This is a genomic window from Pedobacter westerhofensis, from assembly GCF_900182595.1.
Classification (GTDB): Bacteria; Bacteroidota; Bacteroidia; order Sphingobacteriales; family Sphingobacteriaceae; genus Pedobacter; species Pedobacter westerhofensis.
Genome location: NZ_FXTN01000006.1, coordinates 1 through 56272, shown reverse-complemented (window position 1 = coordinate 56272; position 56272 = coordinate 1). Strand labels below are relative to the sequence as shown.

Genomic DNA, 56272 nt, shown 5'->3' with positions numbered 1-56272 from the left:
AGGTGTACTGTTCATCACCTAACTTTTGCCAACGCAGATTATAGTCTCCGTCCCCGCCTAAACCATAGTCGCTGCCATAACCAATCGAGCTTTTTCTGAAATAATATCCTAGCCTATAGGTAATATTGGCAGAAATGGAGAAACCCTTGTACTGAAAAGTGTTCCTAAAAGAACCAAAAACTGTAGGGCGCGCAGAACCACTGTATACAATATTATCAGGGGTTGCAGAAGAAATGATCGCAGAGTAATCCTTGCTAGCTTGTCCATTAAGATACCCCTGCGGATCACCCGTTGCCGGGTCAAGGCCATTCCATTTGTAACTGTAAAGTGCATATAGTGGTTTCCCAACTAATGGTGCTTGAGATAGTCCATCCCCGTACTGTAGTAAACTGGATACCGGAGAAGCGTATAAATACTTAATTATCTTATCAGAAACCTTACTCAACAGGAAGTTTGTATTCCATTTTAGCTCTCGGTCAATATTTTTCGTATTAAGAATAAGGTCGAAACCCCTGCCATTTGTATTAGCTGTATTGCCGCTGAAAGTTAATATGCCGGTAGATGGCGCATAAGGGACGGTTCCGATCAGGTCTTTGCCATCTTTCCGATAGTATTCTATAGAGCCCGTGATGATATTGTTTTTACTGCTAAAGTCAACGCCAAGATTAGTTACCTGCACGCGTTCCCATCTAAGCTCCGGATTGGGAGGATTAATAATCGTGGCGTAAGGTTGATGAATACCGCTTTGGGAAGCATCGTAGTAATAGGCGGTAGTATAGGCTGTGACGGTTTTGTTGACATTTCCGTTGTACCCATATGTAGCCCTTAGTTTTAACACGGGTATCAGTTCCCATTTATAAAAAGATTCGTTTGTTATATTCCAGCTTAACCCTGTTGAAAATAACGGCACCGCTTTCTGATTGGTTTTTACTCCGAATAAATTGGATGCGTCCTGCCTGATACTGCCGGACAATGTATAGCGCTTATCGAATGTGTAGGAGCCATTAAAATAATATGACCTATAATTATCATGCAGATTAGTTTGACCATTGCTATAAGATATAGTACTGGCGATATAGGGGTCATTATATAAAGTATAATAGTCTAAAAAATTTACAGCCTGACTGGTTTCATGTACAGGATCATAACCATACAGCCGATACGAACTACCGGTTGTATGTAAAGCTCTCATTTCGTATCCTCCGATTGCAGCGAGTTCATTTTTATTATTCCAGGATTTGTGATAATTTAATTGTGCCCGTAAATCCTGGCCTATCCCAGTTGAGTTCTGGAAATCATATATACCGCCAAGCGGCATTGGTAAAGTAAGGCTTCCGTCAGGGTTGACTTGTGTATATTGGTTAATCAGGTTCCTAGTGTAATAAGTATTTTGACTTTGCAGGTTACGGGCTTCATTCCCTGATCTTTGATACTGATAAAGAATTTGTGCATTCAGGTCTGCATTGTACCGGTATTTCAAACCCGCATTTAACTTATAGTCTGTGATGCTGCTGGTATTATTTGCATTTTGGATTTCATCAAGCGGTTTATAAGTCCAGTCTAAAAAGCCGGAATTTTGAGCACTTTGAATAAATCCATCCCGATAGTCTTTATTAATTGCAAGCGGGTTTCCCTGGCTATCTGCTAAACGAGCATAGGGATAAAGAGACGATCCATTGTATGTGATTTGTTCAATACCTGGATTGTCAGTCGTGGTTTTGCTTTGAGTAATATAAATCCCGGTACGTACTTCAAGTTTTTTATTGAACAGATTATAAGTATTGTTCGCGTTTAAGGTTAACCGGTCATAGCCATTGCCAACGAGGTTGTCCAAATTTTTATCATAACCGCCGGAAACATAATATTGCTGGTTTTCCGATCCTCCACTAAAATTAATGGAATATTGTTGATTGATGCTCTTTTGAAAAAAATATTTTGCCAAGTCATTTCTGATATCTTGATTTTTAAGGCCACTAATTTGTGATTTAGCTTGTGCAGCATTAATAGTCCCATTAGATTCCGCATTGAGTAATTCAAGAACTGGCGTAATAACAGCAGCGTTATAAGCAGAGATCGTGTTTTGGTAGTAGCCCTCCGAGTATAATCGTTCTTCGGTTGTGATGTAATCAGCACTACTCATCATCTTTTTGTAGAGCAAATTGGGCTTGTCAACTATATTAATATTGGCGTTAAAGCTTATTCTTAAAGGCTGATTATTTTTTCCTTTTTTAGTGGTGATAACAATAACGCCATTCCCCGCCCTTGATCCCCAAATTGACGCGGCGGCCGCATCTTTAAGAATAGTAATGCTTTCTACATCATTCGGATTGATATTGGTTAAATCACCATTATAAGGAAAATTATCAACGACGACTAGTGGTTGGGCATTCCCAAAGATCGTGCTGAGGCCCCGGATACTAATATCGTTTTTAACAGCTCCCTTGCCCCTGTTGAATATGAGGCCGGAAGTCACATCCTGTAAGCGGGACACAATATCAGTGCTCACACTACGGTTTATCAGGGGGTTGTCTACTTTTGTAAACGAACCGGTGGCACGCTCACTTGGCAGGTCCTGGTAACCAGTGGAGACAGTTACTTCGTTTAATACATTGCTATTAGGCTCCAAAGCAATAATAAGAGAGGTTGTTGGTAAATTCACTATTATTTCTAATGATCGAAAACCGATGTAGGAAATCTGAATGGTTAGCGGATTGCCTTGGAGTTTTGAATGAAAATGGCCAGCACTATCTGTAATAAAATGGATATTGGAGCCTTTGACCTGAACATTAGCTCCCGGTAATGGAGCGTGACCAGATGATGAAACTACAGTTCCATTAAACTCTTGTTGCGCAACGCTTAGGATCGTGCAAAATATTAGGAATATAAGGAGTATATATTTTTTCATGCAATAAATGATAAATTGTTGGGTGAGAATGCTTTGAAAGTTGGTTACTCTCTATCTTTGAATACCAGCATTTCAATTGGCTGTACACTTTCTTTCAGGGCGAGATCATATTTTTTTAGTTCGGCATTAAGCTGATCTAAATTTGAAAGATTGGCATCTATATTTATGTCAACCGGGCTATTATAGCCTGTAGCATCAACAATAGGAGAGCGGTTTTGTAAATACTGAATATCTAACCTTCCGGTTAGTTGAATCAGGTAATTATTTTTGATTTGACAGCCCTGTTTGTCGAAATCAGTTATGGTAGGACCTCCCTTGGACTGGATTTTGTCTATTGACGACGTTCTTACCAAAGCCAAACATCTTGTCGGAATTTTTTGGATGCTAACATCATACTGGGAAAAGAATCTAAGTAAGTCGCTTTGCATATTTAAGAACAAGTCTTTTGCCATACTTGGGGGAACAATCAATTCATAACTAAACCCGTGACCGTTGCCCATCCAGTTTTTTACAGCTTGCCCATGCAAATTACTCGTTAAATTGCTTGAATCTTTAGATAGAAATATCCTTTTATTACTTCCAAACCAGTACGTATCGCCACCGAATGCCGTTGCAAACAGATTGGCAATACTTTGATTTAATGCGGTAACACGTCTCGGTTTTCCAGGTTCGAGGTAATCAAAATTAACACTCCAAGGTAAACCATCCCTATAGGGAGTTATTAGCGAATGAAACATGATATTATCACCATTTCCACCATTCCCATTAATCAATAAGGGTTTATCTTTTTGAAAAGGCACAAATACGTCATGTTTTTGCCTTACAGATATACTATCAGTTTTTAGTAGTTGCTCAATATGTTCTTTATCGACAATGTCATATTCAGTTATTGATTTAACAATACCATTACTATTGATCCAAACAAAATGAGGTAAATCTTTATGAGGGAACAACTTACCTAACACTTGATCTTCTGTTACATTTGGCAGTTCGTATGTTATATGCTGCTGCCTTTGGTATTTTGAAAGAAATGTTTGGATGACAGATTCCGACTGATATGCTACTGGAAAAAATTGGACCTTTTGCGCAAACTGTTTTTGCAAACTATCTATTTTAGGTATCATAGTAATGCACGGGCCACACCATGTTGCCCAAAAGTCGAGGATGAGCAGCTTGCCTTTGAAGTCCGATATTTTAATGCTTTTGGCAGGTTTTCCGTTTGCGTCTTTGTAGTTGATGATGTTATTTATTGTAATGTCCGGCACCTTGTCGCCGATTTTGAGGGCAGTTATATTGGCTATTTTGTCTTGGGCAATTGACGAAAAATCCAGACAAAGAATAGCCAGTACGATGTTTATCGTTGTTTTTTGAAACATGAAAATATTGATAAGTAATAAGTTGGTCAGTTGATAAACTACAAAAAAGCGAGGCGACTGGAATCATTTTATATCACATGCCGCCGCCCACTGATTAATTTGGCCGTTTAAACGGGTGATTTAATTATCAGCTTAAATAATTCCTTTTGAGAAAGGTTAGGAACGAAAAAATTGGTGAGTACCACCTTTACAGAATGGTACTCACCTTGGTATGTGATTTTAAGATTTGGTGGAGTCTGTGTTTGAGCAATGCTATCCTCCGTTAGTTTGTTAAAATAACCAAAATCTATAACATACGAAACGACCAACCTCGTTAATGAAGACCGTAATTTTATAAAGGAAATTGTCGTAAATATTGCTGGTTCCATTGCTTTTAGTTTTAATTAAAATCAAAACCACGAACCAATCAGTGCGAAAAACTCCCGAAGGAGCCGGGCTACCGTTGGTTAATCCGCACAACGGGCCGCTTAGGACGGCGCTTCTGTAAAACAGAAACTACTACCGAGGTAGCACCTGGACAAAACCATAAGTAGGCCCGGCTCCCTAGGTGTGTATAGGGAATCCGAGCGCTCACCTATCCTCGTTTTGTCCTTAAAGTTCCTAAGCTTTGTGCGGATTTGAGGTTCGTGTGAGCACCATAAATTATATTCGATATGATGCTACAAATCTATCAATTCATTTTTAAATTTTCAATTTATCTAATGTACGAAATGTTGTGTTAAAACACAACAAAATTTTTAACCTTTTCGCTGACCTTTCGTTTAAACAAAAGAATGGACGAGAAGGAAGAGCGATACTTAAATAAGTTTGGGGAAAAGCTATTAGTATTGAAAAAGAAAAGTGGACTTTCTTATCGTAAAATAGCTGCCAATTGTAATGTTGAACATAGTGACATAAAGCGCTATGTTGATGGAAAAATTAATCCCACTCTATTAACAATTATTGATCTTGCCAAAGGTTTAGGGGTCGCTCCTAAAGATCTACTAGATGTAGATTGGGAAGAAAAATCTCAGTAACGTATCCATTTTACTTTTGAAAAAAGACTAATTTGAAGGCCTTCTTGTAAAATCTCAATCTTCTTATTTGATTACCCATCACCAAGGTCGAGTTATCCAATTATAATTTAGCGTTCTCGCGCATCAATTACCACATTTTGTCTCTATGGAGGGTAAGGGTTTTCCCGTACTTTTTAAAATAGGGGTATTTCCTTACATTTTTTTGATCTCGTGTTAGCACTTTGGCCTCACCAAAACAATGTGCTTATGGATAGATTCTACTTTTCTCTAACAGTTGTGAATTAATAAAAAGCCAGTGAACGGGTGACTGTGGGGTTTATTTTAATCGTTGCTATGAATCATGAAATCTTTGAAAATCTCTATGTGAAGTTTACCGCTGAACTGGATGTGCTAAGGGCCAGTGATACCGGACAGGTCAAAAATCTGGCAGATGCGTTAGCGGTTGTCCGGAATTCCCTTATTGAACTTCGTCAGCTTACTCTGGCTGATGACTTTGATTCTCCTTCAGCGGAGATCCATTTCTTTAAGGTCATTAAGCCTAAGTTCTATGCCCAGAAAATCCTTGCCTTTGAGCGGTATAATCTGGAAATGAACAAGCCGGTTGGAACCACTGAAATGCTGCGCGCTTACTTTGAGGATGAGCTCAGGCAGCTGCGCCGCTTTTTTCAGCAGTATGCTTTTTTATACCAATATTACCGCTCGGGGGCGGTAGAGTTGGATGAGCTTTATTTTATCAGGGGAGCCGAGATGTCTTCTCTGATTATTCCCGAAATGCCGGATCCAGATCCGCTATTTTCTACGTCTATGGATTATATGTTTGCTAAGTTCATCGCTTTTGAGCAGATGCAGCAGCTGATTTTGAAGCAGATTGCTGTGTTGACTGGTACTGCTGTGGCGGCTGATCTGTCGGCTCCTGATTCGGGGGTCAAGTGGACGGGCAAGATTGTGAACCTAGGTGAGCTGGTTTATGGGTTGTATTATACCGGGCAGCTCAATCATGGCAACGCGCAGATTTCTGAGATTGTGGCGGCCTTTGAGCGGATGTTCAGTGTGAAGATTAGGGATGTGCATCATACTTTCGGAGAGATCCGGGAACGTAAAGTCAGCAGTCCTTCTAAATTTATTGATTCCATGGGGATGGCGATTCAGCAGCGGGTGGAGGAAGATTTGAGATATAAGCCGCCAGGTTACTAACGGTCCTGTCTCTCGCTGAATCAAAATGTTTTGGGGCTGGGATGATGTCTTCTCACCCCATACAGTCCCCTGTTGGGAATGAAAAATTCCCGATCCGGCAACCTTTGTTTCGCCGCCGGCAATGGTGCAGGCGGCTTAAAGACAAAGGCTTATGTTTTCAAATTTTAGCTGGTTGCAGTATGGCATCATGACGGTGCTTTCCCTGGTGATTTACTATGCGGTTGTTTTACTGCTGTATTATAGGCAGGAGATGAGGGCGCTTTTAACTGCTGTTGTGGGTAAGGCTGGCAAAATCAAAAATCGAAATTTGATTGCTGCGGAAAAGGAAGTTCCCGGTGTTTTGGGTAAAGCTTTACCTGAAGAGGGGGTGAGCAGTGTGAGTTTCGATGAGCTTGATTTTGGAAGGGATCCTGATCGCGATCAATTGGTACAGGACGATCTGGCTGATTGTATGGAAGAGTTTAACTTTACCATCTCGCTGGCAAAAGAAAAATCATGGGACAAGGGAAAATTGACTAAGTCCTTGCTCGAAATTGGTGAAGCTTACAGCGAGGTTTTTCAATCCAAACTCCGCCCGCAGGTATTGGAACACATTTCCCTGGAGTGCGGGGAGAAGCTGGATTGGGAAATCAGCACTGAAGAGCTGGAGAACTTGTTTGCTGTAAAGCTTCCTGCCTTTCCGGGTAAAATCATTGCGGCGGGCGCTGCGGTATTTGCTTTTATGCTGCAGGTTGCCCAGGCGCAGGATGGGAATCAGGGGATCAGTGAGGCGACCAATAAGGTCAAGGGATACTTTGATACCGGGACTTCGCTGATGTATGCGATTGGTGCCATTATGGGCTTGGTGGGTGCAGTGAAGGTCTATTCCAAGTGGAATGCGGGGGAACCGGATACCACGAAGGTGGCGACTGCTTGGTTTGGGAGTTGTATTTTTCTTGTGGTGGTGGCTACGGTCCTTAAATCTTTCTTTGGAATATGAGCAGCGTTTATCAGATCAATAAAGGTGTGGGTCGTGCAATCGAATTTCGCGGACTAAAAGCACAGTACATCGGCTTTTTAGCTGCTGGTCTAGTCGGTTTGCTCCTGCTCTTTGCTGCGCTGTATCTCTGCGGGCTAAGCTTATATCTGTGTATCGTTGTCATTGGGGTCTTAGGGATTGCACTTTTTATGACTGTGATCCGTATGAGTCATAAATATGGGCAGTATGGGCTGCTAAAGAGCAATGCAAAACGCATTATTCCTGCTGCGCTTTGTTCGCGACGCCGCAGTTTATTTACCAATTTAAATTCAAGCGTATGTCAAAGCCGATAGATTTTAGCAAGGTATTCCCGATCTATAACCTAGAGCATGGCTGTATTGTTTCGATGCAGGGAGATTTGACGGTAGTGTTCAAGGTCGATCACGCGGATATTTTCACGCTTGGATCTGCGGAGTATGAGGCTGCGCACCATACCTGGGTAAAGGCTTTAAAAACTTTGCCTTTTGATACTGTGGTCCACAAGCAGGATACCTTTATAAGGACCCGGCACCAGGCCAATGTTGATGGGTCGCAAACTTTTTTAACGCTGGCGGGTGAGAAAGCTTTTGACGGGCGTGTTTTTCTGGAACATACCTGCTATTTGATGATCACCAAAAAGCCTGACGGTAGAAGAGCTGCGACAAGTGGTTATTCGGGGCTGATGCGTAAAAGTATCGCGCCCAGGCAAACGACTATTCCTTCATTGTTCGCAGATTTTATGGAGAAGGTCGGCGGTTTTGAGCGGATACTTTCTGATAGTGGTCTTGTTTCTTTACGCCAGTTATCTGATGATGAACTTGCCGGAACTACGGGTAAAACCGGGATCATCGAATCCTATTGTTCGCTGATTCCTGCTGGTGAACGTCCACTGCTGAGAGACGTGCATTTAAAAGAAGAGATTAGAATTGGAGAAAACTACTGCCAGCTATTTTCACTGGCTGATGTGGAAGACCTGCCTTCACTATGTGGCAGCCGGGTCAATTACGACAAGTATAGTACCGATAAATCAAAATTCAGTTTGGGTTTTGCGGCACATTTAGGGTTACTGCTGGACTGTAATCACCAATATAACCAGTATTTTTTCATTGGTGATCCGCAAAAGACGATCAAAGGCTTGGAAGCTAAAAAGCTGCGCCTGCATTCGCTGTCGGCTTATTCCCGTGAAAACGCAGTGAGCCGTGATGCGGTTAATGATTTTTTAAATGAGGCAGTGGCAGAGGGAAGGCTCCCCATCAAGGCGCATTTCAATGTGATGGCCTGGACAAGTGACAGGGCTGAATTGCAGGAGATCCGTAATAAGGTCAGTTCTGCGATGGCAAGTATGGATGCGGTTGCCAAACAGGAAACTGATGGAGCGGCTCAAATCTGGTGGGCAGGCATTCCTGGAAATGCTGCCGATTTTCCGCTCAATGATACTTTTGATACGTTCGTTGAACAGGCAAGTTGTTTTTTAAATATGGAAAGTAATGCCAAATCCGACGGAAAGGGTATCCGTTTTGGTGACCGGAATTCTGGCAGGCCGGTCTATATAGACCTGTTTGATCAGCCAATGGATTCTGGGCTGGTGACCAATCGAAACCTGTTTATTTGCGGTGGTAGTGGTGCTGGAAAGTCGATGGCTTGTAACCATATGCTCCGTACGCTTTATGACCAGGGTACGCACTGCGTCACCATTGATATCGGTGGCAGCTACAAGGGGCTTTGTGAGTTAGTTGGCGGGTATTACTTTACTTACACTGAGGAGAACCCGATCAAATTCAATCCGTTTTATCTTGCTCCCGGAGATTCGCTGGATATTGAGAAGAAGGAAAGTCTGAAAACTTTGCTGCTGGCGCTTTGGAAAAGGGATGGTGATCATTTCAGCCGCTCCGAGTATGTAGCGGTATCGGGTGCCATTACTATGTATTATGAACATCTAGCTAAAAAACCTGCTGTTTTCCCTGGCTTTAATTCTTTTTATGATTTTCTAATGCTGGAATATACGCAGGTGATGGAAAATGGTAAGGTGAAAGAAAAGGACTTTGATCTTAGCAACCTGCTTTATGTGCTGAATCCTTATTACAAAGGTGGCGAGTTTGACTATTTACTGAATGCCACACAGAACCTTGATTTATTGAATGAACGTTTTATTGTCTTTGAACTCGACAATATCCGCTCGCATGAGGTGCTCTTTCCGGTAGTGACGATCATTATTATGGAAATGTTTATTTCCAAGATGCGTAAGCTCAAAGGGCAGCGCAAGATCTTAACTATTGATGAGGCCTGGATCGCCATAGCCAAAACAGGCATGAGCCATTTTATCAAGTATTTATATAAAACGGTCCGAAAGTTCAATGGGATCGCTGCGCTGATAACCCAGGAGGTAGATGATTTGATTTCTTCCCCAATCATCAAGGAGACGGTGATCAATCTGTCAGATACCAAAATCCTTTTGGATATGCGCAAGTTCATAAACAAGTTCGACGGTTTGCAGCAGACTTTAGGACTTTCTGAAAAAGCCAAAACCCTCCTATTATCAGTGAATAAGGCCAATGAAAAAGGGAAGACTTACCGGGAGGTCTTTATTGATCAGGGGGGGCAAAAGCTCAGCGTTTACCGCAATGAGTTGTCCGCTGCTGAATATTTAGCCTACACGACTGAGGAAAGTGAAAAACTTCGGGTCATGGAATATGCTGAAAAGTACGGCAGCATGGAAAAAGGTATTACTGTACTGGCTGAGGAGCTTCGCCGTAAGAAAGCTCCGTCACCTTAAACGTTTTGACGATGAAAGAAATAAAAATTTGGCTACTGGACGCTGGGAGCGCTCTAGCATGTCTTGCCGTACTAATACTGGCCTCCTGCGACCGAAGTTCGGGCGATAAGGTTACCGGAACTTATGTGAGCACTGAGTCCGGAGAATACAGCATTTCTAAGGATACGCTACTGATTTTAAATGTTGATGGTGAGAAAGATTACCGGGTGATTCGAAGATCGGGTTTCCAGAAGATAAGGAGCGGAAAGCTGCAGCCTGAGGAAATCAAGGTTCAGGAATTTTTCGGCAAGTATGATGCTGAAACTGCAATCCTTGCCATAGAGGGCGAAGATAAGCGGATCAGATTTTTTGCCGGTGGTAAAAGTTTGCTGCTAGTTAAGCGCGAATATCAAAAGGTGTTAGAACCCTAATCCGCAGAACATGAAAGAAAATATAAAAAAACAAAGGGCGGGTATATTTCGCCAGGGGCTGAGCTCGGCAAAAGTATATATGGTGGTGATGCCGCTGAGCTTGGTGGTTCTTCTTGTTTCAATGCCCACCCAACACGTAAATGCCCAGATCGCTATTGCTGAGGTCATCAAAGCAGGGGTAAAGAAAGTGATTACTGCTATTGATCTTCGGGTACAGCGCTTACAAAATGAAACGATTTGGCTACAAAATGCGCAAAAGGTATTGGAAAATACTTTATCAAAGCTAAAGCTAACTGAGATCGCTGACTGGACGACTAGGCAAAAAGAGCTATACGGGAAATACTTTGGTGAGCTATCCAGGGTAAAATCAGCTATCGCCTATTACCAGCGGATTAAAGACATCACCCAGAGGCAGGCGGATATTCTGTCGGAATACCGGCAGGCCAAAGATCTTTTCGCAAAGGATAAACATTTCCGCCCTGATGAACTGGAATTGATGGAGGAGGTGCATAGAGGCATCTTGGATGCGAGTCTTAAAAATATCGATCAGCTGCTATTGGTGGTAAATTCCTTTAAGGTACAGATGAGTGATGCAAAGCGGCTGGAGATCATTAACCAGGTCTCCCAGCGCATGGAGGAGAATTACCAGGATCTGAAACAGTTCAATTCCAGCCAGGTTTCTGTGAGTCTTTCTAGGGCAAAGGAATCGGGGGATTTTAATTTAATGAGGAGGTTGTATGGGATTGAGTAGAAAACTGTTGGCACTGACATTTGTGGTTTTACTGGTGCTAACGGGGCGTGGCGCTTCGGCTCAGACCTGGGATGAGATATTTAAGCAAAAGAAAACGCAGAAGAAATATCTCATTCAGCAGATTGCCGCGCTCCAAGTGTATATAGGGTATGCGAGGAAAGGGTATGATATTGTAGGTAAGGGTATTCATGCGGTCAAAGACATTAATAATGGGGAGTTCAATTTGCACCGGAATTTTTTCGCTGCTCTTGGAGCCGTAAACCCTTCTGTCAAAGGAAGCGCGGTGGTAACTCAGGTTTTAAACGGTGGCTTTGAGGTCATTTCTATCTTGAAAAGTTGGGACTCTTCCGGACTGAATGCGGATAATCGTGCTTTTGTTTCAGTAGTGAAAGCGAATCTTCTTGCTGAATGCGCCGTAGAACTGGAGGATTTTCTGCTGATTATTACTTCTGGTAAGCTGGACATGAAAGACAATGAACGACTTGCGCGGCTTGAACTTTTGCGCACGTCTATGGAGAATAAGCGTGGTTTTGCGCTTGCTTTTTCAGGTGACCTTGACCAGCTCACTCGGCAACGCGAAGGAGAGCAGCAGACCATAAATCAGATCAGGAGGTGGCATGAGATTCAATAGATTTTTCATTTTGTCTTTTTCAGTGTGGTTATTTTGGTTGGTTCCAGGTCTAAGCATGCGGGCGACTGCTCAATCCACTGAAGTGCAGCAATTGCTCTTAAATGTGGAGAAGCTCACCCAGTTCAAAAGCATCCTGAGCGATATGAAAGCCGGCTACCAGATCGTCAGTACGGGATATAATGCAGTGCGGGATGTTTCCCAAGGCAGTTTCTCTTTGCACCGAACTTTCCTTGATGGCCTAATGGCGGTCAGCCCGGAGGTTCGCCGGTACCACAAGATTGTGGATATTATCACAGCTCAGGGTACGATTCTTTCAGAATATAAGTCTGCTCTTTCCAGGTTTCAGTCTTCCGACCGGTTCAATGCTAGAGAGATAGATTACCTGGCTGCAGTTTACGTTCAGCTGAATAAACAAAGCTTGTCGAATCTGGAATCCCTGCTGATGGTGATTACCGCCGGGGAGCTGCGCATGTCAGATGAGGAGCGGCTTTCCGCTATTGATAAAATCGATGAAGATATGCAGGAAAAGCTGCTGTTTCTGCGGCACTTTAATATGCAGGGAATGGAGATTGCGCGGCAGCGGGAGCTGGAACAGCGTGATGTTTCCAGTATGCAAGAATTGTTTAAGTCTAACCCTTAATGGAATGGTATGAATAGAATTTTTAAAATGCTTGTTGCCGCTTTTGCAATGGTGCTGCTGGTTTGTTCTCCGGTACTTTCCTTTGCACAGGGGCTGGCCGGTGAGATGAAAAGCATGCACCTGGTACTGGATCAGGTGTACAAGGAGATGCTGCCGCTATGCAGTAATTTGATCGGTGTGGGCAGGGGACTAGCTGGGTTTGCGGCCTTGATTTATATTGGTTCCCGGGTGTGGAAGAATATTGCTCAGGCGGAAGCTATAGACTTTTACCCGCTGATGCGCCCCTTTGCGTTGGGGCTGGCAATTTTGCTCTTTCCCTCTTTAATTGCGCTGATGAATGGCGTATTGGAGCCTACTGTTTCTGCTACTTCGGCGATGGTGAAAAATTCTGACCAGGCAATTGCGGTACTATTGAAACAGAAGGAGAATGCGATTAAAAAAACAGATCCGTTCAAAATGTATGTTGGTGAAGATGGAAATGGGGATTCGGATCGCTGGTATAAGTACGCCCACCCGGAGGACCCCAACAGGCAGGATGAGGGAATGCTTGACCGGCTGGCGCATGGGATAGATTTTGCGATGGCCAAAGCTTCTTATAATTTTCGCAACTCCATTAAACAATGGATGAGCGAGGTTTTAGAGGTGGTTTATGCGGCAGCTTCGCTTTGCATCAATACCATACGTACATTTTATTTGCTCATCCTTGCCATCCTGGGTCCGCTCGTTTTAGCTTTTGCCGTTTTTGATGGCTTTGAACATACCCTGACGGTTTGGATCGCCAGGTACGTGAATGTATTTCTCTGGCTGCCGATTGCCAATATCTTCGGGAGCATTATCGGAAAGGTGCAGGAAAACATGCTGCGCTATGACATCTCTCAGGTGAACCAGCAGGGTGATACCTTCTTTAGTACGACTGATACGACGTATTTGGTCTTTCTGATCATTGGCATAATAGGTTATTTCTCGGTACCCACTGTGGCAAACTATGTTGTACATGCAGGTGGCGGAAACTCAATTGTGTCCAAGGTGAATTCGCTGGTAGTCGGCACTGCAAGCACTTCGACCAGAACAGTTACCGGAGCTGGCGGAATGGTTGCTGATGCTTTAGGCGACGGTGCCCGGAGTTTAAAGGGCGGAAGTAAATCCCAGAGTAATGATTATTTCAATAACAAACTCAAAAGTGACGACTAATTTTTAAGCCTATGTTTACACAACTCAAAAATATAGATACTGCTTTCAGGCACATCAAGCTGTTCAGCTATCTGCTGATTTTTGCCAATACCTTTTGCATTTGCTTCGGGATTTATTATTGGTGCCAGTTGGCAAACGAAAAGGATGAGCGGATTTATATCCTGTATAACGGGAAGGTTTTGCAGGCGGTATCCTCAGATAGGAAAAGTAATCTTCCGGTGCAGCTGCGAGATCACATTAAGACTTTTCACCAGTACTTTTTTGACCTTTCACCTGAGGACAAAGCAATCAAGGCTTCTGTATCCAAGTCCCTGTTTTTAGCAGACCTTTCCGCTAAAAAGCAGTACGATAACCTCATGGAGAGTGGATATTACAATAACTTGATTTCAGCCAGCATCTCTCAGGAAATAGATGTCGACAGTACGGTACTGAACATTGATGTTTATCCCTATGCTTTTACTACCTATGCGACTCAGCGCCTGATCCGCTCCAGCAGTACAACTGTCAGAAAGCTGGTGACCCGGGGTCAGATCAGGGATTTGAAAACCCAGACGGATGACAACCCACATGGATTTATGATCCAGCACTGGGAAATTTTGGAAAATAAAGATGTACCTAATGATTATGGTGATGGGGCTGTTCAGTAGGCCTTTGGGAAAGAAGACTGGGACCGGTGGCTTCTCGGAGAAGGTTTCAAAGAGTTTGGAAACTCTTTTCCGCAGAATCGCACGCTGGCTAAACGGGAAAACGGATAGCTATTCGCCGGCTCAGTGGTTTATGCTGCTGATCTCATTTTTCCTTTTAACTGGAAGCTACTGCATTTACCTCATTGTTTCTTCGATCTGGTAGAGAGTATTTTATTCTTGGCCATTCAAATAAAAAAAATTAATAACATAAAATTTTAAGCTTATGAGTACAACTCGCGATTCCGCTTTTTTAAAGCGAAGAAAGTTTTTAGTGGTGCTGCCAGCGTTGGTATTACCGTTTATTACTATGGCTTTTGCTGCCTTAGGAGGCGGTTCTGAAGCTCCTGTAACAGAGGTCCAGCCAAGTAAGGGCATGAATATGGTTTTGCCTGATGCCCAGCTGAAGGATAAAAAGGAGGAGAATATTATGAGCCTGTTTGACAAGGCTCAAAAAGATTCTACCAATTTGGCCGGCGCGCAATTGCTGGCTGCTCATACTGCGGTGGATATGCCATCTAATGGCAAAGCTGATGCGTCGGAAGTAGCTATCAATAAACGGCTGGCGGAGATCAGCGCCCAGGTCAATGCGCCCAGCGGACCAGCGGTTCGGGATCATTCGGTCAGTGGATCAAAGCCTATTGCTAGTACTGATCCTTCTTTGAGCGCAGATGTAACCCGGTTGGAAAAGCTGATGGAGCATATGAAAGAACCTGCCGGAGTAGATCCGGAAATGCAGCAACTGGGTAGTTTAATGGATAAAATCCTGGCTGTTCAGAACCCGGAATTGGTGCGGCCTGCCGCACCTGCTTTAGTGGCGCCGGATAGTATATTTCGTGCGATCCCTGCATTTGTCGCCGGGCCGGTCAAAGTGACGCAAGGTTCAGTAATTGAGATTCGTTTACTGGATTCTGTAACCATTAACGGTCAGTTTCTACCTAAGGGACATTCTGTATTTGGGCTTGCGGAGTTCAGTAACCAGCGGATTACACTGGAAATCAAAAATATCCGGCTAGGTACTTCCATTATCCCAGTTTCCCTGAGTACCTATGACAAACGTGATGGAATGAGGGGGATTAACGCACCAGAAGCGCTGCTGGCAGATGCTGTAGGTTCGGGAAGCGTTGACGCTATGAGTGGGATTGGGCTGGGTGGTATTGATCAGAATCTGGGAATTCAGATTGCTGGGGCTGGTCTAGGAGCGGCGAAAGGTTTGCTTTCTAAAAAGATTAAACGGGCGAAGCAACGACTCGATTCAGGTTACCCGGTTTTGCTTCGTGACAATACCCGGAAGGTGAAAAAGTAGATTAATTATTCATATAAATATTAGAATTATGAACGAGAACAATTTAGCGTTTTTGAAAAATACGCTCGAACGTCTGGACTTCCCGGTAGAGGTTGCCAATAAATTAGTAAAGGAAGTGGAGACGCAAAAGCCGGATATTAAGTTGACGCATGACGCGAATCGTGGAAATGAAACAGTTCAGTATGACCTGAATTTCCGTAAGTCTGATACTTCGGATATGTATTTCTTTAACAGTTATCAGGCGACGTTAAAAACCGGTGACCAGGCGCATGATAAAACCCAGGAATTTAGGATTCGCAATGGCAATAATATGGGAGCGGATGAAGCTTTCAATCTGGTGGCTGGTAGAGCCGTCAATAAGTCTCTTGTAAATGGTGACGGTGATGCTTATCAGGCTTGGCTGAAAGTGGATTTCTCGCAAAAGGATAACTATGGGAATCATAAGATGGAGCAATTCAACGAGCGGTACGGCTACAATCTTGAAAAGGCATTAGATAAGTTCCCTATTGCCGAACTTAGCCGTCCCGAGGAAAGAAAAGATCTGATGGAATCGCTTAAGGCTGGTAATTCATCTGCGGTTACTTTTACTAAAGATGGTAAAGAGGCAGTACTCTTTATTGAGGCTAATCCGCGTTTGCGCACCATTAATATTAAGGATGAGAAAGGTGTTTCCGTCCGCCGTGATCAGCTGGAGCTAAAGGACAAGGCCCAAAGTACGAAAATTAATGAGACTAAAGACCAGAGCCAGAAAGCAGGTAAAAAACAGGGCCTCTCGTTATAACTTCTGGGTAAACATTTGGGTAGGATTTGGAAATACAAATTTCAATTGATCATAGGATAAATCATATGGGTAATTTGAGAAGACGAAAGAATTACTCCCGGTATTAAAGCCTGTTGCAATGGATTTTCTGATAGCAGTACCATACTAATGTTTCGGCCGGTACTCGAGTTCACAAGGCGATGTAGGATCTGAGAGATCTTGCGGATGAGATCTGTAAAGAGATTACAGAGAAAGACAACAGCAAATCATTCAATTGGTGTTTTACATCCAACCCCTGCCTGCAGAGGCAGGGGTTTTCTTGTCTTTATTTGTTAACTCTTGGCAGGTTGCTGCTGTTTCCAATCGGTTAACAGGACGGTAAGGCCTGCAATTGCGGTAAAACTAAGGTTAAAAATGAGTTCCTTTTTACTGCTTCGAAAGGGCTTGAATAAGGTTTGTAACGCGAACTGACTAACGTTGAACAGGTCGATTTTACCATGCGTTGAGAATGGGATCAGGCCTTTTATTGAAAATGGTTGTTTGGTGAGCGCAACATATGGCAACAGCGTCAGGGCTTCAGCAGCATAGATTCTTTTTGCGTTTTTATTCATGCCCAATAGGTGGGGTACCAGGAGCAGGCTTGCGACAAGAGCATAGTCCATCAGCGCATGGCCTTTTGCTGATAGCGGTTTTCCGATGCTTTGTTTGTGATTTTGTTCTGGTCCGCCGTTATTTACTATGACCACTGCCGGGGTTCCTTCTTTGTGTTCAATTCGGGCTGGGTTTTCTTTTACCTTTTGCTGCAGTTTCTCTAGCTGGTCTGTGTTCCTTGCACCTGAAATGATGTCCTCATTGTCGCCCCGTGTCTCTTTTGCTGTGGTATTGGGCAGGCGCTGGTTGTGTGTCTCTTCCATGATGTAGGGTTTATGGTTGGGTATCATTTTCACTACTGGTGTCCAGGGCATTGGCTTGCTGCTGGCTGATATCTTTTTCGATGTATCCTTCCTGGCTGTTATCCAGTGTTTGCTGATCGCTGTCGCTGTTGTTCAGCTCAGTTTCATCCTGGCCTTCTTGCGCTGTTTCTTGGGTTATTGGTTCTTGTTCGTTAATGTTGGAATTGGATATGCCTGGAGCAGCATCGCCAATTCCCAATCCTGAGTTTTCCTCGCTGTTTTCTGCGCTAACGTCAGTAAGATCGGGGCTGTCGGTTCCTTCACTTTTACTGATCGGGCCATCCGAGGCGAGCGATGTCTGATCCTGATTGGCATCAGTACCGGCTGTTTGATGATCTTGATTTTGGGTTTGCTGCTGCTCCTGAAGCGGTTCATTAGCACTATTGTTATTTTCCATGGGTTGTAGATTTGTATAGGGAAAAACAGTTTCGCAAGGGATCGGTTTTGGCTTTTGTCGATCATGTGTGATCTTTTATACTGGTTTTTTATGCGTTAAATACCCAATGTCAAATTTTTATAAGAGCTAAGGTAATAAACGACCGCGTAGGGCGTAATATATACCGAGAGCGTTAATTTAGATAAGCGGGGAATGGTCGGTATGATCGTTCTCCGCTTCTTTTTTGATATTTATTACGTGGAATATGATATCCGCCAGTTCCAAATCTGAAACATGTTGACTAACCGATAAGGGAGGAGGTCGTCTAGCTAGATGCTTGCCTTTTCAGGAAAGTCATGTATAATATAGGTATGCTCTGTTTCCAGCCAGCCTCTGTCAAAACACACGGACCATGTCCCTTTTTTATTGGTGACGGTGCTGGTGAAATAATTCGGGTTAAAGTCTGCTCCAAGACGATCTTTCGCTATCGGCACTTCCTTAAAGATACTAATCTCAGTTTTGCTTAACCTTATAAGTATTTCATAATTGTGTTGGATAATTTTGAAAATCGCTTTCTGATGAGGATGAGGAGCAACCTTCTGCTGCCTTGTATTTTGCTTGTTGAAAGTATTTCTGCAGGTGTCATTACAAAAGATTTGATCGGAACGGCCCAAGAGGTGCTTTTCACATTGTTTGCAATGGCGGGGCGCTGTGGTTTCTATCATTTGAGATCAATCATACACTTAGATTAGTAACAAAATAACGCGTTAAAAGTTTTAGGATCGGGTAACCATGCCTTGGATCGCTTAAGCTCAGCATAGGATCAGGTAACTGAAAATAATACCGCATAGCTAGGATCATTAGCCTCAATTTTGGATAAACTTAATCTTTAGCCGTATGAAAATTAGCAAAATTTTAGCATCAGAGAGTTTCCTTTCCCGGGGCAAACATTATTTTTTAGATTTTAAGATAGCAGAGAACAATAGCAATTATATCAATATCGTACGCAGTGATTCACAGCCCGATGGTTCTTATACCCGGCAGTGTGTAACAGTCTTTGAGGAGGATTTTGATCTGCTGATCGGTTGCCTTTCTTCTTTGTTCAGCAGTGCTGCTTATCCTGATGATAGGGAGATAAGTGTGCAGGATCTACGCCGGATGAATGCCGATAAAGGTGGTATCAAGAGCTGGGAACCGGAATTGCGTCCGCGAGAGAAAATGCTGCAGCTGGGACGGGAGGCAATGGAAAATGCGGAGCTCTTGGCGATGTTGATTGGTTCGGGATCACCCAATGAATCTGCGTTGGTTTTGGCAGCTCGTATCTTGGATAGTGTGGGTGGTGATTTGCGGAAGTTGTCAGGTGTAGGGCTGGAAGAGTTTTGCGGATTTGCAGGGATGGGTCTGGCAAAGTCGAGTGCTATTATGGCGGCGATGGAGCTGGGCAGGCGGATGGATGCGCTAGGAATATATCCTTAGAGGTGGTAATTGCCTCTCTTGACTGTTGGGGTTCTACCGGGTAGTTCCGTTATTTTATTTTGGAAAGGTACTGCGGGAGCGCTTGGGCTGGTACAGTCCCGCTTTGCAATCGGGTTTAGTTGACTGAGTACTGCATTTCATTGCTGTTGCGCTGCGGTTGGAAATCCGGATCATTCATTTGCCGCTCCGCTTGCTCCATTCTCTCCCCTATATTTCCCTTCACCGCGTAAAAGCATATACCTGCACTTGTGCTTCTGTTCCTACTTTAAAATTTACTGTTATCGATCGGTTGACGAGGATACGCTTTTTACGAAAAAGGGCAGAAAAGGAAAGCGAAGCTCATGGTCGCCTGCACCTGCGCGGGCATAATGGCTGCGCCACCCTTTGGGTCTTATACCGCTCTGGTATGGTCAACCATGCTTCTATTGCTTTCTTTTTTGTCCTTTTTTCTTTGGAAAAAAGCTCCGGGGAGGAGGGGGCAAAGAAGAGGAGGTAATAGATTTCTTCACCTTAAAAACGGTATGGTGCAGCCGCAGAGTGCATATTTTTTATGAATTATAATTTTCATCAGCGTAAAGAGTTCCGCAGAACGTATGCGGAATCAGATCAGCTTTGCTTGAGCAGCAAGCAAATGGCGGGGGTATTTCCTCAATTGTTACCGTTTAATTTTTCATTTAAATCTATCCTATGATGTGTACATGCAGCGAAAAAACAGAAAAGAAAGCTTTGTTTGAGTTGGCTAAAGCCCTTAAACACTTTGTTAACCTCGATGATTTAAAAATGCACCCGGGTGATTTACATACCGCAGAAGTTGCCGAGAAACTGGTGCGGAGCATCATTGAGGACAATGGTTATACAGCCAGTTACCTCAAAAGGCGTGGGACCAGGCTTTTCAGGTTCCCAAGGTAAGAGCAAAATAATCAATGGTTTCATCTCGGGGGAGCAATCCTCCATATAATAGTTTAAAATGGAAGGACTTCTGATAGCCTATGATTTTAAGTTCACGCTGGTTGTCAAAAAGCGGAACGGAAGGACGTTTCAGCGCCACCTTGCCGCAGGTATTGGCCGGGATTTTAATGGCGCATTGTGGGATGTGTATTTCAAACTCAAAAAAAGGAAATGCGAAATCCTGAAAGTTAACCGCGTAGAGCCGATTCGGATAGCCTTTGCTTTTAAGGGCAGCGAATCGCTGCGGCTCAAATTGGCGGACTATCCGCCCGCTCTTCCGGAAGACCTGGAAGATGCATTGAAATATTTACCAAAAAAATGAGTATGAAAAAGCAACAAAAGACAACTATAATATTATGCGCTTTAGACCCTGTGGGCGTGCCGTTGTACATCAACCGCGGCGAAAATGAAATGACAGCTTTTAATTTGGCCTGTGAATTTTGCGGGTTGCACAGCTATAGCGGTTGGCGGGAAAATACCCATGGTCTGTATCTACTGCGCGGCGGTAGGGAAAGGAAAGAAAATCTAATGATCGGGCTGCTTGAGGTGCCGCTACTGCCCAAAGCATTGGAAGCGGTTACTGATCGCCTTAGGTATTACAACCAGTACGGCGAGGAATTATATACCAAAGATAAAAAGCAGTTTGAGGATTACCGGGATTTTATCATCAGGGTGCTGAGCAAAGATTGTAGCGGGATCACTGATCCCAATGAAAGCTATACGAGCGGCTATGGCGGGAGCCATATCTGGATTGCTGAACGCAGCAGTGGCAGGCGGGTATTAATGATGCACTTCTAAAAGGTGGAGGATGAGTCCCTATATCCGTGATTTAAAAGGTCAGCTGATCGAGGTGACCGATCTGAATGAAGCCATTACCCAAACCGCCGGCTACATCGGGATCTTGTATCAGCAACAAGATCCCTGCTTAAAAGCATTTGTTAAAAGTCGTCAGCGGTATTGGAAGGATATTTTCCAAAAGCTGGGCCGGCTTAAAACAAAAATCGAAGCTGGAAAAGTAAACGAATACGAACAGACGCAGGACCGTCAATAAATAATACTTATGAAATCAATCGCACAATTAGACAATACCGCAAAAGTTAAACTTTTGCATGAGTTATTTCCCAGGGAAGTGAAACCCATCATCGAAAATTTAAAAGAGGTCTGCTCGGATTTTGAGATGCACCAGCAGCAGTATCGCGACAACTGGGACTTCGGTTTTTTTAGTTTTGATGAGTGGCTGAGCCTGTCCCGTTAAACGATGCAGCAGATCAAAAAATTTGAGTTGAACATGATTCGCAGCAGCCGGGTGTTTTCCGAGCAGCTTTGTTTCAACCTTCAGGCACTTTTTGTCAACGACCGGATCATTAAATATGCCGATAAAATCAGCACCAATGAAAAGTTTAAACTCATGGTGCAGGTGCTGTATTATTGACCACCAGCAAGAACCGGATCGCCACCCGCTGACCAGCGGGTGGCGTTTTGACGCTGCAAAAGAATGGGGCTAAGGATCAGTAAAATGAGGAACTCTTCTATTAATCCGGCACTAAGTTCGGGCGGTACTTTCGGGGCGCAAAAATTGTTCGGCATAAACGCTCGGATGGCCTTTCCCCGCTTTTCCATTTATTCCGCTGCATTTTTTGCTTGCTCAGCACCGCTCGGGAGACGCGCACAATTAATCAAATTTTCAATTAAAAATTAAGATGATGAAAGCGCAAATCCAAAATTCCCTGTTCATGGTATCAGAAATTAAAGTAAGTTATCAGCCCAAATTTAAAGCCTGTGAAAGACCTAAAGTGACCCAATCAAAGGATGCCTACAATATTTTGTTTCATAACTGGGATCAGGGAAGAATCGAAATGAACGAACAGTTTTTTATCCTGCTGCTAAACCGCGCAAATAACGTGATGGGAATGGCTGAGATCTCCAGCGGTGGATTTTCAGGAACACTGGTTGATCCGAAGCTGGTATTTGGTATTGCTTTGAAAAGCTGCGCCAGCTCGATCATCCTTTGCCACAACCACCCTAGTGGTAATTTGAAGCCCAGTGAAGCAGATCTTACCATGACCAAAAGACTGGTGGAAGCTGGAAAACTATTAGATCTGATGATATTAGATCACATCATTCTGACCAAACGTGATTATTTCTCCTTCGGAGATGAAGGGCTTTTATAGCCCTTTTAAACTATGTCTGGTTATAGGTCGAAAAGTGGATCCATTAGGACTTCAGATTGTACCAGCCCTGGATGGCTTCCTGCATTTTTAACGCCATAGGTAGTGACCATTGTTAAGAATACCGTTTTCTTTGTTCCGGTTTGTTGTTGGAAACAATCGATTTTATTGTTTAGTTCAGTGGCATAAGTTTTAGTGATCTCAAATGGTTTGGCAGAAAATTTCATTTCGCAAACGCTAATACACCCATCATTACGATCGATGAGCAGGTCAATTTGTGCACCTTTTTCTGTTTTAACTTTTGGTTGGTATCTCCAGACAGATTCTTCAGTGTAGATCGCTTCTATTCCCATCGCCTTTTTTATTTGAGGTATGTGCTTTAAACAAATACTTTCAAATGCATTTCCGCTCCAGCTTGTCCAGGATTGTCCGGTCATTGCCTTTAGCCATGTTCCGCTACCGGTTGCCTTGCTTCCATCTATATATTTTAAATAAAATAACGAGTATTCATCGACCAGTTTGTAAAGTTTGTCCCTGCTTGTTTTTCCAAATGGAGTATAATCTGCTATAAAACCAGATTCAATCAATTCATCCAATAATTTGGTCGCATGTCCACCGGTTGTCAGCTTGCAGGTATCGATGATTTCTTGTCGTGACAAGCCCTTTCCTTTCTTTGCGAGTGCCTTTACAATATCGATATGGCTTTGCGCATTGTCAAAAAGGGAAAAATAGAGGTTTTTGAATTCGTCCACAAGAAGACCGTCTTTTGTAAAGCATAGCTTATCGATCACCTGTGCTGCACTCTCTCCAGGTACAATTTCCTTTAGATAATGAGGGATGCCTCCCATCGCCATGTATAGTTGCAGGAGCTGATATTTATCAAGTTTGATCTTCCTGTTTTTCAGATAAGCGGCTGTTTCTCCTACTGTAAAAGGCAGCAATCTGATCCGTTTTGTTACCCGGTTATGTAACCCGCCCTTGTTATTTATGATCTTTGTGATCATCCAGGAGGCAGCTGATCCGCAAATAACCACTACAAGTTTTGGCTGTCGTGATGCCCATGTATTCCAAAACTGTTCAAATGCCGGCAAAAAACCGGATTTTGGGGTATCTATCCAGGGAAATTCGTCCATGAAGATGACTGTTCTTTGGTTTTTAAGCAGAGGAGTTAAATACTGTTTCAGCATTTCAAATGCCTTAAGCCAGCTGTCCGGTTTGGCCAGAGGTAGGGATCCGGACGCCTGGGTTAACGCTAGGCTGAATCCTTCTAATTGTTGATCTAAAGTAGCGTGATGAATACCTGAAAATTCAAAGGCAAGTTCCCTGCTGAATCCATTTCTGACGAGGAAGGTTTTACCTACACGCCTCCTTCCGTAGATTGCCACCAGTTCTGCATCCCCGGATTTCTCTATGTCCAGTAATAGCTTTTTTTCTGTTGCCCGCCCGATTATTGTTTCCATCTGATCTCTATTATATAGTAAAGGTAAGAATTGTAACCGATTTATGGCGTGATATAATGTTTTATACTACGCCATAACTATGTTTTTGTGACCACTTATGGCGGGGTATGGATTTTTATAATGCGCCATAAGTATGCTTTTTGAATTAAAATTAACTGGTTACCATGTCTATATGTATAAGCTGCTCTCCTTAGAAGAAGAGTAATTTTGTTGACAAATTAGGAACCGCTCTTGTCTTTAATAAAATAAGCGTTTTTTATTGATTGATGGGAAATGAATGTCGGAAGCTCTGATATTACTTCGTAACGGACGTGGAAGCATAAAAATAATGAAATTAAGACACTTATAAATGGTTATTGCTTTTCCATAAGTTGCTGAGTACACTTAGATCGTACTTTGTGTAGTTAAGTACCTAGCCAATGTGTTATGATGATATAACTTCGCGAAAGTCTTTTAAAATCATTGAATCAGCACCAGCCAGGCGATGCCAGCGATTGGTGTATATCTTTCGCCGGGAGATGGATGCAGTAATTTCCAATCTTAAAAGTGTAACAAATAATTTCGCCCAGTTTGAATATTTAGATCCTGCATTAATAGGAACCAAGGCTTCAATAGCACTTTTATTGGGACTTATCAGCCCAACGTCCTATCCAGCCTATATTGTATGGGTATGGGCTCAACCGCAATGGAAAATGGCAGCTGTGTAGAAACGAGGTATGCTGACCCCAAGGCTGTAAAAAATATACCAAAAAGAAACTGCGGCAATCTTAGGAGCCCAGGGATTTCAGGGTTTTAAACCGTAGGACTGTAAATTTTTACAGTCCTTGAAGATATTCGATCCGGGATACACCAGCATCTTTTTTTCATTAGCGGATCGGTGAGTATGCGATTAATTGGTCAGTTTGTGCTAAAAGTATTTTTTTATCCATGCTATTGTTTGCTGTTCTTTCGATAAATCACTATTTTCATTTTCCTTTAGATAGCTTTCGAGCGAGCTGATCATCTTGTCTCCGTCTGGCATGTTGGCCATTTCTGATAAAATCCTTTCAAAAGGTCCGTCTTTAGGACGCTTAAAATTCATCTCCTCATAGGTGATCAGCTCAGGATAAAATACGTATGGAGTGAACTTCGCTTCAATTGATTTTATTTCTTTCATGAAATTCGGCTTGAGATTTAGTTCCTTCTTGAAGGACTGGCAGAGCTTCACCAACAGATAGGGAGCATAGAATTTATTAAAGCTTTCATAATAGCTGTGAAAATTATCAGAGGAGAAAACAGTTGGCCCTTCCCTTTCATACCAGCCCATCCTTAACAAAACATTTGGGCTAAAATGTACCATCCTGGAAGTGGCATGGTAGAGAAAATCGTACAGTGGTTTTAGTTTGGAATCTATGGCCATGTGCTCCACGCTTGGGAAAATCTTGTTTTTGTTCAAGCCATTCTTTTCCATCAGTTTTTTCAGTGCATCTTCCTTTTCTGCAATCATCCCTTCTATCTCCTTGTAGGTTACCGAACGCTGTAACGGCGCATTCTTTTTCAGGAACATTGTTTGTGCATTGATCGAACCGAAGATGAGATAAAGTATATACTCGGAAATGACAGTGTCTGTATCTGTGGAAAAATGCTTTTTCAAAAACTTCATCGTGATCAAATCCTCGCAAAGGCCCCTAAGAAAGGGCGAATAGAAAAAACTGTTTTTAGGCGAGCGGGTCTTGTATATGAATAGGCTGAAATCCAATGATTTAGCCAGCACTGCTTTCAAGACGGTTGAGTAGGTATCCTTATATAAATCCGGAACCGGTACCGAGTTGTATTCCTGAATCAAGACGTTGAGCTTTTCAAGATGCGATTTAATTTTCATTGTAAGCGAATATAGTAATCTTAGCCTACAATGGCCTTGTTTACGCAGAGTGTGATCGGATTGGCGTATACGCATAGTTTACCCCAATCAAACTATTAAAAAATGCGAGTTTGTAAAACGTGATCTTTAAGTTATCTTCAACCAATAAAATTAATACACTCAAAAATGGGGTACTGGAAACAACTAATGATTGATAGCCATGAGGACGAGGAAGGTAACGCAATTGCTGATGCCCTGGGTATTTCGTATTTCGAGCTAAGGAAAACAGATTACCAGATCGAGGAGAACGTGAGCGACGAAGGAGTTCTTTATAATTATAGGATCGTCTTTTCTGCTGGCAGCCCAAAAGAAACATTGAATAAGATCGAGGGGCTACATGGCAATTCGGTCGATATCGCTACCGAGGTACTGCAGGGTGAGTATGCGCAAGACTGGGATTACGAGTACGATTATGAATATGATGCTATCTCCAGCAGTCCCGGACTCTCAGACAATTTTGACCTCGAGATCGAGAAACTTCGAAAATTGAATGAAGTCGATCTCAAGAATGATGAGCTGAATGCCATCTTGAAGCGCCAGATATATATCGGGGTTATGGGTACGATGGAAACCTTCCTATCTGAAACATTTGTCAAGCTTGCGCTCGCAAATCCCGTCAATCTTGAAAAGTTCGTCAAGTCCAACCCAGAGTTTGCAAATAGGAAATTCGACTTGAAAGATGTCTTCGAAGCCTACAAGAACATCGAACAGACCGCGAAAGGTGTGATGCTCGATACGATCTACCATAATCTTCCTGTTGTAAGAGAAATGTACCGAAGCACTTTTGAGATTGGTTTTCCAGAGATCAAAGAGCCGATTCAGTGCGTCAAGATGCGCCATGACCTTGTACACAGGAACGGCAAGACCAAGGATGGCACTGCGCATGTTTTGGATTCTGACACTATCGACAGTACGATAGCAACGGTCAGGGAGCTAGTTGGGGGTATTGTTGCAGAAATTGATGCAAAAGAGGATTTGGAAATCGATTTCTCAGGGCTCTGAGAACAAATTTTTTGTTTGATTAGTAGTATTACAGCGTATTGTATCAGAAGAAAAATATTGGATGGTGGGCGAATCCAACTCGGACTATAACCATTACTATGGAGGATTCTATGAGGAAGTCAAGCCTGTCTTTATGATGGCGATTGCCGATGCTGTACATATAGTTTCGCTGGAAATGCAAGGCAGCTATTCGCTGTACTGAACAGCATAATTCCCTGCGAGATCTGGAAAGTTGACGGTCATAGTGGGATTAAAGTACTGTCCGATCAGTAGTAAATGGGCCATTGATGAATGAAACCTTATTCTATTCGGGAGTCTTTTTTTAATGTTACAAAGGTGTCCATGGTGTAAGCTTACTATTATTTATCTATATGAGAATAGCGGCGTAGTGACGAGGATTTTGTGTTGGTTTTTTCGGATAATTTATGTGGTTTCTTTTTCTTATTGATGGACCGAGGAGACATCGGAAGCATTTGGTATTATAGACTTTGGCAGGACAAACGTTCGCAGGTTAGGGAACAGGTGCCAAAAGAGGCTTTTCACGGGGGCAGGAATTTTAGGTAGACTTATTTAATCAATAATTGAAGTTCACAAATTTACCTGAAGCTATTTTGTAATTTTAGTATTTGTTAGGCGTGAAAAAATTCGGAAAAATGTGTCTATTTCTCAAATAAATGATCTGAAAAACCCGGAAATGTTCCAGTAGGATCATTAAGGAAATTGCCAGTTTCTTTTTCAATTAGGTCCCATCTTCCCAGATGTCCAATACTCCATAGGGCAAATGGACGGGTTTTAACCTCGATAGTGTAATAGCACTCTAGGAGTTCCACATCACTAATGGTGCCTGATGCATGACGCAGTAGGACGATATAATTAGCCGGATCGACAGTCCTCACGAAGTCCAGCTCTTCTACTGACCTACCCTTGAGCCTAACTAGGAATTTTACAATTAGTGCTTTGCGTACCCTGCCTGTCCAGTATTCACGGATGAGCTCTAGGGCTTGATCGTCGTCGACACTAAGGATGACCACGGCCAGTAATTTATAATGCCCGGAGCGATAATAAGCATTTAAAAGCAGCGACTAAATGTCTTTACTCCATACCTTTTCCGCCAGTTCTGTTGCGCTTATTTGTTCGTAAATATAGTTTGAAGAGAGCAAATGGGTAATGTATTCCAATTGGCGGAACTCGTCCAGACCTGGGATCATGACTTCAAGTATTTGACGCAAGCGTTGACGCTTCAAGTAGGTGGATTCTTTGAAAGCTTCAAATACCTGGTCGTAAATTTTCTCCGTATTCTTTTCTCGTGACAGTCTTTTACAAAGATTTGCAGAAACTGCCTTAAAGTAGGATCCTTCTTCAATGAAAAACTTTACCAATTCTATTAAATGAATAGTGTTTAATACGGCATGCCGCAACAATCCTGTAGGCAAACCGATTTGATCATCCACATCTACTTCATACAGCTCCTCGACTCTTTGTAATTTCTCCGCTATTGATCCTGTCATTCTTTCTGATCTTTAATTACGTATTTGGGTTGTATACTGCGACTTTTTCACCGCGCTGGGTGTAACCCGGTTGCCCGGTACTTTAATGATTACTACACCCCGTTTCTCCTGGTCTGACGGCGCAGAAGAGATTTGATGCTTGACCTGACTTTCAAAAGATCCGACACCATGTGACTTATCTGTAAGGTCCAGGACGAGCAGGATACCTAGTTTCGCCGAGGTATTGCCATATTCCATAACCTGACCGAGGTACAGCTTGCACAGGTTATCAAAGCTGCAATCGTCTATTTCCCGTTTTACTTCGGTGAAAATGCGATAGGATCCAAAGTTAAATGAGACGTCTGCCCGTCCGCTGGCAACATCCATAGTTTCTGTCTGCAAATCACCAAGAGCAGGTTGTGCACTCATGTAGGTATAGTAATCTTCTTGTAACGCACTTTCCAGAGCGTTTTTACTACTTTTGAATAGGTAGCCCATTGCAGGGTGATTCTTTTTTGTATGATCCATTCTTAGTTTGAGAAAGACTAAGGACTGATACAGGATGGTTTGAAAGCTAAGTTTCACTTCCGCGTCATTAAATGATGGGACTTCGGTGAGCTGATCGCAGATTTTTTCAAAAACTGTTACGACATTTTTGGAGGTGGAAGCCGAATTAGTTTGTATGTAGGCAGCTATAAAGTTTTGGAATTCGGTTTTCTCTTTGCCATCAAATTTGGCTACTGCGGGGACAACATTCGAGAGGGTTGTCGTCCCCTGCTCATTTCCCGATGGTTGCGCCGCTTTGAAACTCGCTATTTGTAATTTTAGTTCCTGGGCAATCGGCCAAAGTTCATGTTCTGGTTTTTTTTTCAGCCATTCCTCCAGCAAATAGACCTGGGTATACTGGTCTGCCATTCGCTCTCTGATCCCCGGCTGAAAGAGCTGATCTATTCCATGGCCATGCTTTTTATTTAAGATCGAGCGGCTGCTGGAATATATCTTTAAAAGGTATTCTTCAATGACCATGCCCGGTTCAAACCAACTTAATTCATTAAGATTCACGGTCAGTGTTCCAAGTTTTTCGGCAAGCAGATTCCAGTTCATCAACTCTGTATTCCGCAAGCCAGCCCAACTTAGGGCGGTGTCTGAAGGGTTCCAAGCGGAATAGGTCATGACTCCGTCTTGAAAGCTGTTGATCAGAGGTTCTATTTCGCTAGCTGGCGCTCTTTTTGTAAACTTATCCAGCAAGTCAAGTACAAAGATGTAGTTCCTGGCATCTTCACGACCGCAATAGCCGCTAACTTTGTATTTATCAGGATTGTTGTAATATTTGTCCAGTACTGTCTTCGAAAAATAAGTCAGGGTAAAAAATTTATGCTCCTCGGAATCACTGGAAACCTTATCGAGATCGCCAGCCTGATCATAACCTATGATAAATGAGGCGAAATCCTCCGAGCCCGCATCAAACCAATAGCTGTGACGCCTGCTTTCCATGTTTTTGATGATCACTTTGCCATGGATCCAGCTCTGAAGTTCCCCTGCGCCGGTGAAAGGTAGAACTCTTATCAAGTGCGTGTAATGAGTATGTTCGTCATTGAAAGGTACGTACTTCTCTTCAAGTCCAAAGCTTGATAATTTTTCGCTGCTCATACACATGAAGTCAAAACAAACCGTGAAGTGCACATTACGCACAGAAATATATTCCATCAGGAAGCGTAGCTTTACTTGTACCAGTTCTGCTTCTATTTTTATGGCTTCCTCCAGATCTCCGTTTTCATCGGTGAAAAAGTACGTGCGGTTCTGCTTAGACGACCCGGTTTCGTACAGGTGAAAGTAGTTAATAAACTCTTCGGAGACGTCGATATATTTCTCTTTATTATGGGTAAAGAATTTGTAGTATAGAAACGGTTCAATACCGTTTTCGGAAAAGGCATGGTAGCTGCTTTGTTGTCCACCCCTGGAGATGATACTCGGTCTGCCCTCCCTTCCAGGTTCAATCATCCAGTTGTGATGATCCAGGTATTCCGTCAGGTATTCATCATGAACGATGTTGCAATAAATCTGGGTATCTACTTCGGCTTTATTACTTTGATAGACAGTTGCCCAGCCGTCTTTAATAAAGCTGGTTTTGATTAGCGCCACCTGGTCGAATAATTCAAACTGCTTTTTTTCCATCGCCAGTGTTTTAATCGAAGATAGGGATAAACCAGTTCAATCGTTATTAGAGAATCAAGCCATTAAATGATGTCTTTTTCGCTTGCCCAGGCAATGGTTGAAATCCGTAGCGTGGGATCTTTCATGGCTTGCTCCATTTTCTGTTGAAATTCTGCTTGACATTCTTCTGGAACCAAGTGCGGCTCATGACGGCTCAAAAAGATCAATTGTATAAAGTGCGATTCTGTCTCACAGCGCTGGCTTATGTATTCCGGGTAGTTTTTTCCTGTAGATTTTATATATGACGGGTCACCTTCACTGATTTGTTGAAGAAAATGAACCAGTTCATGAATCAGCACATTGATGCGTGTGGAAAAGTATGTTTCAGGAAGTTCGATCTTATAGTTGTTGTAAGAAAGATGTTTGTAGCCAGGCAATGTATAACTACTCTCATGGGAAGCTTTCGCGAGATTATCATCTGGGATAGCATCTATTGAGAGCATTCGCGGTCCATCCAAGGCGTTATGTGCATGCAAATCATCAAGGTTTTCGTTGTCCCAGCCCTTCCAACTATCGCGGACAGCATAACCCGCTTCAGCCATAAACTTCTCTGTGATGGTTATATATAGTTTAATTTCGTTCGGTGCCATATTCAGGCGTAAATTTAAGCATACCTTTCTGTTTTGCCGACCTGGCCTGTATGATATTATGCCGATTGAGCTGCCGAAAATATTGAACTTGGATTTATTTCTTGTTACAGGTCTGGAGCTTCTGAAATTTCTTTGTTAATACTCATGATTTTCTGGATTACATACTCACAGAATTCTTTGGTCAACCTCATTTTGTCTCCTCCAAAATTGATAGTGCCAAATGTGTTTAGCCCGCTCGGGGTAATATTAAATTCCGCAAGATTCAGCGCAAGTACACGCTCCTTGCTAAGGTAAAATTGATGTTTATACCACCGCTCTCCATAGTGTGGCGTGAGATTTTTGCCCATCACATAATAAGCCCATCGGTGGCTCTCACCAGGTAGTTTTTGCGTCGTTGATACTACCTCAAAAATCGATAATATATGACCATGTCCAACAGCATACGCAATGACGATATGTCCAGGTTTTACCCCTTTCGGATCTTTTGCGAAGTGCAGTGGATATTCAGCTTTATCAAATGGTTCTGCCCATGGAATTGGGTTATCTGATACACCAATCGGCTTCAACCAATAGGTGGTTTTTCTGTTGATATGCAGTGGGTTTTGTGATACTTTAAGAAATTTACTCAGGTCCAACCCTGCCTCTTTTTCACGTTTTTTCTTTGGATGCTGGTCTGCTACAGCCTTCATTTTTTTTACTGTATCCAATATTAATGGATCAAGAAAGGTATGCTTTCTAATTTCTGTGACCATCTTGTCGATCTCAATAATATCTTTAATCACCACACCCCATTGGTTATTGATTATCAATCCGTGCCGGTTAAAATTCGCAGAGGTAATTATGGCTTCACGATACGAACCAGCTTTAATGCTCACATATACTTTCCCATGCAAAAAATTGTCAATCAACACTTCAATGATAACCCCATGCACTTCGCCAAATTCAAACAATTTTAACATGAATTCAATTTTCTGATACTGATCTGCCGTGAATGGCTTGAGTCTGGTGACCAGGGTTATTTTACTGAGGTGAATCATTTCCTCGAAAGGAAAGAAACTTAGATCGTCCCATAGAAAAGGGCTGACAATAATAACCTTGTCTGAATTTAAAAAGCTTGTTTTGATACCATTTAGATGGTTATTGTCCGTTGTATTATTGATAGTTAGCATGAGTGTAAGTTACGATGAATGTGCCAGGTCTATTTCAATTCAATGTGGCCGCTTAGAAGACGTTGTAAACCTCGACCTGAATTTAACTGCTAGACCTCAAAGGTAATTTACTTTGGATATCCTTCCAATTCATTCAAATCTTAGATTATTTTAGATTGCCTCACTGATCGGATTAAAACCTTCAACACGACAATCTAGAGTACTTACCAAAAATTGTGGTAGTGGTCTGTCTGCACCTATAGAAAGCGTCAAAGAAGAACATTTTAAATTTATCTCTCCTGATCGTAAACGTTCTCCAGATATCAAAATGGCCACATTCACTTAATTGTTAGATCAATTAGCAATTATGAAACGGAACGTTGAGTAGGTGCTGAATGCACACTACTGTTAAAACTCCCACTTTTCAATTATTTTCATTTTTTTCAAATAGAAACTATGAAGTATTATCTAGCGGTTAGGTCTATTTTCACCATCAGTTCCAACAACATCACGGACGAGCCAATCAATATCTTTGAGAATGCCAACGATTAGTTTTGGATCCTCTCCTGTATTTGTTCGCAGTTTTCGATACCAGGTCGCCTTATTTTGGCCAAGACTGTGTAAGACACGTGTTTTGTTCACCTCAACCCGCTCACGGTTTTTCAATGTTGTGAAATGCAGTCCCCAATAAATGTACAGATTTTCCTCGCCGTCATGGACCGCCTCGCAGATTGCATGGTGCATAGCCTGGACAACAGTTCCTTTGTAAAATGCTGATTCATAAAACAGCATGGAAAACCTTACAGCTAAACTATTATCCACTTCCCTGAGCGTACCAATATACCCACGCGCACCAGCTACTAAGAAATTATTTGAGATCCTTATCCAAGACCAGCAAGAATTGTTGAAAATGATTGGGTGACATTCCTGTCCGCCAATCTGGTTGAAGTTTCCAAGGTAATTGAAGTTAGTACACACTGTTGCATTCGTATTGGGCACACTTTCCAGCTTCTCAAGTGTTTTTACTTTCTTTTTTTCAAAAGCAACGCTTATCTCTTTTTCGATCATCGCATAAAGTTCGTGAGGATACTTTTTTGCCTTAAGTTCATTGCTTCTCCAAACTAGGCCGTCAAGTTTTCGGAAATAGTAAATGGATTCAATAGGGTGAAGGTCCTCGTATGGTGTGAGGTGAATTCCGAGTACGTGATCAAACTCTATGGTGTGCTGTGTGCCTTCCTTATCCGAAAACGTCACCTCACACCGTGTTCCGTGCACACGTCCTCCATGACTGCACATATGTAAAAGATCAAAAGGATAATTTTCAATAGTATTTTTTAAATTATAACTTGTTGCTCCCTCACCTAAAAGTTTGCGTTGGTACAAATTTTCAAACTCTAAGAGTGACGACAATTTGCTCACTTCGTCATCAATAAATGACTGTGTAGAGAAGATAACCGCAGACCCTGTCAACTTCAATTGTTCATTAAGTACAGCGTTGAAAACGAAAAAATCAGGCCTATAGTTTAGGTGAATCTGCGAGACTGGGATGGACGTGAGCACCAGCCCATAAGGAAGCCCAGTTGTAAAGCAGGTTATAAAATCCTTAGCTGACAGATCAATTTTTGCAATGCGGTTGTTCAGTTTTTCTTTTACCTTTTCTAGTGCATGAGGTTCTCCAGCAGACCAAGTTTCCAAAAGATGTAAAACTTCATCCCCTTCATCTTTTTTCAGCTGATCAACTAAATACACCGATGCTCCAATACTGCAAGCATAATTCACCGCGACAATGTCGGAGATATTACCTTCAACTTCTACGATCACCGCACCCCGTTCTGCTGGATCCGGCATTACTAGCTGTTCATTATATGCTCCGAACTGCAAAAGCCTATTTTCCTTAAGTGCCACAGTTAGTCCTAAAGCAGCCTGACTCTCATCACAGACAAGTGAATCTCCTTTGTACAAAGCAAAACCGCCAAGATAATTTGCGATATCACCCACATCATTAATCTCAAAAAGATTAAAGTGACGCTCAACATCCAAATAGGAGCGTTGCTCTGGTGTCAGGCCAATGTAGATAAGGTTTTCACAGGCTTTATTTTCGGCAAGGGTATTGTTCAGAAAGACAGAAAAATGTTCAGACCTCCTACGCTGGATCGCGTAAATGTCAGGATTTCCGACTGCTTCATCTTGAGCTACATCAACCTTATGGAAGCAGAAAAAAGGAAGATATTGTCCAGCATTGAACAGGTATGTTATAACCTGTGCCGCTAACTTCGTAGCTTCCACATTGGTGACAATTACAAAATCGTTTCGAAGATTAGGCGCGTCAAATGTTTCCATAAACAAATATATCAATTAGCAGATTGAAAGGTCGTCTTTCGAGATCCATCATAAATCACCCATTACTAAATCACTGTCTATGATTTCCTTCGACGATCGATCTTCGGCCACTGGTTTAAAATTGTCTAAAGGTTGTTCATAGTATCATTGCCGTTGGCAATTTTAACCGTTATCTGTCTTGCATAACTCTTCAGTAAAATTTGGACATTCTGCTTGTCATCATCATGATGACTCTGAGCAACATATACAAATTTATCCAGTTGTTCATTTCCCTTACTCATTGAAATTATTCTACCCCAATCTTCATCTGATCCAAAATCTTCAATTAAATCAATTGGATAAGAGGTATTAGCATGCTTGGAAACTTCAGTCCATATAAATTCAAAATTAAAAGGTTCTATATCGTATGGTAACAGATCTTCATCATAATCACTTTGCTGAAAAGCAAACAAGATAAAAACAAGATCTTCCTTACCTAACTTACTTGGCTCAACAACTTCCCTAAGTTTTGAAAGTGTTTTAATATCAGGCAAGGCATCTTGAAACACCCATTGCTTGACAAGGTTTTTCACCCATACTACTGTATCGTCAGAAAAATATTTAACAATAATATCTGGAAAGGCAAGCAATTTTGATTTTATCAGTTTACCGTCAATCACATGGATATTGAAATTAACAATTTGTTGTTTCAATTTTAAAAAATCCCACGCATCCTTTGTAGGATGCGTGTTGGTCATCAACACGAAATGTTTCACTTTATTAGCTTCGGCCCAAGCGATTTTACTAACAAGTTCGACCATTGGAACTCCCGAAGTGTAAAATTTGCATTCAAAAAACCACTTCTCTACATAGGTTCCAAGCAAAGGATTAACGACAGTGACTAAAGCTTCAATATCGCGCCCTGCATCCGCACTGCCCTGAAGCCAGATCATGTCGTGATATTGGTACTTCATCAGCAGATCAAAGCATAGCTCTTCGAATTGTCTCCAGTCGATTCTATCAAAATTTATGTCTTGTTCTTGAAATACCATTTTTAGTCATTAAGCTATAAATATAATAATCACATCCCCAGCATATCTGTCTCTGTTTAAAGCAACGAGTAGTTCTCTATAGGGGCAAATTGTTTTGTGAGCTGATCCCACCGAAGCCGAGGAAATTGTCTCAGACTTTTTTTAAACTCTGCGAACGTCAACCGGACTTCAGGACACCGTCCAACATCAACGCTTTTTTGTTAATCTTTTTACGGCGAAAACTTTATAGTATTTAAATTTTGGTCCGGATTGTCCAGCATTGTATATTGTACCTAGGAATATTTAATTTCTGCTATTGGTAGCATGTTATAACAATCCGGCCCTGCCGATGTCCGAGTTGCGGGAGAAGTGGACATAGTTGGATCTCTCTACGACTTCTGCAGGTGGTTCTTTGTTTTCCAGGATGATAATCTGGCAGGACCTGGAGATGTCGATAAGGCCTCGGAAGAATTCACTTTCCAGTTCTTTGGTGATCTGCTGCTCGTTGCTTGGCGGCTGGTCTTCTTTTTTATAGGCGGTGAGGGGAGAGTCCAGGACAAGCAGTTTGGAAAACTTGCTCTCATTTTGCCTTAGGAAATGCATCAGTCCGATGATGAATGCTGACTGGCCTATGGCCCGGTATCCCTTGCCGTAGCTACTCCTGTTTTTTCCGTCGATCCGGATGTCGGATTTGGCGGGATCAAAATTGACTTCAGATACTTTGTCGAATTTCCAGGATTGCAGAAGGTGTTTCACTTCTACTTCGAATTTCTTCAGGCGTAGAGCGTCCAGAGGCTCGGCAGACTCGGTGACGCGCTTTTTCTTCTTTTCTTCTTCAAGTTCTTTCAGATCTTTATCAAGGGCTTCGATGTCCGAATAGATCCGTTCTTTTTCCTTGCTGAGTAGTTCCTGGCCAACGATGGATTCTATCTTGCTTTTCAAGCCGGATATGACAGGTATAATCTCCTGGTCAATGAGCTGGTCAAGTTCCGAGATGCGGGCGAGGTTGGTGGTCAGCTCTTTTCTATAGATCTGGTTTCTGTCTTCAATCTCCGCGACGGTCTGCTTGAGGTCTAAGGTTTTCTCCCGGATCTTCTGGTATTCGCTTTCTATTGCTTCGTTAAGGGTCTCAGTTTGCAGCTCACTGTTCTGGATGCATTTATAATGCTGCTCTTCGATATCGGTGCCACAGACCGGGCAGGCCACATAGTTGAGTTGGCTGAACAGGGTATTCCCTTCGTCAATGAACTGCAGCCTTTCTAGGTCAGCGTCATAGTGGCTGAGAAGCAGACTGAAGCGGTCCAGAAGCTGGTTGTTGTAGAGGATCTCGGACTCTATCTCAGTCCGCTCGTCTATGATCTTTTTGCGTTCCAGCTTGTTTGTTTCTAGCTGTTTGAAGTAAAGGGCGTATTTTTCATTGATCGATGACAGGTCATCCAGTTTAAGCGACCGGGATTGGTCTAGGCTATTTTCAATAGTGATGAGCCGCTCCCTGTCGGCTTTCAGCCTAGCTTTTACATAATCGATCTGGGCGTTTAACCTAGTTTTCCGGATTTCTTCCTTTTCCACTTTAATCTGGTGAGAACTGTCTTTTTGGGAAATCAGGTATTCAAAAAATGACCTTTCTGCCCTTTTTGTAGCCGGGTTGCCGCTCAGCAGAGGTGATTCTTTGGAGAACATCTTCACTTCATCGATCATGGTGACGTGGGCGACATCCCGGTAGCTGAGCTTCCTGGTGGCTTTGGTTGCGTCAGAGCTGGTCAGCCGGACGCTGTTCAGCCCGATCAGTCCCAATAGGAACGAGGAGATGTTACGGTCATTTTTATCGGAGGATTTGGCGGCATATTTGATTTCATCTCCCGCCTGGTCGATCGAGCCGATCTTAATGTAGAAAGCGCCGAGAGAGAGGTCCCGCCTGATGGTGTAGGCAATGTCAGATTCAAATGTCCTGATCTCCATCAAGACCTGGTCGTACTTTTCTAGCTGGCCGATTTTTTCCAGTTCCTTACCGCCGCCCATCATGTAGTCGATGCTGTCCAGGATAAATGACTTCCCGGTATCTGAAGATCCGGCCACGATGTTGAGCCCTTTTTCAAACGGAAGTCCTGACTGTACTCCATCAGGCCCTCGGAAGCTGATTTGCTTTATGTAAAATCCCTGGTTATCCATTGCTGTAGTTTAAAAATAAAGACTCGTTTTTAAAGACGGGGTCCTGGTTCAATAACCTGGTTTTGATCCGGTTTTCCAGTTCCAGATCAGAATATAACGAAGTGGTACTGATGACCGATTGGACGGCAGGGTATAATTTCCTGGAATAGGGCGAGTTCAGCTTTTCGCAGAACCTGACTGTTAGCTCGCTGCCCTGGTAGCTGATGCCGGTCTTGTTAATGTTCACTTTGATCAGTTCTTTACTGACCAGCAGATGAAGCCCTCTTTTAAACAGCTCCCTTTTGATCAGGAACTCGTTGGAACTGTTGGGCGATTTTGGGTGCAGGCTATGAAGTTCCGGGAAAATGTCATTTCCGTGAAGGATAAGGAAGTCATAAACCACCAACCTTTCAATGGTGAGGGGTGCTTGCACATAAAACTGCAGTATTGCCATCAGGCGCAGGCTGATCTCAAGGTCGGAGCTATAAATCTTACTCATGCTTGCTCTCCCTTCCAAGTTAATTGTTTATCTGTAACAAGGTGATGGCACAAGCCTTCCCGGTCCTCCACGCGCATGACTTTGACCAGTGGGTTGCCGGTAATGCTGAGTCTTTTTGCTTCCTGGGTAACGGCCTTGACCCGGCTAAAGCGGTCCGGGTAAGCACTTTCGCACACGTCAACAACGCCGGAATGTATCTCTAATTTGAGCGCCTCGAAATGGTTGGTGTACTCTGCAAATTGATCTTTTGAAAATTCGTTCAGCGAATCCGCCAAATAGAAACTGTGCCGCTGCCTGGTGAAATGCGGCATATAGGTTGCATCTGATTCAATATTGGCTAAACTGATGACCGTTTTTTTATGATCGGTATAGGCGTCTAGTAGTTCATTGACATAGGTGATTTCGTTAGCCCGTACTTCAGGGGGAAGCCCTGGTGGCAACAATCGATCGGGCATGCTGCCGCCAAACCTGGAATAATGGTATCTGGTTTTGGCGTGTTCTTCAATGAGCTGCTGCGGATCAATAAACTGAAACATCTTAAAATCAATGGCTTCGATATAGGTTTTCAGGTCTTGGTCCAAGGGATATGTCTTTCCGCGACTGATCTTGGTGGCGCAGTGCGAATCCCAGTTTGCCAAAAGTTCTGCTTTGAATTTACCGGGGTTTTCGGTGTAATTAATTAAGTCAGGGCCGGGTCCGTATCCGGAAACGACGTAATAGTTTTTTGGTAAGCTGAAACGCTTTTTATAGGCGTGATAGACGAATTTACCAATCTCTCCCCAGAGCTGTGAGGGGCTGATCTTGGCGCGGTAGTTCTTGCACTGGTAATTATCCCAGTCCGGCCCGTCCAGCGAGCGGATCGCAATAATGTCCCTGCCCAGATCTCCCGATCCCGCGCATTTTTTACAGTCGATGTATCCGGACAATTCTTTTTTGATCATGTATCCCCATACCCATTCCCGGACGATGTCCTCAAACTCGTCATCGCTAACGTCTTTGAGTTTGTTGATGGCGATTATCGGCTGGTCTGTTAATATATCATGATTTGATCTTTTTCCGATGCCAACTGGTTTTTTAACATCGGTTACTTCCTCGACCATTTTAGTTGCGTTAGTTTAGTTTATAATAATACCAAATATTTTCTATTAACTAAAATTTAGGTTAATTTTCCTGACCGGTATTCCGGATGATCTCAAAAACTATATATAAATTGAAGATGAACGATCCTGAAGAAGACCACCTCTGTTATAAATGCGTTACTGATTTTTATTTGAGTGCTGAGATCAAGAGGCTGGGTGGCACGGCCAAATGCACATATTGCAAGGGCAGGAGGCGCTGCTATACTCTGGAAAAGATGGCAGACCGAGTAGAGCAGGCATTTGACCAACATTATGAGCGTACAGATGGCGAGGGTTCTGGTAATAGTTACCACAGGCAGCATTTCGATCCGGAAAAAGGTACTTGGTTGGATTTTGAGGGGGAAGGACTGCACTTTTTATTACAGGATGCCGGCGGCATTCCTTACCAGGCTTCCCAAGACATTGAGGAGATCCTGAACAGGAGGCATCATGACTTCGATACAGATTTTTTGGTTCATGAATTTAGTAAGAATGCGCAATATCAGTTGAAAAGCCCTTCTGATGAACTCTGGCTAAAGGATTGGGAGGAGTTTGAGCATATCCTGAAAACAGAATCCCGGTTTTTCAGCAGAAAGGTGTACGATTACCTCGCCAAGGTCTTTGAAGGTGCTGAACAGTTTACTTCCCAGCGTAGCCAGCCTTTGATCTGTCCTGCTGGTCCGGGTAAGGACCTTTCCGGCTTGTACCGTGCCCGGGTTTTTCAGGATGAGGATGAAATGCTTTCCGCGCTGAAGCATCCAGATCAGCAGATTGGTACGCCTGCTTCCAAGCATGCGCGGCCCGGGAGGATGAATGCTTCGGGTATTGCTGTGTTTTACGGGGCGACCAGCCCGGAGCTTGCGGTTGCCGAAGTTAGGCCGCCGGTGGGCAGCAGGATAGTTGTCGGGTTTTTTGAGCTGATCAGGCCGCTACGCTTGCTAGACCTTACAGCGTTGCGCAACGCCCGAGCTGAGGGTAGTATTTTTGATCCTTCTTACGCGCCGTTACGGGAGAAAGCGGCATTTCTCCGGCGCCTGGCGGCCAGGGTTGCCCTGCCGGTCATGCCGGCGCAGGAAAACCAAGATTACCTTCCTACACAGGTCATTGCAGACTTTCTGGCGGAGGCGATTGATCCGCCTTATGACGGAATTGTATTTCCTTCCACCCAGTCTATTAAAAAGGGCGGCAATGTGGTTCTGTTTCACCGCGCCGCCAGGGTTCAGCGGATCACTCTTCCTGAGGGATGCGAAATAAGTGTTACTTCTAGGGTTTACGAGCCAGCTGATGAGATGGTTTATGAAATCTATGACGTTAAGGTTTCAGATCCGGACACATCCTTCGAAAAGCAACCTGTTCCGGCTGTTTGGGATTATTCTTACGAGGGTTACGTGCCAGCCGCTTCAGGGGAAGATCTAGAGGATGCCAGGGAAGATAGCTTAAGAATTCATGAAGATCAGCTGCAGATTTTCAAGCTTGGCAGTGTTGAATTTACTACGAAGCCATTGAGTTACCATCGGTCTAAGGTCGATCTGCAAAAGCAAATCTAATCTGCAGGATGATTTAATCGATGGTTAGCTATGGGGTGAGGCCACCATAATATTACTTCCTTTCTGCTATGTTTTGTTCCGGCTGAGTATAATTGTTGTTAACAATAATCATAGCACTGGTTTCCAAAAAAATCTCATTCAAAATTGTCAAACAGTTTCTTTAACAATTCATTTGGATGCATTCAGCCCAACAAGTTGGCGCAATAATGCAAACTTGCAGTACTTTCTTATAAGCTAGAAGCTGTCCGTCGAGCTGCTGACCACCGATAAGATGTTGTTTTCTCTGAATGTCTTTCCTTTTTTAGATTCGATGTTGTTCCTAAACCGAAGATCTTTGAAGAAGGGTGTTTCAAGCGCTGTCTTTTCGATTTTTGTGGCGATGTAGTTATTACACTTATCGCAAACGACCCCTTTGGCCAGTATATGGCTTTTATTTCCAACTGATTCTGGAACGGTATGCTCCTCACTTGTGGAGTGTTCAGAAGTTTGTTTGCAGAACAGGCATTTCATTGAGAGATTAATTGGTTAGACGTTGTAATATACCCTACCTAAATCACTAAACAAAGAAAATTAGGTAATAGTAAATTAACCCTGCACGGAAGACCCGAAAAGGCGGGAGGAGATTAGGTGATAATTAAGAACCTTCGCAATAAATCGGTGAGAGCAGCGTATTTACATATGAGAGCGTTAATTTAGAACGGGGAATGGTCGTGATGATTATTCTCCGTTTTCCTTTTTGGGCTAAGTTCTGGATATTAGTACCGAATTGGTGTTGTTCAAAATAATGATTTGTGTTATAAGTTAATTACAATTAAATACTTATAATTGCAAAACTTTTATGGGGTACGGTAAATCCAATACTAAATTTAATACGCAGAAATCCAACGGCTCTGGCAATACGATTACTATTCCTCTGAAAAGGATAGATTCGTTGTTGGATAATATGGTCGACGGCAGGGAGTATGAAAGCATTATTGGAATTGTTACCCAACCGAATATTGCGCTTAATATTAATATTGTCGAGGAGCTGAAAAGAGCCATCGGAGATATTTCGAAAGTTCGCAAAAGACCTTTGATCTGCTATATAGCCAACATTACGAATGCCGCCCTGCCTGGTTCCAGGTCAATTGAACAGATCGATGACCTTCCATTTTCCGAAATGGTGTCTATGGTTCCCCCTGAAGCTAAGGAGATCGATGTATTGATTGTTACTCCTGGCGGTTCTGCAGAGCAGGTTGCGCGGTTTGTAAACCACTTGCGTCCGAGATTTGATAAGGTTTCATTTATTATCCCAAGCATGGCGATGAGTGCAGGGACTATTTGGGCAATGTCTGGCGACGAGATCATTATGGACAGCAGGGCAACAATTGGCCCAATAGATCCACAGGTGAGAGGTGTCGATGGGAATTTTGTTTCTGCACAATCTGTTTTGACATTGATCAAAGAAATCCAAGCCAGAGGAGAAGAACTGATAGCAAAAGGGCAGTCGCCTTTATGGACTGATTTCCAGATCCTAAACAGAATCGATGCCAAAGAGATTGGTAGTGCTGTAAATAGTAGTGACTATTCCATCGAACTTGTCACCGATTATCTCTATAGTTATAAATTCAAGGATTGGGATGTCCATTCAGACGGACGTAAAGTTAAGGACGAAGAAAAGAGAGACCGCGCACAGACTATCGCAAAAAATCTCTGTGACCACGGCCAATGGAAAACACATAGCCGTGGGATTACCAGGGAGGTGGCCTGGGACGTATGTAATATAAAGATTACACATCCTGAGAATATTGACGGTCTGGCTAGAACAATTCGCCGTTTTTGGGCGTTTCTATATTGGACATTTGAAAATGCCAATTTTTACAAGATGTTTATTTCTGAAAATTATACTATATTTAAAGCAAGCCAAATAAGAAACACCAATCAAAATGGATAAAATTGCAGCACTTGAATCCTTGGGATTCTCCAAAGAATATATAAATAGGCTGGAGCAATACGAAAAATTATGCCCTAAATTTGCCCACATTGAATTTGAAACTCCTGTTACCGTAATAGACTTTGCGCCTGTCCAGGATCTAACGATCAAGCACGATCCGAAAACGGCATATTCAAATTACACGATCAATATCTAAAACAAAGATACACTTTAACAAGAAAGGCTGCCAATTGGCAGCCTTTCTTGTTAAAGTGTATCAGAACACCATTTTATTTTACCCTTTCTGATAAAAAAATGGCTCTTGCAGTTGTTGCTTTTCCAAACAGAAGGCGCCAGATCGGTAACAGCTCCTTCCTCCAGGAGCCAACATGGCTCTTCTTCAGGTTCAAGGTTCAGGTTTATTTCCTCTTTACATCCGCACGGACACAAAAACGATGCAAACTGGTTTTTGCTCCCATCACCCTCAACGTATAGAATTCCAGGTTTCAAATTTTCTGGGATCATTTCAACGTATTTGTTCTTAAACAGTTTGTCTTGCCTGAAAAGTCCAAGGAAAAAAGTCTTGACCGATAACAAAAATCTCATTACCATAGTTCGTTCAGGTTAGGAGAGTTCAACATCGGTCTCATATCTCCCCTGCCGACCATCTTTTTAAGATAAGGGTCATCGTTGCCTTCGGCTTCATGCCAGATTTCCCAGTCGCTAATGGAAATGTTTGTTTGCGCAAACCTGGAATTTGGATCATACCTATAAGGATGTAACCTGGCTAGGAATTCCAGAACCGCAAGTGATGCCGTTTGCATGTTGATTGGAATTACCGCTGGGCTTTCCACATTGATGTCGACTACATATCCATTTTTGCGCTGTTCATCGTACATTTCTGGATTAGTCCTTTTTAAGCCTTCGGCGGCAAGTTCGTCAATGGTATAAACGCCTCTTGTTCTTAAGGATGATTTGCCAGGTTGCAGATAATGTACAGATCCAGATATTTCATCAATTCCACCCTTTTTGTCAGTTACCAGTTTTACACCCATATCTATATAGGGAACCAGGTACATTGTCGAGATGGTATTCATAATATTGCGCCCTTCTATTGAATCCACCGAACCTAAAATAAAATCACTTGCCATTGCTGCCTGCAACAAAAGCCCATCTTCCTGCAGCAGTGACTTGAAAGTAGTTACTTCTGTATCGAATCCCATAGCAGCAATTGCCCTCTGCATTACTGCAACTTTTTCGACACCACTGATTGCATCATCGTAGCTGGAGTTAAGAATCCTGTTAAGATTTTTTAACTCTATCAGATCTGGATCCGCAATGATCAGCTTGCCAACTCCAAGCCTTGCCAGCTGTTCGATAACAATGCTGCCCGTGCCCGAACATCCAATCACTGTTACCGTTAACGATTTTAACAGGTTGGTTGTTCCCAATCCAAATGTTTGCAGATTCCTCAAATTGATTTCGTCATTGCCAACGTTATCCATACTACGATAAATTATCACCTGATCTCCGACTATGGATACATTATCGACGGGCTGAAACTCTTTATCGGTATGCACAACCCTCGCCTTTATACCTCCGTCTGAATACATGATCGCGCTAAAATGCGGAGCTTGCTCGTTCATCAACGCGTATATCGACGGAAAAAGAATCTTATCGGATTCATCGTCAAGTTTTGAAAAGTCATCGTATCCGTCGGGGTGGGAATGGATTTTTAAGATCCCCATGTTCTTCTCGGCCGCCTCGTCTATCAGGTCATCGATATAATCGGTCGGCCATTCGATGAAATCACCTTTCCTGATACAAAGGTTATGTGGTACCAAAAGTAGTTTATGTACAAGCAACCCATTATGGGTGCTTGTACTCAACCTACCGCAAAGCGCAAAAGCTATGGCTTCTTTTAGATCGCCTGGATGAAGGTGTGCACGCAGCTGGGCGTGCATATCACCTGAAATTCTCAGTACTTGCTTCATCATTATCGCTTGGTAAATTCTTCTTGTAAACTATGGTTCATTAGCTCCAGATGGGTCGCAAGGTTATCTTCTCCGGGTACCCATTGGTTAAGCGCTGTTCTGTGCCTCGACCAACGTTGATACTGCTTGCCTTCGATGGTTTGAGGGCTCAGTGCGCCAATCGCCTGATTGTCCGTCCTTGAAAGATTTGGAAACATATAGAACATGTCAAGCTGTTCCACCGGATAATTTGCTGGTATAGCAACTGCAACATCGCATTTTTCAACATTATATCCAGCTGGCAGAACATAGTCCCTTAAGATCAGCCAACGTGACCCCTCCGAAAAGGAATCCCAGGATAAATCCTGTTTTTTAAGAAAATCGGCATCTTCTTCTGGCATAGAAAAGTCGCGTTGATTAACGCGACCCTCCGTACAATTTTTAGCTTTTGCACTAAACCTTTCAACTCCACAGGCAGTGAAATCGATGACCTCATCAGCGCCTACAATCGATGATCCGCCCTTGTGCTTAAATCTTAAGTAGTAGGATTCTGGTGTTTGGCCGATCAATGCCAGAATCTGCCTGCCTGTCATCTCTTTTTCATCAACAGTGTACTTTTCGCTATTGATCTTTATGATGTACCTGTAAGAGATTACCGGAATCGTACCCGAGTGGCAGCATTGTTCCAAATCGCAAATACTGTCTTTCTTTCCAGTAACAAACTGCATCGGCGGACAGGCGACCTTAATTTCTTCGTCACCTTTGCGCGCATAGCTTACTTTGGTCCCATCATTTTTCACAAGTATCAGAAAATGGTGTTCCGGATCGATACCTGCTAATTTTAGGATCTTATTGGCGGTCATTTTTTTCTGATCTGTGGTTTCGGACTGACCATCTACAGTATAGTTACGGAATTCCGCATCCTTTGTGATGAACTTTTCTACGCCAGATTTTGAAAAATCAACCTTTTCATCGAGCGATATTCTTTCAAAATCCCCTTTCGGAAATAGCTGGTACAGATCGATGCATTGAGGATGTTTGATCTCTGCCTCTTTAAGGATCTCGTGTCCGGTCTGAATCGGGTTCTGGAAGGAAATCTCAACTTCGTTTACTATTGCAATGAATTTTCTTGGCTTTTTAGCTGCCGGGCTTTCACTTGAAATGGGTTTCATCTTTTAGATGTTAATTGTTTTTAGTTCGTTTTGCGGACCTGCAAAACATTAGCTCCAGCGCAAGCGCTGCTTTTTTTGGGTTGACACTTAGATCCTACGAGGCTCTTTTTCTAATAGTTAACAATTCCCGAACAAGCTACCTTCAACAATTAATCGTCTAAATGCTTTGATTATTAAGAATCAATCCATACATTTGAGAAACGACTAACAAATGCGTTGACAGGTTCGTAAGCCTGTGGACATATTTTCAAAAAAATCAAAGCTGGGTATCTTATCCGGCTTTTTTCATTTACGGCCATTTTCTTCCTATGGTCTCACAAATATACACTAAGAATTCAGAAATGCAAAATTAAATAAATTATTTCATGTAAAGTTTGGCAAACAATTCACTTGTTTTTGAAATAACTTATTTCTACCTTTGCAGAGTGGTAATTAACAGGTCTTTATGAATGAAGATAAATTTTATGAGGAATTGGGTCAACTCATAATTAAGGAAAGACTCAACGCTGGGGTTAAACAGGAAGACCTCGCAAACTTTCTCGAACTATCTCGGGCATCAGTTGTTAATATAGAAAAGGGAAGGCAAAGGCCATCTACTTTTTTACTGATCAATATTGCGAAGTATTTAAAAATTGACTTTACAAAACTGATCCCTCAGGTAAGTTCCAAGGAAACAGCTGCTGTTTCGTTCACTGTGTTTAAGGTTGACGAGATAGCGCAAAAATGGGATCTTAATACAAATTCAAAAAATTCCTTTGAGGGGTTTTTGGATTTGATTAAAAAGTAGAGACATAAAACATAAATTATGAGCACCAAAAAAGTTGAACAAAAAATTGAGACTTTTATTGAAGGAGCTTTAGACAATCCTCTTTTTAAAACTCTTCCGATAAAAGTAGAAGACATTGCAAAATCTATGGGCATCAAGGTCTTGGCCTATGGCTTTGACGATGACATTTCTGGAGTGTTGGTTATAAACAACGAAGGCGCTACGATTGGGTACAACCAAACTGAATCCCGCGTCAGAAAGCGATTCACCATCGCGCATGAACTTGGACACTATGTCCTACATAGGGAGGAGTCTGATGTTTTTATGGATAAACAGTACAAGGCATTGTTTAGATCCCCTGGATTTACCTACACTGAAGAATCCCAAAAATTGGAACAGGAAGCCAATAAATTTGCAGCGTGTATCCTGATGCCTGAAAGCCTTCTCAACAAGGAAATCGAAAAAATGGAATTTGACCTTCATAGCGAAGATGACATTAAACATCTCGCGAAAATTTTTGATGTTAGTGCAACTTCAATGTCCTTTCGCTTGAGTAACTTGGGTTTTAAGTTCTTCTAATTCGAGCGGTAAGTGGGTATGCTTATTGCAGGATTAGACTCAACAGCTAAGGGTTCGAAAAGGTTCAATTAAATAATTATTTATGGCTGAAGAGCGCTTTACTGCACCTCTCTAATTAAGCTCGAATGGTAGAGAAGAACAACATCAAAGTTTTGGTTGCATCAACCATTTATGGCTATCAGGATCAGCTGGCAGCCATCTATACACAGCTTGACAGTTACGGATATACGGTGATGAACTCTCACATGGGAACTGTATATGCGGGATCTGACAAATCAAACTTAGAAGATTGCCTGGCCGCTGTTGAGGAATGTGATGCATTTCTAGGCATTATAAGGCCAGATTATGGCTCGGGTGTAATCGGAGAAACATCTATTACCCATCAGGAGGTACTAAAGGCAATTATGTTGCGAAAAGCCCGATGGTTTCTTGTAGACTCAAAAGTTGTATTTACCCGACAGCTCTTAAAGAATGCCCAAATCGTGGATAATCACACACTAAAATAGATATCACCCGATCAGATTATAATTAAACCTAGTAACCTTATTGATGTGCGCTCGATACAGATCTACAATGCGGTTACCAAGGATAAGGTAAGAGCGGCAGAAAAAGTTGGACACTGGGCTCAGGAATTTTATGATCTTCCTGGACTACAAAGGTTCATTGAAGGACAATTTAGCGATCCTGCGAAAGTAAAACGGACAATTGACTATATGAATAAATTACCCGTAGTATGATAGAAGCTGAATATGTAGAAAGCCTATTAAAGGAAAATGATAGGGAGCGCTTAGTTTGTTTTGTTTGACCCGAGTTATCGGAGGTTGCTAAGGCGGTATGCGCTTTTTTGAATAGCAAAGGAGGAAGAGTGCTGATCGGTGTTGATAAAAACAGAAAAGTATATCCATTACCGGGTTTGGAGCAAACGCTTCATGAACTACGTTTGTTTTTGCATAAAGAAATTGTCCAGAGAGCCTGATAGGTTTAAGAGAAGAGGTTTTTAACGATCATCAAGTCATATTGATCGAGTTATTGAAGGTAACCGTCGCCCGTATTAATATCGTAATCAAAGTTTTGTTCGGCTGGATGGACAAAGTATTCAGGCAGATGAAAATGAAATGAGTAAATTAATCCGCACCCAGCGGGTCGACGAATACAGTTGGGAAAAATCGTTGGCGCTTGAAGCCAGTATTGAGGATCTTGATTTGGATGAAGTTGCCGAAACCATCCGCTTATCCAACCGCCTTGAACGATCTGGTAGACTTTCTCCTGATGATCAGCTTCATTTTTTGCAAAGCCTTCAATTACTGAAGAACCTACAGGTTACCAACGCTGCAATTGTCCTGTTTGGAAAGGAACCGACCTACTTTCTTCCCCAATGCAGGGTCCGGATTGTCGAGTTTCCAGACGGAAAGACGGGCGACAGGTATGATAATACGGTATTAATCGCAAAGAATATTTTTAGGGCATTTCGTCTCCAAGAGTATTTTCAGAAAAATATTCCAAGATTAAGCTTCTTTGACGAGGTAGAATGGAGAAGAGAGGACAGAATGCAGTTTCCTTCCAGGGCGTTAGATGAGGCAGTTATCAATGCAATGATGCACAGAGATTACTCCTACGGGAGAAGTTCTTATCACAATTTACCGTGAACGTATCGAGATTATCAATAGTGGCGAATTGCCGAGCGGACTCAAGGATAAGAATCTAAAAGAGAACCACCGGTCTATCCCTCCCAATCCTGGTATAACACATGTTGTCTTTCTTGCCGGAATGATCGAGAAACTGGGACGTGGTACTTTACTCATAACCAAAACGTTTCGTGATATCGGCCTTGTTCCTCCTACTGGGGTAAGCAGTAACGGTGCTACAACCCTAACGATGGACAGCAGGCCAATAGAAAACGTTTTGAACAGCCGTACTTCTCATTTTTTGGATACTTTCAACAGCAAGGAAGAATTTACCAGGGAACAGTATCAGCAATTTTTTCTAGAAAAGATTAGTGAACGTACGGCCAGAAATGATATTTCTGTTTTGTTAGATGGTCGTTGGATTGAGAAGATTGGTGATGGTGCATTTACCAGGTATATAAAGAAGCGCAGATCTTAATTGCCGGATCATTGCCGGAGCGTATACATTTATCGTATTTATTCAGTATTAACGAGGTTTGGTATGTTGGAAGAATTGCCGAATGTTTGCCGGAAGAATAGTAAAAAGTAAACATTTAAGGTGTAATTTGGTATACGTAACATAAATTGGTTGCCGGATACCTGCCGGAACAGACCTTATAATAGCTTAGGACAGCACACGCACTTCACTAAAATTTTAATTTCTTGCCGGACAATTGCCGGATCGTTCGTTTAACTAAGGGGAAGCCTAATCAATAACTATCAACTATCTTTGGGATCGCACTGAAAAGTGTCGCTGCTGGAATAATCCTGGCACACAATTATCCAAGTTCAAACCTACGCCCCAGCGAGCAGGATCTGATCATTACCAAAAAACTTATTGAAGCAGGTAAACCGCTTGACCTGCAAATCCTAGATCACCTGATATCGACCAAGCATAACTACCTATCCTTTGGTGATGAAGGGCTTTTTATAGCCCTATTATAAATTTTATATACTAATACGTTAGAAATAGTGATATTAATCTCTACTATTGCTAAACTTGATTGGCAAAATGGATATAGAGACATACCTGAACACATTAGACAACTTGGCTGAGGAATATTATCATTACCAGATCTCACCAGAAGACTTTTTGGATCAAAAGCGAAAAGTCGATAATAAATTGCACGAACTTTTTTTATTTCAAAAAGATTTTTTTGGCGCTAAAGAGAGAGAAGCAGTCCAAATCTATTCGTTTCAATATTCAAAGGCTTTTGAAAATGAAACACTTGAAGATCGAGAAGTCTGGATTTTCTTAAGTTTTGAAATTAAGGAAAGGCGGGATAAGCTTTATTTTGAACTAAAATGTGCACCATACACCCCTGAACAACCCCTTTTTAAAATATCTCCTTCTTTGTGGAATGCCACGTTAAACAACGATTTGATAAATCTCAAAGAGGTAGAACTAATTGGAGAGGGAGCAGTTCTAGGTTTTCAGAATGGTTTTTCACTTACCGATGGAGAAATGAATCCTAACATCCTGACTTGGGCAAATGACACTTTTCCCTCTGCACCCAAATATGTCCGCATCCATCCATATAAGGTTTCTGAAAGCATACCTGCCCAAGCACTTCTAGAGGCGACCATAATACCTGCCAGCCCGAAGTGGTGGAAAAATTTGATGATCTTTAAAAATAACAGAGAGGGATCATCTTATATTCTGGAAGAGAGTACGGCTGATACACAGAATTATTGGGATTTTCGGGTTCTAAAAGTGAGAAGGCTTGACGTTTCAGCCCAGCGCAAAAATGATGGGACATTATCGATGATGATCGAAGAACTTCAAAAACTATCCGATGGGCATTGGATGGGTCGTTGCATTCACTTAGATACCAAAGGCGCTATTGGTGAGCCTTCAGCGAAGGCTGTACTAATGCATTTGGATCTTGCGATCAATATGTATTTTGATGAAAAAATTGAAAAAAGATGGAACCAAAATTTGGCATCAGGTGGTAAGGTTGTTGATGCAACGTGCAGAACCCACTTGTTTAGAATAGAAAAAGTGCCCTTCAATTCTGTATTAGAGTTTGCAAGAATGTTCTTTAAATCTTCGGTTTTGTTATCAGAATGGTATGCTGACCAATTTAATCTTTACCCAGAGAAGACGTAAATAGATATTTGGGGTTTCTTCCCCATAACATCCCAACGTAGGTTTTGAAATAAGGTTTTTGAGGGATTTTAGATCGTATGGAGATAAATGAGATCAAAATTTTTGATGCCTTTGAGCCATCATGGGAATTATTGGATTTAGTAACAAATATTGAAAAGTTTGGCGTGTATTGGCAGTGGGTTAATGAAAAAGAACTAAGGGCTTTAGACGTTGTATTTAATTCGGAGTCCGTAAAGCAAACGCCATTTGAAATAATTTTGGACGCTGTTGTTTTGCTTGCTTCCGACAGAAGAGATTTGATTTTGGATAGATATCAAAAGTTAATGTTTGGGTTCGAAACTAATTTGACAATGTCGCCACTTGTCACATGCTGCTTATTTGCGTATACAATCTGCGACTTAATTCAACCTTTGAACTCGAAAAATGAAAGCCTAATCAAAATTTCTGATAGTCTACTTTTAGATCTTGGATATCAGTGGGTAGGCTGGCTATCACCAACCCATGAGTATACATTTAACAAAAAAAGTATCAGTGAATGGACTATCTCTTACCTTTCGCGTTTACGGGATGGGCAACAAGAAATCTTGCGCAGGTTTGACAGAAATGGTTTGGCAAAAGAACTCACCTTAAAAGAACGGATGATGTTACATATTATTGAATGCCATCCTGAAATTACGACGAAATATATAGCTAGAAAATTGGGTAGCTCAGAAATCACTGTTCGCAGGATGTTAATCAGATTAAGAAAAATGCAAATAATCAGGTCTCATAGTGGAGGACCAAAGTTGCATCATAGCTTAATTTTCAAAAAACAATAAGCTTTCTATCCGTTCATAACCGTTCATGTCGAAAACTGTCCTTAACTCAAAAGCCAGCATCATAGAGATACTGGCTTTCAAAATATTATCACTAAAGACCTGTTGAACCAGGGGGTAGAGGGTTATATGAGTCATCTTCTAACCCTGCTGCATTACGCAGATCATCTATGAAATAGTTCGAGTTCTGTATCTCGGGGACCACACATCCTCTAACAAACTAATACAATATTAGTGAGTTAGAGGATTTTTTTTTGAACGGTGTACAGATGGTGTACGGATTCTATTTATAGCTGCTGAATTTTACCTAAAATTTGCTCCATCATTTTTTTCACCTCTCTCAGTTCAATTTCCATTTCAACAATTTTCGCGTGCAGGTTTGGCGCTGAGTTCGGATCAGCCTTTCGATCATTTATTTGATCTCCCTTTCCGGAAGCTACCCAATCCAGGTCAAGATTGTATTTTTCTGAAAGGTGTGAAAGTAATTTCTGGGTGGGCGCCCTATGTCCATTCTCCAATAGAGATATGGTTTTCTTATTGTATCCAGTTTCCTCAGCAAGATCGTCTTGAGTTATCTTGCGTGATTGCCTGAATGATTTTATTCTGGCTCCAATTGCCTTTAAGTCTTGCATTAGTGCGTCCAATTTAAATTAGATATATCAAACTCCATTACATGTAACCCCTCACTATAGAATTCAGCCTCAAGTAATAACTTTTTATGTCCTTTAATCTTCTTGAGAAAACTGGGGACGGCATCTAAAAATATAATATCTGAGTCACCACTTGATGCTCCAGAGAACTCGTACATCTTTGCTGGGATATTATCGAAACGAGCACGAACTTTACCACCGTCATAGCTTGAATTAAATTGCCCTTTTGAAACTCTTAAGTAAATATCTGTTTCTCCGCGTTTCTTTCTAATAGTCAATGTCGCTGTAGATCCACCGTCGTATGGTGAGCCAAACTGCAATTCCTCTTTCGCTGTAACAGAAGCTCTAAATATTTTTTTGGATGTCATCTTGTCCTCATCTTCTTCGTATGTCCAATTTGATGCGCTTGGACTCGGTACAGAGTTGGATAGCTGCGTTGTATCCACATCCGTAACTATCAGTGATGAATCTGTTATCGAAGTATTGGGAACAGTGCTCCTAGTGGCGTTGTTACAGCTAACTATAGCAATGGAGCAAAGGCATAAAGCCATGAATATTAAGTTGTCGTTTTTGCAATTCATATGAGAGGTTATTTATCTTCTTATGGAAACATCGATTATATTGTATAATTCTTTTACATCACTTAAATGTAATTCCTTATCCGGAAATGACTCTTTATCTGGGTTGAGTGAATGAATGACGATGGTACCCTCCTCAACATTATGTTTGATAATTCTTTTTGCAATTATGCCATCCGTTTTATGGACAATTATAAAATCCTTGTACCTATGTAGATGTAGCTTATTTTCCCAATGATGATGCATCAAGAATCTGCCAGTAACTTTACTTTTATCTGGGATGCTTTCAATTGTGCCATTGTCCATACTATCTCCTACTATTTCAAATCCTCTGTATAATCCCTTATGATACTTCTGCACTATCAAACTATGTTTTGGTCTCTGCTCTATAAACTCTGGATCTGCATAACCGTTCAAGTATCCTGCATAAGCAGATTCTTCAACGAGTGGGAATACCATTAATATATCTCCTCCTGGTAATTCTATAAAAGGAGTCTCGTCTAATTCAAAGTTGCTCGGAAGCTCTCCGAGATCTATTGCGTTAGATTTTGATGTTTTTACGAGCATGCTACCCTCGCCAGTTAGCAGCCAATTTCTATTGAGATCAGGGTAGGCTGATAGAATTTGGTTCATTGACTTTTCTCGTATACTCTGGCCAATGTTATTTACAAAGCCATTTGATAGTCCGGCAGCTAACTCAAAGGCCTTCGTTTCAATGCTTAACGAAGATATAAATTCCTTTATTCTGTTTTTGATACTCATAATAGAAAATAAATCTACCTAATAATCAGGTAGATGCGTGTTTATTAGATTATATATCTAATATTCTATTGCAATAGAAAATATTTCTAATCATATTTGTATTGTACAACACAACAAAGATAATATAAAACGCCTATCAGGCATATACTTATAAAGGACTATATGTTAACAGCTCAATACAAAAACAACCATTTCGCCGGCATGATAGATAACGGCGTAGAGTTCTTCGCGGAGAAGGGAATCATTGATGTCAGATGCATTAATATGGGAATAGTTTACAATTCCTTCTCAGAATTTCCAGAATGGATAAAATTAAAGCTTCAGCAAGATCTTGCAGGAAACCCGATCGCCATGCGTTCCCTTGGCCGAATGAAAGGTATTACAAAGGAGGATTACTTGAAACACTATGCTTTTTGCAAGTACGGAGGATTAGACCCTAATCCAGATATCGACGTGAATGGTAATATGGGTGAATCGGAATATTTTGATTGCGGTTTCAGAGGGGCCTGTAAGGCCGAAGGCAAACTGTGCTGCAGTATAAAAGTAAAAAACGGTTCGCTTACCAAGATGGAGCTGAACATCCTGAAAAAAGCAATGCTTTCCAATAAACGGATCGCTGACGACCTCTTTATCTCGATCTCTACTTTAAAAAAGCACTGGCAGAACATGAAAGCAAAAACAGGCATGAGCACCCGGGCAGAGTACGTGTATTTCGCAACAAAAAAAGGAATAATCAAATGGATATGGTAGTGAACGTGATTGAGGCTCCTAAGGAGAAATTCACCTGGATAGGGCCTCTTCGGAAATTAGAAGATGTAAAGAAGCCTATTTATTTCTGGTATGCCGACCGAATGAAGGTAGCACCATTGATTAGCAAGGATATTCGTAGTGAGTTCCCTGATAGGGAATACGAGACGATAAAAGAGGTTCTCGGCAACGTGAAGCTGAAAAGGGATTTTGAATACTTAAAAGTTTGGAGGAATAAATAATGGAAGGAATATCGCTTGTAGAGACCAAGACCTTAAAAGATTTGGTCGGATCAGTCGCCATCCTCGCTGAGATGGTAAACTCTACAATGTCAGAATTGAAAGGCGCATATAAGCCTTATCTGACTACCGAGGACGTCATGGAAATAACGGGATTTGGAAAGTCATGGGTCACCGCAAATAAACAGGATATCGGATTCACCACTGTTGGTGGCTGTCTTAGGTTCAAGAAAGAAGATGTTGACGAATACATGTGCAGAAATTATTTTAAGATCAAAAAATGATAACTGGAGTATCGATCATCGAAACAGAAACAGTGCTGCTCCTCATTTCTAAAATAGAAAAATTAAGCGCCAGAGTTGAGGAAATAGCAGACGAGTTAAAGCAAGCAAAAAAACCATACCTCACTGCCCAGGAAGTAATGGATATCACTGGATTTAGTAGGGATTGGATAACAGATCATAAGCACGACATAGGCTGCAGCACGAAAGGCGGAAAGCTTATTTTCAAAAGGAAAGATCTGGATGCATTTATCGAAGAGGACTACTACAAATCGAAAAGAAGAAAATAAAAATGCCCTGGGCAGCAACCCGGGGCAAATAGTCATGAGTCACCCCTTAACATTTTAAAGCAACGCAAAGTTATGATTAATCAGTCATCAAACCAAACCCCAGGTAAGCGGCCAAAAGTGCTGGCTATCTCAAAGACATTTGTCCCACAGAGCTACGATAGATCCGCTGAAGGATTCAATAGCTGGACCAACTATGTCAAAGAACAATTGCACAGTGAACCTGTGCTCTCAGAAAAAATGTCCGCTTACTATAGATTATTTCTCAATGTCAAAAAAGGATAAACAAGAATTGCTAACGCTTGCCACGCTGGTGTACAATAAAATATTGGCTATGCAAAAAGAATGCAAAGCAATGAGGATTGCCTCACAGGCAGTCTTAAATAAATGATGCTCACTCTAAATATTTTAAAGCAAATGGAAAATACAACAGCAATTGTAAAACGGTGCTTTCTCTGCGGAGGGCATATCGCTCCAGAAAACGTCAGAGTGTCATGGGGTCAGAGATATTGCTCTATGTCCTGCGAGGATTTGGGAGAGGAACGCAACCAGGGGCGAGAGTCAGTTCGCTTTGAAGTAGCTGAAATGGAATCATGATCATAAAAATCCAAGACCCAGTTACTAGTGGGAGTTTCGCCAAAACTGACCTCTTCATTCCGCAATTAAACTGACGCTTCATTCCGCTCTAAATTGACCCCCTCATTTCGGTGTAAAGTGACC

62 protein-coding genes and 1 pseudogene (1 of these 63 cut by a window edge) are annotated in these 56272 nt (G+C 42.1%); 39 read left to right on the top strand and 24 right to left on the bottom strand.

Annotation, left to right across the window (positions count from 1 at the left end; translation table 11 throughout):
- Window positions 1–2905, bottom strand: the 5' portion of a protein-coding gene (locus tag FN831_RS12655) for a SusC/RagA family TonB-linked outer membrane protein (protein ID WP_142528582.1). The gene continues 287 nt to the left of window position 1, outside the view; the window shows 2905 of its 3192 coding nt (coding positions 1–2905); its start codon is at window positions 2903–2905; its stop codon lies beyond the left edge, outside the window.
- Between the two features lie 44 nt (window positions 2906–2949).
- Window positions 2950–4281, bottom strand: a complete 1332-nt coding sequence (locus tag FN831_RS12650) for a TlpA family protein disulfide reductase (RefSeq protein ID WP_142528581.1) — start codon at window positions 4279–4281, stop codon at window positions 2950–2952.
- Window positions 4282–5054: 773 nt separating this feature from the next.
- On the opposite strand from FN831_RS12650, the gene FN831_RS12645 reads away from it, so the two are divergent.
- The 13 genes from FN831_RS12645 to FN831_RS12585 all read left to right on the top strand — a co-directional run bounded on the left by FN831_RS12645 (window position 5055) and on the right by FN831_RS12585 (window position 16654).
- Window positions 5055–5297, top strand: coding sequence for a helix-turn-helix domain-containing protein (locus FN831_RS12645; RefSeq protein ID WP_142528580.1), 243 nt, complete (start codon window positions 5055–5057; stop codon window positions 5295–5297).
- Window positions 5298–5630: 333 nt separating this feature from the next.
- On the top strand, window positions 5631–6491 hold the full coding sequence (locus FN831_RS12640) for an RteC domain-containing protein (RefSeq protein WP_142528579.1): 861 nt from the start codon (window positions 5631–5633) through the stop codon (window positions 6489–6491).
- A gap of 688 nt (window positions 6492–7179) precedes the next feature.
- Window positions 7180–7470 carry a DUF4134 domain-containing protein gene (locus FN831_RS12635; protein ID WP_246101517.1) on the top strand — a complete coding sequence of 97 codons (291 nt, stop codon included), beginning with the start codon at window positions 7180–7182 and terminating at the stop codon, window positions 7468–7470.
- Entirely contained in the window at window positions 7467–7802 is a 336-nt protein-coding gene (locus tag FN831_RS12630) for a DUF4133 domain-containing protein (RefSeq protein WP_142528578.1), read from the top strand. Before FN831_RS12635 ends, FN831_RS12630 begins: the two co-directional genes overlap by 4 nt.
- Window positions 7787–10261 (top strand): TraG family conjugative transposon ATPase, encoded by a 2475-nt coding sequence (locus tag FN831_RS12625; RefSeq protein WP_142528577.1) that lies wholly within the window; start codon window positions 7787–7789, stop codon window positions 10259–10261. Before FN831_RS12630 ends, FN831_RS12625 begins: the two co-directional genes overlap by 16 nt.
- Window positions 10262–10272: 11 nt before the next feature.
- Window positions 10273–10671: a hypothetical protein gene (locus FN831_RS12620; RefSeq protein ID WP_142528576.1), complete on the top strand. Its 399-nt coding sequence runs from the start codon at window positions 10273–10275 to the stop codon at window positions 10669–10671.
- A gap of 10 nt (window positions 10672–10681) precedes the next feature.
- A complete protein-coding gene (locus FN831_RS12615) occupies window positions 10682–11422 on the top strand; it encodes a conjugal transfer protein TraI (RefSeq protein ID WP_394348304.1) in 741 nt (246 codons plus the stop codon).
- On the top strand, window positions 11409–12053 hold the full coding sequence (locus FN831_RS12610; protein WP_142528575.1) for a hypothetical protein: 645 nt from the start codon (window positions 11409–11411) through the stop codon (window positions 12051–12053). The genes FN831_RS12615 and FN831_RS12610 overlap by 14 nt, the downstream gene beginning before the upstream one ends.
- Window positions 12054–12108: 55 nt before the next feature.
- The gene (locus FN831_RS12605) at window positions 12109–12693 is read left to right on the top strand and encodes a TerB family tellurite resistance protein (protein ID WP_142528574.1); all 585 of its coding nucleotides are present in this window, start codon (window positions 12109–12111) and stop codon (window positions 12691–12693) included.
- Window positions 12694–12702: 9 nt separating this feature from the next.
- Window positions 12703–13884 (top strand): conjugative transposon protein TraJ, encoded by a 1182-nt coding sequence (gene traJ, locus FN831_RS12600; protein ID WP_185960465.1) that lies wholly within the window; start codon window positions 12703–12705, stop codon window positions 13882–13884.
- Window positions 13885–13895: 11 nt separating this feature from the next.
- Window positions 13896–14531 carry a conjugative transposon protein TraK gene (gene traK / locus FN831_RS12595; protein WP_142528573.1) on the top strand — a complete coding sequence of 212 codons (636 nt, stop codon included), beginning with the start codon at window positions 13896–13898 and terminating at the stop codon, window positions 14529–14531.
- Between the two features lie 346 nt (window positions 14532–14877).
- The gene (traM, locus tag FN831_RS12590) at window positions 14878–15873 is read left to right on the top strand and encodes a conjugative transposon protein TraM (protein ID WP_246101503.1); all 996 of its coding nucleotides are present in this window, start codon (window positions 14878–14880) and stop codon (window positions 15871–15873) included.
- 52 nt (window positions 15874–15925) lie between these two features.
- Window positions 15926–16654, top strand: a complete 729-nt coding sequence (locus FN831_RS12585) for a hypothetical protein (RefSeq protein WP_142528572.1) — start codon at window positions 15926–15928, stop codon at window positions 16652–16654.
- 311 nt (window positions 16655–16965) lie between these two features.
- Here the strand turns inward: FN831_RS12585 and FN831_RS12580 are convergent, their stop codons facing one another.
- The 3 genes from FN831_RS12580 to FN831_RS12570 form a co-directional block, all read right to left on the bottom strand.
- Window positions 16966–17547 (bottom strand): hypothetical protein, encoded by a 582-nt coding sequence (locus FN831_RS12580; protein ID WP_142528571.1) that lies wholly within the window; start codon window positions 17545–17547, stop codon window positions 16966–16968.
- A gap of 10 nt (window positions 17548–17557) precedes the next feature.
- Window positions 17558–17983: a hypothetical protein gene (locus tag FN831_RS12575; protein WP_142528570.1), complete on the bottom strand. Its 426-nt coding sequence runs from the start codon at window positions 17981–17983 to the stop codon at window positions 17558–17560.
- A 308-nt stretch (window positions 17984–18291) separates the two neighbouring features.
- Window positions 18292–18687, bottom strand: a complete 396-nt coding sequence (locus FN831_RS12570; protein WP_142528569.1) for a hypothetical protein — start codon at window positions 18685–18687, stop codon at window positions 18292–18294.
- Window positions 18688–18859: 172 nt separating this feature from the next.
- On the opposite strand from FN831_RS12570, the gene FN831_RS12565 reads away from it, so the two are divergent.
- From FN831_RS12565 to FN831_RS27700, 7 genes are all read left to right on the top strand, one after another.
- Entirely contained in the window at window positions 18860–19438 is a 579-nt protein-coding gene (locus FN831_RS12565; RefSeq protein WP_142528568.1) for a UPF0758 domain-containing protein, read from the top strand.
- A 687-nt stretch (window positions 19439–20125) separates the two neighbouring features.
- Window positions 20126–20347 (top strand): hypothetical protein, encoded by a 222-nt coding sequence (locus tag FN831_RS12560; RefSeq protein WP_142528567.1) that lies wholly within the window; start codon window positions 20126–20128, stop codon window positions 20345–20347.
- A 58-nt stretch (window positions 20348–20405) separates the two neighbouring features.
- On the top strand, window positions 20406–20708 hold the full coding sequence (locus FN831_RS12555) for a hypothetical protein (protein ID WP_142528566.1): 303 nt from the start codon (window positions 20406–20408) through the stop codon (window positions 20706–20708).
- 2 nt (window positions 20709–20710) lie between these two features.
- Window positions 20711–21184, top strand: a complete 474-nt coding sequence (locus FN831_RS12550) for a hypothetical protein (RefSeq protein WP_142528565.1) — start codon at window positions 20711–20713, stop codon at window positions 21182–21184.
- A 10-nt stretch (window positions 21185–21194) separates the two neighbouring features.
- The gene (locus FN831_RS12545) at window positions 21195–21437 is read left to right on the top strand and encodes a hypothetical protein (RefSeq protein WP_142528564.1); all 243 of its coding nucleotides are present in this window, start codon (window positions 21195–21197) and stop codon (window positions 21435–21437) included.
- Between the two features lie 9 nt (window positions 21438–21446).
- Window positions 21447–21641, top strand: a complete 195-nt coding sequence (locus FN831_RS12540) for a hypothetical protein (RefSeq protein WP_142528563.1) — start codon at window positions 21447–21449, stop codon at window positions 21639–21641.
- A gap of 3 nt (window positions 21642–21644) precedes the next feature.
- A complete protein-coding gene (locus tag FN831_RS27700) occupies window positions 21645–21818 on the top strand; it encodes a hypothetical protein (RefSeq protein WP_185960464.1) in 174 nt (57 codons plus the stop codon).
- Here FN831_RS27700 and FN831_RS12535 read toward each other — a convergent pair.
- Complete coding sequence (locus FN831_RS12535; protein WP_142528562.1) at window positions 21812–22006, bottom strand: hypothetical protein; 195 nt, start codon at window positions 22004–22006, stop codon at window positions 21812–21814. The genes FN831_RS27700 and FN831_RS12535 overlap by 7 nt on opposite strands.
- Window positions 22007–22086: 80 nt before the next feature.
- Here FN831_RS12535 and FN831_RS12530 point away from each other — a divergent pair, with 80 nt between their 5' ends.
- Entirely contained in the window at window positions 22087–22557 is a 471-nt protein-coding gene (locus FN831_RS12530; RefSeq protein ID WP_221931336.1) for a JAB domain-containing protein, read from the top strand.
- Window positions 22558–22577: 20 nt separating this feature from the next.
- Here the strand turns inward: FN831_RS12530 and FN831_RS12525 are convergent, their stop codons facing one another.
- Both FN831_RS12525 and FN831_RS12520 read right to left on the bottom strand, forming a co-directional pair.
- A complete protein-coding gene (locus FN831_RS12525) occupies window positions 22578–24014 on the bottom strand; it encodes an AAA family ATPase (RefSeq protein ID WP_142528561.1) in 1437 nt (478 codons plus the stop codon).
- A 907-nt stretch (window positions 24015–24921) separates the two neighbouring features.
- The gene (locus tag FN831_RS12520; protein WP_142528560.1) at window positions 24922–25875 is read right to left on the bottom strand and encodes a DUF5677 domain-containing protein; all 954 of its coding nucleotides are present in this window, start codon (window positions 25873–25875) and stop codon (window positions 24922–24924) included.
- Window positions 25876–26040: 165 nt separating this feature from the next.
- Here FN831_RS12520 and FN831_RS12515 point away from each other — a divergent pair, with 165 nt between their 5' ends.
- Entirely contained in the window at window positions 26041–26916 is an 876-nt protein-coding gene (locus FN831_RS12515; RefSeq protein WP_142528559.1) for a hypothetical protein, read from the top strand.
- Between the two features lie 1082 nt (window positions 26917–27998).
- Here the strand turns inward: FN831_RS12515 and FN831_RS12510 are convergent.
- The 9 genes from FN831_RS12510 to FN831_RS12465 form a co-directional block, all read right to left on the bottom strand.
- Window positions 27999–28424 carry a hypothetical protein gene (locus FN831_RS12510; RefSeq protein WP_142528558.1) on the bottom strand — a complete coding sequence of 142 codons (426 nt, stop codon included), beginning with the start codon at window positions 28422–28424 and terminating at the stop codon, window positions 27999–28001.
- A gap of 12 nt (window positions 28425–28436) precedes the next feature.
- Window positions 28437–30578, bottom strand: a complete 2142-nt coding sequence (locus FN831_RS12505) for a hypothetical protein (RefSeq protein WP_142528557.1) — start codon at window positions 30576–30578, stop codon at window positions 28437–28439.
- A 62-nt stretch (window positions 30579–30640) separates the two neighbouring features.
- Window positions 30641–31207 carry a hypothetical protein gene (locus FN831_RS12500; protein WP_142528556.1) on the bottom strand — a complete coding sequence of 189 codons (567 nt, stop codon included), beginning with the start codon at window positions 31205–31207 and terminating at the stop codon, window positions 30641–30643.
- Window positions 31208–31311: 104 nt separating this feature from the next.
- Window positions 31312–32376, bottom strand: coding sequence for a restriction endonuclease PLD domain-containing protein (locus FN831_RS12495; protein ID WP_142528555.1), 1065 nt, complete (start codon window positions 32374–32376; stop codon window positions 31312–31314).
- A gap of 447 nt (window positions 32377–32823) precedes the next feature.
- Window positions 32824–34695 carry a hypothetical protein gene (locus FN831_RS12490; protein WP_142528554.1) on the bottom strand — a complete coding sequence of 624 codons (1872 nt, stop codon included), beginning with the start codon at window positions 34693–34695 and terminating at the stop codon, window positions 32824–32826.
- Between the two features lie 125 nt (window positions 34696–34820).
- Window positions 34821–35726, bottom strand: coding sequence for a restriction endonuclease (locus FN831_RS12485; RefSeq protein WP_142528553.1), 906 nt, complete (start codon window positions 35724–35726; stop codon window positions 34821–34823).
- 306 nt (window positions 35727–36032) lie between these two features.
- Entirely contained in the window at window positions 36033–37874 is a 1842-nt protein-coding gene (locus FN831_RS12475) for a hypothetical protein (protein ID WP_142528552.1), read from the bottom strand.
- Complete coding sequence (locus FN831_RS12470; RefSeq protein WP_142528551.1) at window positions 37867–38352, bottom strand: ABC-three component system middle component 2; 486 nt, start codon at window positions 38350–38352, stop codon at window positions 37867–37869. The genes FN831_RS12475 and FN831_RS12470 overlap by 8 nt, the downstream gene beginning before the upstream one ends.
- Window positions 38349–39452, bottom strand: a complete 1104-nt coding sequence (locus FN831_RS12465; protein ID WP_142528550.1) for an ABC-three component system protein — start codon at window positions 39450–39452, stop codon at window positions 38349–38351. Before FN831_RS12465 ends, FN831_RS12470 begins: the two co-directional genes overlap by 4 nt.
- Before the next feature lie 116 nt (window positions 39453–39568).
- Between FN831_RS12465 and FN831_RS12460 the strand changes: the two genes are divergently transcribed.
- Entirely contained in the window at window positions 39569–41017 is a 1449-nt protein-coding gene (locus tag FN831_RS12460) for an RES domain-containing protein (protein WP_185960463.1), read from the top strand.
- Window positions 41018–41251: 234 nt separating this feature from the next.
- Here the strand turns inward: FN831_RS12460 and FN831_RS28420 are convergent, their stop codons facing one another.
- Entirely contained in the window at window positions 41252–41527 is a 276-nt protein-coding gene (locus FN831_RS28420) for an HNH endonuclease (protein ID WP_142528548.1), read from the bottom strand.
- A 328-nt stretch (window positions 41528–41855) separates the two neighbouring features.
- Here FN831_RS28420 and FN831_RS12450 point away from each other — a divergent pair, with 328 nt between their 5' ends.
- Complete coding sequence (locus FN831_RS12450) at window positions 41856–42950, top strand: SDH family Clp fold serine proteinase (RefSeq protein WP_142528547.1); 1095 nt, start codon at window positions 41856–41858, stop codon at window positions 42948–42950.
- Window positions 42943–43146, top strand: coding sequence for a hypothetical protein (locus tag FN831_RS12445; protein ID WP_142528546.1), 204 nt, complete (start codon window positions 42943–42945; stop codon window positions 43144–43146). The genes FN831_RS12450 and FN831_RS12445 overlap by 8 nt, the downstream gene beginning before the upstream one ends.
- Window positions 43147–43196: 50 nt before the next feature.
- Here the strand turns inward: FN831_RS12445 and FN831_RS12440 are convergent, their stop codons facing one another.
- Genes FN831_RS12440 through FN831_RS12430 form a run of 3 tightly spaced genes read right to left on the bottom strand, consistent with a single transcriptional unit; the run spans window position 43197 to window position 46074 of the window.
- The gene (locus tag FN831_RS12440) at window positions 43197–43541 is read right to left on the bottom strand and encodes a DUF6527 family protein (RefSeq protein WP_142528545.1); all 345 of its coding nucleotides are present in this window, start codon (window positions 43539–43541) and stop codon (window positions 43197–43199) included.
- Window positions 43535–44926 carry a ThiF family adenylyltransferase gene (locus FN831_RS12435; RefSeq protein WP_142528544.1) on the bottom strand — a complete coding sequence of 464 codons (1392 nt, stop codon included), beginning with the start codon at window positions 44924–44926 and terminating at the stop codon, window positions 43535–43537. The genes FN831_RS12440 and FN831_RS12435 overlap by 7 nt, the downstream gene beginning before the upstream one ends.
- On the bottom strand, window positions 44926–46074 hold the full coding sequence (locus FN831_RS12430; protein WP_142528543.1) for a multiubiquitin domain-containing protein: 1149 nt from the start codon (window positions 46072–46074) through the stop codon (window positions 44926–44928). The genes FN831_RS12435 and FN831_RS12430 overlap by 1 nt, the downstream gene beginning before the upstream one ends.
- 445 nt (window positions 46075–46519) lie before the next feature.
- On the opposite strand from FN831_RS12430, the gene FN831_RS12425 reads away from it, so the two are divergent.
- From FN831_RS12425 to FN831_RS12380, 10 genes and pseudogenes are all read left to right on the top strand, one after another.
- On the top strand, window positions 46520–46861 hold the full coding sequence (locus FN831_RS12425; RefSeq protein WP_142528542.1) for a helix-turn-helix domain-containing protein: 342 nt from the start codon (window positions 46520–46522) through the stop codon (window positions 46859–46861).
- Between the two features lie 18 nt (window positions 46862–46879).
- On the top strand, window positions 46880–47419 hold the full coding sequence (locus FN831_RS12420) for an ImmA/IrrE family metallo-endopeptidase (RefSeq protein ID WP_142528541.1): 540 nt from the start codon (window positions 46880–46882) through the stop codon (window positions 47417–47419).
- A 125-nt stretch (window positions 47420–47544) separates the two neighbouring features.
- Window positions 47545–47925: a DUF4062 domain-containing protein gene (locus FN831_RS12415; protein ID WP_142528540.1), complete on the top strand. Its 381-nt coding sequence runs from the start codon at window positions 47545–47547 to the stop codon at window positions 47923–47925.
- 45 nt (window positions 47926–47970) lie between these two features.
- The gene (locus FN831_RS12410; RefSeq protein ID WP_142528539.1) at window positions 47971–48156 is read left to right on the top strand and encodes a zinc-binding metallopeptidase family protein; all 186 of its coding nucleotides are present in this window, start codon (window positions 47971–47973) and stop codon (window positions 48154–48156) included.
- 95 nt (window positions 48157–48251) lie between these two features.
- Window positions 48252–48395 (top strand): annotated as a pseudogene (locus FN831_RS28415) (AlbA family DNA-binding domain-containing protein); the annotation flags it as partial.
- A 139-nt stretch (window positions 48396–48534) separates the two neighbouring features.
- On the top strand, window positions 48535–49065 hold the full coding sequence (locus tag FN831_RS12400) for a hypothetical protein (RefSeq protein ID WP_142528537.1): 531 nt from the start codon (window positions 48535–48537) through the stop codon (window positions 49063–49065).
- A gap of 28 nt (window positions 49066–49093) precedes the next feature.
- Window positions 49094–49522, top strand: a complete 429-nt coding sequence (locus tag FN831_RS12395; RefSeq protein WP_246101501.1) for a hypothetical protein — start codon at window positions 49094–49096, stop codon at window positions 49520–49522.
- A 287-nt stretch (window positions 49523–49809) separates the two neighbouring features.
- On the top strand, window positions 49810–50028 hold the full coding sequence (locus tag FN831_RS12390; protein ID WP_142528827.1) for a JAB domain-containing protein: 219 nt from the start codon (window positions 49810–49812) through the stop codon (window positions 50026–50028).
- A 67-nt stretch (window positions 50029–50095) separates the two neighbouring features.
- On the top strand, window positions 50096–51193 hold the full coding sequence (locus tag FN831_RS12385) for a hypothetical protein (protein WP_142528535.1): 1098 nt from the start codon (window positions 50096–50098) through the stop codon (window positions 51191–51193).
- A gap of 77 nt (window positions 51194–51270) precedes the next feature.
- Window positions 51271–52011 carry a DeoR family transcriptional regulator gene (locus FN831_RS12380; protein ID WP_142528534.1) on the top strand — a complete coding sequence of 247 codons (741 nt, stop codon included), beginning with the start codon at window positions 51271–51273 and terminating at the stop codon, window positions 52009–52011.
- A gap of 284 nt (window positions 52012–52295) precedes the next feature.
- Here the strand turns inward: FN831_RS12380 and FN831_RS12375 are convergent, their stop codons facing one another.
- The 3 genes from FN831_RS12375 to FN831_RS12365 all read right to left on the bottom strand — a co-directional run bounded on the left by FN831_RS12375 (window position 52296) and on the right by FN831_RS12365 (window position 53998).
- Window positions 52296–52640: a helix-turn-helix domain-containing protein gene (locus tag FN831_RS12375; RefSeq protein WP_142528533.1), complete on the bottom strand. Its 345-nt coding sequence runs from the start codon at window positions 52638–52640 to the stop codon at window positions 52296–52298.
- Window positions 52640–53104 carry a hypothetical protein gene (locus FN831_RS12370; RefSeq protein ID WP_142528532.1) on the bottom strand — a complete coding sequence of 155 codons (465 nt, stop codon included), beginning with the start codon at window positions 53102–53104 and terminating at the stop codon, window positions 52640–52642. Before FN831_RS12370 ends, FN831_RS12375 begins: the two co-directional genes overlap by 1 nt.
- A 147-nt stretch (window positions 53105–53251) precedes the next feature.
- Window positions 53252–53998 carry a hypothetical protein gene (locus tag FN831_RS12365; RefSeq protein ID WP_142528531.1) on the bottom strand — a complete coding sequence of 249 codons (747 nt, stop codon included), beginning with the start codon at window positions 53996–53998 and terminating at the stop codon, window positions 53252–53254.
- Window positions 53999–54160: 162 nt separating this feature from the next.
- On the opposite strand from FN831_RS12365, the gene FN831_RS12360 reads away from it, so the two are divergent.
- The 4 genes from FN831_RS12360 to FN831_RS12345 are packed head-to-tail and all read left to right on the top strand — an operon-like array spanning window position 54161 to window position 55555.
- Window positions 54161–54748, top strand: coding sequence for a response regulator transcription factor (locus tag FN831_RS12360; RefSeq protein WP_142528530.1), 588 nt, complete (start codon window positions 54161–54163; stop codon window positions 54746–54748).
- Window positions 54736–54987, top strand: coding sequence for a hypothetical protein (locus FN831_RS12355; RefSeq protein WP_142528529.1), 252 nt, complete (start codon window positions 54736–54738; stop codon window positions 54985–54987). The genes FN831_RS12360 and FN831_RS12355 overlap by 13 nt, the downstream gene beginning before the upstream one ends.
- Entirely contained in the window at window positions 54987–55268 is a 282-nt protein-coding gene (locus tag FN831_RS12350) for a helix-turn-helix domain-containing protein (RefSeq protein WP_142528528.1), read from the top strand. The genes FN831_RS12355 and FN831_RS12350 overlap by 1 nt, the downstream gene beginning before the upstream one ends.
- Window positions 55265–55555 (top strand): helix-turn-helix domain-containing protein, encoded by a 291-nt coding sequence (locus FN831_RS12345; RefSeq protein WP_142528527.1) that lies wholly within the window; start codon window positions 55265–55267, stop codon window positions 55553–55555. Before FN831_RS12350 ends, FN831_RS12345 begins: the two co-directional genes overlap by 4 nt.
- The last annotated feature ends 717 nt before the right edge of the window (window positions 55556–56272 follow it).

Excerpts from the sequence above, each read along its gene's own strand:
- FN831_RS12365 (WP_142528531.1), bottom strand. The coding sequence starts at position 53,998 with ATGAGTATCAAAAACAGAATAAAGGAATTTATATCTTCGTTAAGCATT.
- FN831_RS12355 (WP_142528529.1), top strand. The coding sequence starts at position 54,736 with ATGGATATGGTAGTGAACGTGATTGAGGCTCCTAAGGAGAAATTCACC.
- FN831_RS12375 (WP_142528533.1), bottom strand. The coding sequence starts at position 52,640 with ATGCAAGACTTAAAGGCAATTGGAGCCAGAATAAAATCATTCAGGCAA.
- FN831_RS12460 (WP_185960463.1), top strand. The coding sequence starts at position 39,569 with ATGAACGATCCTGAAGAAGACCACCTCTGTTATAAATGCGTTACTGAT.
- FN831_RS12640 (WP_142528579.1), top strand. The coding sequence starts at position 5,631 with ATGAATCATGAAATCTTTGAAAATCTCTATGTGAAGTTTACCGCTGAA.
- FN831_RS12515 (WP_142528559.1), top strand. The coding sequence starts at position 26,041 with ATGGGGTACTGGAAACAACTAATGATTGATAGCCATGAGGACGAGGAA.
- FN831_RS12345 (WP_142528527.1), top strand. The coding sequence starts at position 55,265 with ATGATAACTGGAGTATCGATCATCGAAACAGAAACAGTGCTGCTCCTC.
- FN831_RS12565 (WP_142528568.1), top strand. The coding sequence starts at position 18,860 with ATGAAAATTAGCAAAATTTTAGCATCAGAGAGTTTCCTTTCCCGGGGC.
- FN831_RS12650 (WP_142528581.1), bottom strand. The coding sequence starts at position 4,281 with ATGTTTCAAAAAACAACGATAAACATCGTACTGGCTATTCTTTGTCTG.
- FN831_RS12380 (WP_142528534.1), top strand. The coding sequence starts at position 51,271 with ATGGAGATAAATGAGATCAAAATTTTTGATGCCTTTGAGCCATCATGG.
- FN831_RS12435 (WP_142528544.1), bottom strand. The coding sequence starts at position 44,926 with ATGATGAAGCAAGTACTGAGAATTTCAGGTGATATGCACGCCCAGCTG.
- FN831_RS12465 (WP_142528550.1), bottom strand. The coding sequence starts at position 39,452 with ATGGTCGAGGAAGTAACCGATGTTAAAAAACCAGTTGGCATCGGAAAA.
- FN831_RS12430 (WP_142528543.1), bottom strand. The coding sequence starts at position 46,074 with ATGAAACCCATTTCAAGTGAAAGCCCGGCAGCTAAAAAGCCAAGAAAA.
- FN831_RS12420 (WP_142528541.1), top strand. The coding sequence starts at position 46,880 with ATGAGCACCAAAAAAGTTGAACAAAAAATTGAGACTTTTATTGAAGGA.
- FN831_RS12545 (WP_142528564.1), top strand. The coding sequence starts at position 21,195 with ATGAGTCCCTATATCCGTGATTTAAAAGGTCAGCTGATCGAGGTGACC.
- FN831_RS12620 (WP_142528576.1), top strand. The coding sequence starts at position 10,273 with ATGAAAGAAATAAAAATTTGGCTACTGGACGCTGGGAGCGCTCTAGCA.
- FN831_RS12525 (WP_142528561.1), bottom strand. The coding sequence starts at position 24,014 with ATGGAAACAATAATCGGGCGGGCAACAGAAAAAAAGCTATTACTGGAC.
- FN831_RS12540 (WP_142528563.1), top strand. The coding sequence starts at position 21,447 with ATGAAATCAATCGCACAATTAGACAATACCGCAAAAGTTAAACTTTTG.
- FN831_RS12425 (WP_142528542.1), top strand. The coding sequence starts at position 46,520 with ATGAATGAAGATAAATTTTATGAGGAATTGGGTCAACTCATAATTAAG.
- FN831_RS28420 (WP_142528548.1), bottom strand. The coding sequence starts at position 41,527 with ATGAAATGCCTGTTCTGCAAACAAACTTCTGAACACTCCACAAGTGAG.
- FN831_RS12490 (WP_142528554.1), bottom strand. The coding sequence starts at position 34,695 with ATGGAAACATTTGACGCGCCTAATCTTCGAAACGATTTTGTAATTGTC.
- FN831_RS12445 (WP_142528546.1), top strand. The coding sequence starts at position 42,943 with ATGGATAAAATTGCAGCACTTGAATCCTTGGGATTCTCCAAAGAATAT.
- FN831_RS12570 (WP_142528569.1), bottom strand. The coding sequence starts at position 18,687 with ATGATAGAAACCACAGCGCCCCGCCATTGCAAACAATGTGAAAAGCAC.
- FN831_RS12615 (WP_394348304.1), top strand. The coding sequence starts at position 10,682 with ATGAAAGAAAATATAAAAAAACAAAGGGCGGGTATATTTCGCCAGGGG.
- FN831_RS12530 (WP_221931336.1), top strand. The coding sequence starts at position 22,087 with ATGATGAAAGCGCAAATCCAAAATTCCCTGTTCATGGTATCAGAAATT.
- FN831_RS12625 (WP_142528577.1), top strand. The coding sequence starts at position 7,787 with ATGTCAAAGCCGATAGATTTTAGCAAGGTATTCCCGATCTATAACCTA.
- FN831_RS12450 (WP_142528547.1), top strand. The coding sequence starts at position 41,856 with ATGGGGTACGGTAAATCCAATACTAAATTTAATACGCAGAAATCCAAC.
- FN831_RS12440 (WP_142528545.1), bottom strand. The coding sequence starts at position 43,541 with ATGGTAATGAGATTTTTGTTATCGGTCAAGACTTTTTTCCTTGGACTT.
- FN831_RS12470 (WP_142528551.1), bottom strand. The coding sequence starts at position 38,352 with ATGAGTAAGATTTATAGCTCCGACCTTGAGATCAGCCTGCGCCTGATG.
- FN831_RS12350 (WP_142528528.1), top strand. The coding sequence starts at position 54,987 with ATGGAAGGAATATCGCTTGTAGAGACCAAGACCTTAAAAGATTTGGTC.
- FN831_RS12580 (WP_142528571.1), bottom strand. The coding sequence starts at position 17,547 with ATGGAAGAGACACACAACCAGCGCCTGCCCAATACCACAGCAAAAGAG.
- FN831_RS12510 (WP_142528558.1), bottom strand. The coding sequence starts at position 28,424 with ATGACAGGATCAATAGCGGAGAAATTACAAAGAGTCGAGGAGCTGTAT.
- FN831_RS12505 (WP_142528557.1), bottom strand. The coding sequence starts at position 30,578 with ATGGAAAAAAAGCAGTTTGAATTATTCGACCAGGTGGCGCTAATCAAA.
- FN831_RS12475 (WP_142528552.1), bottom strand. The coding sequence starts at position 37,874 with ATGGATAACCAGGGATTTTACATAAAGCAAATCAGCTTCCGAGGGCCT.
- FN831_RS12630 (WP_142528578.1), top strand. The coding sequence starts at position 7,467 with ATGAGCAGCGTTTATCAGATCAATAAAGGTGTGGGTCGTGCAATCGAA.
- FN831_RS12555 (WP_142528566.1), top strand. The coding sequence starts at position 20,406 with ATGGAAGGACTTCTGATAGCCTATGATTTTAAGTTCACGCTGGTTGTC.
- FN831_RS12495 (WP_142528555.1), bottom strand. The coding sequence starts at position 32,376 with ATGCTAACTATCAATAATACAACGGACAATAACCATCTAAATGGTATC.
- FN831_RS12645 (WP_142528580.1), top strand. The coding sequence starts at position 5,055 with ATGGACGAGAAGGAAGAGCGATACTTAAATAAGTTTGGGGAAAAGCTA.
- FN831_RS12485 (WP_142528553.1), bottom strand. The coding sequence starts at position 35,726 with ATGGTATTTCAAGAACAAGACATAAATTTTGATAGAATCGACTGGAGA.
- FN831_RS12550 (WP_142528565.1), top strand. The coding sequence starts at position 20,711 with ATGAAAAAGCAACAAAAGACAACTATAATATTATGCGCTTTAGACCCT.
- FN831_RS12400 (WP_142528537.1), top strand. The coding sequence starts at position 48,535 with ATGAGTAAATTAATCCGCACCCAGCGGGTCGACGAATACAGTTGGGAA.
- FN831_RS12520 (WP_142528560.1), bottom strand. The coding sequence starts at position 25,875 with ATGAAAATTAAATCGCATCTTGAAAAGCTCAACGTCTTGATTCAGGAA.
- FN831_RS12360 (WP_142528530.1), top strand. The coding sequence starts at position 54,161 with ATGTTAACAGCTCAATACAAAAACAACCATTTCGCCGGCATGATAGAT.
- traM (WP_246101503.1), top strand. The coding sequence starts at position 14,878 with ATGGCTTTTGCTGCCTTAGGAGGCGGTTCTGAAGCTCCTGTAACAGAG.
- FN831_RS12575 (WP_142528570.1), bottom strand. The coding sequence starts at position 17,983 with ATGGAAAATAACAATAGTGCTAATGAACCGCTTCAGGAGCAGCAGCAA.
- FN831_RS12385 (WP_142528535.1), top strand. The coding sequence starts at position 50,096 with ATGGATATAGAGACATACCTGAACACATTAGACAACTTGGCTGAGGAA.
- traK (WP_142528573.1), top strand. The coding sequence starts at position 13,896 with ATGTTTACACAACTCAAAAATATAGATACTGCTTTCAGGCACATCAAG.
- FN831_RS12605 (WP_142528574.1), top strand. The coding sequence starts at position 12,109 with ATGCGGGCGACTGCTCAATCCACTGAAGTGCAGCAATTGCTCTTAAAT.
- FN831_RS12415 (WP_142528540.1), top strand. The coding sequence starts at position 47,545 with ATGGTAGAGAAGAACAACATCAAAGTTTTGGTTGCATCAACCATTTAT.
- FN831_RS12535 (WP_142528562.1), bottom strand. The coding sequence starts at position 22,006 with ATGGAAAAGCGGGGAAAGGCCATCCGAGCGTTTATGCCGAACAATTTT.
- FN831_RS27700 (WP_185960464.1), top strand. The coding sequence starts at position 21,645 with ATGCAGCAGATCAAAAAATTTGAGTTGAACATGATTCGCAGCAGCCGG.
- FN831_RS12610 (WP_142528575.1), top strand. The coding sequence starts at position 11,409 with ATGGGATTGAGTAGAAAACTGTTGGCACTGACATTTGTGGTTTTACTG.
- FN831_RS12500 (WP_142528556.1), bottom strand. The coding sequence starts at position 31,207 with ATGGCACCGAACGAAATTAAACTATATATAACCATCACAGAGAAGTTT.
- traJ (WP_185960465.1), top strand. The coding sequence starts at position 12,703 with ATGAATAGAATTTTTAAAATGCTTGTTGCCGCTTTTGCAATGGTGCTG.
- FN831_RS12560 (WP_142528567.1), top strand. The coding sequence starts at position 20,126 with ATGATGTGTACATGCAGCGAAAAAACAGAAAAGAAAGCTTTGTTTGAG.